The organism is Klebsiella sp. (assembly GCF_027492335.1).
Taxonomy (GTDB): domain Bacteria; phylum Pseudomonadota; class Gammaproteobacteria; order Enterobacterales; family Enterobacteriaceae; genus Klebsiella; species Klebsiella huaxiensis.
In genome coordinates this window covers 1-57671 of the sequence record NZ_JAPUEW010000005.1, presented here as the reverse complement: position 1 = coordinate 57671, position 57671 = coordinate 1, and the positions used below count along the sequence as shown (strand labels likewise).

Sequence of the window (57671 nt, the reverse complement as noted above, 5' to 3'; positions counted from 1 at the left end):
CCATTATGCGTCAGCAAATTGTCGCTGATAATATTCATGGTGAAACCGGACTTGATGGCCCGGTGTTCTCTCCATTGACACGTAAAGCAGAAAGTACGCATGCAGTTAAATATATTATTGACACGCTCATGGCCAGTGAGGGTGACATCACGCTGGTCCCCGTTGGCCCACTAACCAATATAGCCGTCGCCATGCGAATGCAGCCAGAAATCCTGCCGAAAATTCGCGAGATTGTATTAATGGGCGGTGCTTATGGTACCGGAAACTTTACGCCATCGGCAGAGTTTAATATTTATGCCGACCCTGAAGCCGCTCGCGTGGTATTCACCTCGGGTGTCCCTCTGGTCATGATGGGCCTGGATTTGACTAATCAGACGGTCTGCACCGCTGACGTTATTGCACGCATGGAAAAAGCCGGCGGTCCGGCGGGACAGTTGTTTAGCGATATCATGAATTTCACCCTCAAAACGCAGTTTGAAAACTACGGCTTAGCGGGTGGTCCGGTGCATGATGCCACCTGCATTGGCTATCTGATTAATCTTCAGGGCATCAAAACACAAGACATGTACGTTGAGGTGGATGTTAACAGCGGCCCCTGCTATGGCCGTACGGTCTGCGACGAACTGGGCGTGCTCGGTAAAGCGCCGAATACCAAAGTGGGCATCACTATTGATACCAACTGGTTTTGGGGCTTAGTTGAAGAGTGTGTACGGATGTATCGCTAATTAACTTTGTACCAGGCGTGTGGAATATCTTTTATCGCCCGATATACCCGTTGTCTTTCAAGCGGCTTCTTTGTTGGCTACGTTCGTTCACCCCAGTCACTTACTTGAGTAAGCTCCTGGGGCTTCTCTCTCTTGCCGCCTCGAAGCAACTTGAAATCCATTGGGTATAGAAACAGGCGGGCAGTAAGCGGTCGCCCGCAACAATATCAGACATACCAAAACCTGGCGTAATGCCGGGTTTGCTGGCATCAAGAGATAATCATTATGGATATAATGAGAAGTGTTTTGGGTATGGTGGTATTACTGGCAATCGCTTTTCTGCTGTCAGTAAATAAAAAAAGAATTAGTCTGCGCACGGTTGGCGCGGCGCTGGTACTGCAAATTGCCATTGGTGGCGTTATGCTCTATTTTCCGCCAGGAAAATGGTTGGCAGAGCAGGCGGCTTTCGGCGTACATAAAGTGATGACCTACAGCGATGCCGGTAGCGCATTTATTTTTGGTTCGCTGGTCGGGCCGAAAATGGACCTCTTATTCGATGGCTCTGGTTTTATTTTCGCTTTTCGGGTATTGCCTGCCATTATTTTTATCACCGCGCTGGTTAGTCTGCTTTATTATATCGGCGTAATGGGAATACTGATCCGAATTCTTGGCGGAATTTTCCAGAAAGCGCTGAATATTAGCAAGATTGAATCGTTTGTTGCCGTGACCACCATTTTCCTTGGGCAAAATGAGATCCCGGCGATCGTTAAGCCCTTTATTAACAAGCTAAATCGTAATGAGCTATTTACCGCGATTTGCAGCGGGATGGCTTCTATCGCCGGGTCGACGATGATCGGTTATGCCGGGCTGGGCGTGCCGATTGATTATCTGTTAGCGGCATCGTTGATGGCGATTCCCGGCGGTATTCTGTTTGCCCGCCTTCTTAGCCCGGCGACTGAAGCATCGCAGGTGACTTTCGAAAACCTCTCATTCACCGAAACTCCGCCGAAAAGTTTTATTGAAGCCGCGGCTAGCGGCGCGATGGCTGGGGTGAAAATTGCCGTGGGCGTGGCGACGGTAGTGATGGCGTTTGTGGCAATTATCGCTCTGATCAACGGTGTGATTGGCGGTATCGGCGGTTGGTTCGGTTTTGGTCACGCGACTCTGGAGGGGATTTTCGGTTATGTCCTTGCACCGCTGGCATGGTTAATGGGCGTTGACTGGAGTGATGCGACGCTGGCAGGCAGCCTGATTGGCCAGAAGCTGGCGATTAATGAGTTCGTGGCCTACCTCAACTTCTCGCCGTTCCTGCAAACGCCGGGATCGCTGGATGTGAAAACTATCGCCATTATCTCGTTTGCGCTGTGTGGCTTTGCTAACTTTGGCTCAATTGGTGTGGTGGTTGGCGCATTCTCGGCAATTGCACCCCAGCGCGCGTCTGAAATTGCCCAACTGGGGATGAGGGCGCTGGCTGCGGCAACGCTGTCAAACTTAATGAGCGCAACAATTGCCGGGTTTTTTATTGGCCTGGCGTAATACTCTGGTGTGCCGCTGATGCGGCACACCGCTGCTTTACACGTCTTTAATACGCCACAGGCAGGCCTGGGTAGCTATGCCCATGACTAGCGCAATCCAGAATACAGCGTGATAGCTCCAGACTTCTGCAACAACACCCGCCAGCGAACCGGCAATAATCCAGCCGACGCGAATGGTATTGGTATAGAGGGTCGTGGCCGCCCCGGCCTGGCCTGGCATCAGGTCCTGAAAATAGAGCATACCGATACCGGCCAGAATGCCGATAAAAATAGCATTCAGCACCTGCAGGGCCAGCAGCAGCACAGGAGTGTGTACGGTTAGCATGCCGACATAAAACAGCACTCCGGCAACCGCAGAGATCTGCATCAGGAAACGCTTGCCGAAACGTTTGGCGTAGTAGCCTGCAATCAGCATGGTCGGGATTTCCAGCCCGGCGGCGGTCCCCATCATTAATCCAGCCAGTTTCTCGGGTAAATGCAGCTCATTAATAATGAACAGCGGCATATTAATGATGTACAGGCTATTGATTCCCCACATTAGCGTACAGATGATAAACAGCAGCAGCGCATCACGACGGTTGGTTCGCGGTGCTTGAAGATGGCCTGTAGCAGCTTTCGGCTCTTTACGCATGCTGGGAAGGAAAAACCAGACCATCGCGCCGCAGACCACGAAGGCAATCGCCGCGCTGAGATACATCACCGTAAAGCCAAATCCCATCGCTAACGCATAAGCCAACGGTGGCCCGATAACCCACGCCAGCGAAACCTGTGCGCGCAGAATTGAGCTAAACATGACCGCCTCGCGGCCCGTTTTGTCCGCATGTTCGCGGGCGAGAGCGAACATTTGCGGGTTCGCTGTGGAACCAAAGCTGCTTAGAAACACGCCGACAAACAGCAAAATAAAGTAGTTACGGTTCCAGGCGAATAGCGCGCAGGCCAGCACGCCCATCAGACAGCAAAAGACGATCAGCTGTTTGCGGTCGCCTTTGCGATCCGAACGTCCGGCAAGAAACTGGCTCACCAGAATGCCGATCACCGCGCTACCAGTAAAAAAGAAACCGACCATCGCCGGTCGCACATGTACTTCGTTAGTTAAAAACAGGCTCAGGGTAGGCGTTTGCAGCGCCCCGGCAATGCCCGTCAGGAAGGCGACGATCAGGAAGGCGGAGGAGGTTAAATCAAACCCGCGTCGTGGGAAGGCGGCGCTACTGTTTTGCATGTCGATGTTCTGTGGTTTCAGGAATCGCGGAGTTTACGCCGCCAGTCAGAAAATGAACAGTGGCATGGCACGAATAAATCAAAAAGACGTTTCAAATTTTCAACTTCAGCAAAAAGCTGAACCAGAAAGGTATTCGTCACCTGCACTTCAGCAAAAGTGTGCAGTATCTCTAACTTCTGTTATCAGGTTGCTAAGTTTTCTTGCGCGATGACTAATAAAGGTACAGACTCCTTGAAACGTTTCAGCGTCATCGGGAGATTCTCCAGCAGGTAGATGACGCATTTTTTCTCAAAGTAGCTGAAACGATTCAATTCAGCAGGAGAGGAGAACCATGTTCCAGTTATCTGTGCAGGATATTCATCCCGGTCAGCAGGCCGGTAATAAAGAAGAGGCAATTCGTCAGGTTGCTTCCGCGCTGGTCAGTGCGGGCAACGTGGCGGATGGCTATATTAACGGGATGCTGGCTCGCGAGCAGCAAACCTCCACTTTCCTGGGTAACGGCATTGCCATTCCGCACGGCACTACCGACACCCGCGACCAGGTGCTGAAAACCGGCGTTCAGGTTTATCAGTTCCCGCAGGGCGTGACCTGGGGCGAAGGGCAGACCGCTTACGTTGCCATCGGTATCGCCGCCAGCTCGGATGAACATCTGGGGCTGCTGCGTCAACTGACCCATGTACTGAGCGATGATTCCGTTGCTGAGCAGCTTAAATCTGCGACCACTGCTGAAGAACTGCGTGCTCTGCTGATGGGGGAAAAACAGAGTGAAGTACTGAAGCTGGACAATGACACGCTGAGCCTGGACGTTGTCGCCAGCGATCTGCTGACTCTGCAGGCGCTGAACGCCGCGCGATTGAAAGAAGCTGGTGCTGTTGATGCTTCCTTTGTCAGCAAAACGATTAATGAACAACCGCTGAACCTCGGTCAGGGCATCTGGCTGAACGACAGCACTGAAGGTAACCTGCGCAGCGCCGTTGCGATCAGCCGTGCAGCAACCACTTTTATCCGCGATGAGCAGCCGGTTTCCCTGCTGATTACCGTAGCGATGGCTGATGACCAGCCGACAGCGGTACTTAATCGCCTGACCAATTTACTGCTCGACAAAAAAGCTGACCGTTTGCTGAAAGCTGATGGCGCTACGCTGCTGGCGTTGCTGACCAGCGATGATGCCATCGCTGAGGACGTGCTGAGCGCTGAATATGTGATCCGCAATGAGCACGGGCTGCACGCGCGTCCAGGCACTATGCTGGTTAATACCATTAAACAATTCTCCAGCGACATTACCGTCACCAACCTTGATGGTTCGGGTAAACCGGCCAATGGCCGCAGCCTGATGAAAGTCGTGGCGCTGGGTGTGAAGAAAGGTCACCGTCTGCGCTTTACCGCGCAAGGTGAGGATGCGCAACAGGCGCTGGATGCGATTGGCGAAGCTATCGCCGCAGGCCTTGGGGAGGGCGCATAAATGAGCAGACGTGTCGCAACGATTACTTTAAACCCGGCCTATGACCTGGTGGGGTTTACCCCGGAAATTGAACGCGGTGAGGTTAACCTCGTGCGTACCACTGGCTTACATGCTGCCGGGAAAGGGATCAACGTTGCAAAAGTGCTGAAAGATCTCGGCATCGACGTCACCGTGGGTGGTTTCCTCGGTAAAGACAACCAGGATGGATTTCAGCAGCTGTTCAGTGAACTGGGCATTGCGAACCGTTTTCAGGTTGTTCAGGGCCGTACTCGTATCAACGTCAAACTGACGGAAAAAGACAGTGAAGTGACCGATTTCAACTTCTCTGGCTTTGAAGTGACCCCAGGCGACTGGGAACGTTTTGTTAATGATTCCCTGAGCTGGTTGGGTCAGTTCGATATGGTTTGCGTGAGCGGTAGTTTGCCGTCCGGCGTGAGCCCGGAAGCGTTTACCGACTGGATGACCCGTCTGCGCAGTCAGTGCCCGTGCATCATTTTTGACAGCAGCCGCGAAGCACTGGTTGCTGGCCTGAAAGCGGCTCCATGGTTGGTGAAACCTAACCGTCGCGAGCTGGAAATCTGGGCGGGTCGTAAGCTGCCTGAAATGAAAGATGTGATTGAAGCCGCCCACGCGCTGCGTGAACAGGGGATTGCCCACGTGGTTATCTCCCTTGGCGAAGAAGGCGCTCTGTGGGTTAACGCATCCGGAGAGTGGATTGCTAAGCCGCCTTCAGTAGAAGTGATTAGCACCGTTGGTGCGGGGGACTCTATGGTTGGCGGTCTGATTTACGGTCTGCTAATGCGCGAGTCCAGCGAGCATACGCTGCGTCTGGCGACGGCGGTTGCCGCGCTGGCGGTGAGTCAAAGCAATGTCGGTATTACCGATCGTACCCAGTTGGCCGCAATGATGGCGCGCGTCGACTTACAACCCTTTAATTAACAGCAGGAGAGGCATAATGAAAACGCTGCTGATTATTGATGCCGGGCTTGGACAGGCTCGCGCCTATATGGCGAAGACCCTGTTGAGCACTGCGGCGCAAAAAGCGCAACTCGAACTGATTGATAACCCGAACGACGCTGAACTGGCGATCGTGCTGGGCGCAGCGCTGCCAGCTGACAGCGCGCTGAACGGCAAGAAGGTTTATCTCGGCGACATTAACCGCGCCGTGGCTCACCCGGAGCTGTTCCTTAGTGAAGCCAAAAGCCACGCGACGCCTTACACCGCTCCGGCGGCGGTTGCTTTACCGGCTGCGACCAACGGCCCGAAACGCATTGTGGCGGTAACCGCTTGTCCGACTGGCGTAGCGCATACGTTTATGGCGGCGGAAGCGATTGAAACCGAAGCCAAAAAACGTGGCTGGTGGGTGAAAGTTGAAACTCGTGGCTCCGTGGGCGCGGGCAACGCGATCACCCCGGAAGAGGTGGAACAAGCGGATCTGGTGGTCGTTGCTGCTGATATCGAAGTCGATCTGGCGAAATTTGCTGGTAAGCCGATGTATCGCACCACCACCGGCCTGGCGCTGAAGAAAACCGCTCAGGAGCTGGATAAAGCTGTCGTTGAGGCGAAACCGTACCAGCCTTCGGGTAAATCCCAGGCGGCAACGGAGGGGAAAAAAGAGTCTGCGGGGGCATACCGTCACCTGCTGACCGGTGTTTCATACATGCTGCCAATGGTTGTCGCGGGGGGCCTGTGTATTGCACTCTCCTTTGCCTTTGGTATTAAAGCTTTTGAAGTCCCGGATACTCTGGCTGCGGCGCTGATGCAAATCGGCGGTGGCTCAGCCTTTGCGCTGATGGTTCCGGTGCTGGCGGGCTTCATTGCCTTCTCTATTGCTGACCGTCCGGGCCTAACCCCTGGTCTTATCGGCGGTATGCTGGCAGTAAGCACCGGGTCTGGGTTTATCGGCGGTATTATCGCTGGTTTCCTTGCAGGTTATGTGGCTAAAGCGATTAGTACGAAGCTGAAATTGCCACAGAGTATGGAAGCGCTGAAACCGATTCTGATCATTCCGCTGGTTTCCAGCCTGATCGTCGGTCTGGCGATGATTTACCTGATTGGTAAACCTGTTGCCGGGATCCTCGAAGGTCTGACCCACTGGCTGCAAACCATGGGTACGGCGAATGCGGTTCTGCTCGGCGCGATCCTCGGCGGTATGATGTGTACCGATATGGGCGGTCCGGTAAACAAAGCAGCCTATGCGTTTGGTGTTGGCCTGCTGAGTACCCAAACCTATGCGCCGATGGCGGCGATTATGGCGGCGGGTATGGTTCCACCGCTGGCGCTGGGTCTGGCAACGCTGGTTGCGCGTAAAAAGTTCGACAAAGCGCAGCAAGAAGGTGGCAAAGCCGCGCTGGTCCTCGGTCTGTGCTTTATCACTGAAGGGGCGATTCCGTTCGCTGCTCGTGACCCGATGCGCGTCCTGCCTTGCTGTATCGTTGGCGGTGCGGTGACCGGTGCGATGTCCATGTGGGTTGGCGCCAAATTGATGGCACCGCACGGCGGTCTGTTTGTTCTGCTGATTCCTGGTGCGATTACGCCGGTTCTCGGTTACCTGATGGCGATTGTTGTCGGTACGCTGGTCGCTGGTCTCTCCTACGCGGTGCTGAAACGTCCTGAAGTTCAGGTGGAAGAAAACGCCGCCTGATAGACCTTGTAATACCTTCATTAAGGGCAGAGTCTTCTCTGCCCTTTTTATTGTTTTTGACGCTAGTGGTTTTCCCTGCCTGAATTGTTATTATTCTTTTTCCTTGTCTAGTTTGAGCCAGCCATACTATGTTTCCATTTACGCTTCGTGAAATGACTCACGCTGATATTCCCGCAGTTCAGTCGTTCCTTGTTCAGCACCTCAATCTGTTCTTCAACGCTGGTAGATCAATACCTTCTGCCGATGAGGACATTTTTAATCTCGAACAGCAGTATATTTCGCAGGAAAGAAATTTGCTGCTTTGCGCATGGGATGAAAAACAGGAGTTAATCGCTACACTGGCAGTATGTCAATATGATGACAGGCTCGCTGAGTTGCGCGGGCGTTATAATTTGTCTGAAACCGCAGAAATTTGCCGCTGTTATGTGGATAAGCGCTATCGCAGACAGGGCATCGGTAGTCAGTTGATCGCTTTTGCTGAGGAATTCTGTCGGCGGCAGCAATATAAAACCTTATATCTTCACACGCATCATTTTTTGCCTGGAGGCTATCATTTCTGGTTGCGTAATCATTTTAGCGTTGTGATGGATATGCAAGATAAATGGCAGTTGGTTCATATGGAGAGATCACATTAATAAATGAACCCAACGCTAATAGGCCGCATTATTGATAGTGATCAATATGTTTAATTTGAGATAGCCAAACCGCGTATATAGTTTGATCAGTGTCAATTAATTCTCATTTAGCTTTTTATTATTATTTCCAGGCATAACTTTCTGGCAAGTGATTGGGTTGTAACTGATTGTATTTTATTGTTGTTTTTATATTTGTATGATGTTTTAATCATTTCGTCATACAGTTGACCTTGTTAACAATTGCCGCTAGAGTCGCTGTCGACAGCATTTCATTACATTTTTGTATTTGAATAGGAATATGGTGCGAATTGTTAAATTCAATGCCATAACTGCCCCCGCAACTGTAGGCGGATGCTGAATATCCTTGTGCGGTTAATTAACCGCAGGTCACTGTAAAGCTTGTCTTTATGGGAAGGCTGATATTCTGATTACCGTGAGTCAGGAGACCTGCTGTCAACAATGTTGTATACCATTGAGTGGACGGGATGGTCCATGGGATGAATTATTTGACGCAGGCAGTAGTGTATTTATGAATAAGATTTTGGCTAAGTAAGGCTTATTTGCATTTTTTGCATATCTTTATTCTTAAATTTCACGATTCAATGTCATCTATCTTCATGTCTCCTCCCGATATATGGAACGAAATAAGCCATGACCAGACCTTCAGATCTGGCATCAACGGGACGATGATAATGCACGCTAATTTTACTTCTTTCACTTCTAAAAAAACGCTTCTGATTATTGCAGGCGCAACTCTACTACTCAACTCCAGTGTCGCCAGTGCGGCAAAAACTGAATATCCCTTAACGATTAAAAACTGCGGCCGCGACATCACCTTCAATCAGGCCCCTAAACGTGTGGCGACGGTGGGTCAGAACAGCACTGAAATTCTCTATTCACTCGGGCTTGCCGATCGCGTTGTGGGTACTTCGCTGTGGTTTGGCCCGGTACCTGATGCGTATAAAGCGGCAAACGAGAAAGTGGACGTCATTGCGCAAAATATTCCCAGCTTCGAAGGGATTATTGCTAAAAAACCGGAGCTGGTTGCCAGCCAGTTTGAGTGGCAAATCGGCCCTGCGGGTACGGTTGCCTCTTACGAGCAGTTTAGTGAACTGAAGGTTCCGGTCTACACCGCGCCAGCAGACTGTGCGAAAGATAACGAAGATGGCGGTGATGGCGTCCGTAAAGGCATGTTTGATATTGCCATGGTGTATCAGGAAGTCGCTGATCTGGCAAAAATCTTCGACGTTCAGGATAAAGGCGATGCGCTGATTGCCAGTCTTAAAGCGCGTGAAGTGGCAGCGATAAATAAAATTTCCGGCATGGATAAAAATGTCTCAGCAGTATTCTGGTTCTCCAGCGCCGACCTGCAGCTTGATCCTTACGTGGCAGGGAAGTTTGGTCCAGCCGCATGGATTGCTCAGAAGCTGGGCGTGAAAAACGTTATTGATTCAGCCGAAGAGTGGCCAACGGTAGGTTGGGAGACTATTGCCAAAGCCAATCCTTCGGTCATTGTACTCGGTGAGATGAGCCGTCGCCGCTTCCCGGCCGATGACTGGCAGGTCAAGATGGATTACCTCAAGTCCGACCCAGTCGCCAAACTACTTCCTGCGGTGAAGGAAAATCATCTGCCTGTCATTGACGTACAAACAATGAACGCCGGCATCAGAACTATTGATGGGCTAGAAAAACTGGCTGATGCCCTGGTTGAATATGGCTTAGCGCATCCGCAGGCCTCTCATTAATCTACGTTTTGCGCTATGTTCTGGCCCGGCATAGCGCATCTCCGTTACTCAGGAACGCAGATATAATCATGAGTGATTCTCGCAGGATGCGTCGTGCTGTTGGTCAGCTTGCGGTAAGAGTCGGTGGACATGCCCTTTGGGTCAGTGTGCTAATGTGCTGCGTACTGCTGGCGGGGATCTCCATTGGCGAAACGCTTATCCCCTGGCAGCATGTACTCAGTACGCTGGCAAATCGTCTGCTTGATACTGACTATCCAGTCGATGCGCTGGATGCCGGGATCATCTGGAACTATCGCCTGACGCGAGCCCTGGTTTCTGCCTGCTGCGGCGCGTGCCTCGCGGTGTCCGGGGTAGTGCTACAGTCGATACTGCGTAATGCGCTTGCTGAGCCCTATCTGCTGGGCATTTCCGCCGGGGCTTCTACCGGTGCAGTACTGGTTGCGCTCACCGGTCTGGGGGCCGGGATCATCAGTATGTCATTTGGCGCTTTCATTGGTGCGCTGGCGGCATTTCTGTTCGTCGCTTTGCTGGCGATGGCTGCAGGCGGCAGGCAAGGTGGTGGCATTACAACCCAAATCATTCTTGCCGGGATCGCCAGTTCGCAGCTATTCAACGCCATTACTTCTCTGATCATTACCCGCTCAGCAAACGCCGAGCAGGCGCGCGGTATTATGTTCTGGCTGTTGGGTAACCTGAGCGGCGTGCGCTGGTCCGATGTTGTCTTAGCCATTCCTACTGCCCTGGTCGGTGTCGCACTGTGCTTCTGTTATGCCCGCCATCTAGATGCTTTTTCCTTTGGCGCTGAGTCTGCGGCATCGCTGGGAATTCCTGTCAAACGCACCCGTGCGGTACTTATCGCCGCTGTCACCGGTATGACGGCGATTATGGTCTCCATCGTCGGAGCCATTGGCTTTGTTGGTCTGGTTATCCCCCACGCTGCCCGTATGTTGGTTGGTAACCAACACCATCGCCTGTTGCCAGTTAGCGCACTGATTGGGGCAATTTTTCTCATCATTGCCGATGTTATCTCCCGCACATTACTACCCGGACAGGTATTACCTATAGGTGTGATCACGGCTCTGGTCGGTGCGCCCGCGTTTTCAATCATCCTGATCAGAGGAAATAAGGCCAAATGACCGTCAATTCTGTACTGTCTCCTTTAGCCTCGGCTGAAGTCGTTATCGAGGCGTGTAACCTGCGCTGGAAGGTAAAAGGCAAAGCGATCGTTGATGATGTCTCGCTCAGGGTGGCTCCCGGCGAGTTTGTCGGGATTATTGGCCCTAACGGATCGGGTAAAACATCACTCATTTCGTTGTTAGCAGGTTTGTTGAAACCCACGTCTGGACGCATCACGCTACAGCAAAAAGCACTCCACCATTACTCACGTCGCCACCTTGCACAGCAGGTGGCGCTGGTCGAACAACAGGCTGAGACAGGTGAACGTATTACCGCTTTGCAGGCCGTTTCGCTGGGACGGACCCCCTGGCTTAGCCTGCTGTCACCTTGGTCTGCGAATGATGATGACATCGTGCAGACCATGCTGGAGAAAGTTGATCTTCATGCATTACAGCATCGCTGTTGGCATACCTTCTCCGGTGGAGAAAAGCAGCGCCTGCATATCGCCCGAGCGCTGGCACAGCAGCCGCAGTTGTTGCTAATGGATGAACCTACCAACCACCTCGACATTCAACATCAGATTGGCCTGCTTAGCCTGGTTAAACGTGAAAAGCTCACGGTGATTGCCGCCCTGCACGACCTCAATCATGCCGCGATGTTTTGCGATCGCATCATCGTGATGAAGTCTGGACGCATGGTGATGCAGGGCGCACCGGGCACCATTTTTACCCGGGAACACCTCAGCACCTGGTTTGGTATTGACGCCATTGTTGAACGCGAACCTGGCGGTACAAGCTGCTTTATTCGTTATCAGAGACCTGATGAATTCTAAGGAAGAATCGATGAAATACCTCAAACAGAGTCTGAAAGTTTTATGTTTACTGGCCTTCACTTCTTCAGTCTTCGCACAAACTCATGAAGTGTTAATGAAAAATCGCGGGACGGCAGGGCCAATGATCTATGAGCCGGATTATCTGGAGATCCAACCTGGTGATACGGTGAAGTTTATCCGTAAGCATAAAAGCCATAACGCGGCCTCCATCCCGGAACTGTCTCCGGCGGATTATCCGGGGTTTATGGGCAAAATCGATGAAGAGATCGAAGTGAAATATGACAATGCCGGATTTTACGGCGTCAAATGCACGCCACACTACGCGCAGGGCATGGTGATGTTGATTAAGGTTGGTGATGTCACTCTGCCGGATAGCTATCGCGCGTTTAAAGCACCGGGAATTGCCGATAAACGCTTCCAGGATATTTACTCACGTATCGACAAGCAGTAGCTCGCGACACTCAGGGAGAATTGCGCTGTGGCGGATAACAAACATACCAGTGATGAAATTCAGGAACAGCGCCGCGACTGCTTGTGCAGGCTGACAAAATTCGTTGGCGCTGCAGGCGTTGCCGCTGCCGTCTGGCCGCTGGTATCCGCTCTGGGACCGGATGAAAAGATGGCCGGAGAAAATGAACCGATCGATGTCTCCCTTGCTGGTGTGGCTGTCGGTCAAACCGTTAGGCGTGTCTGGCAAGGCAAGCTCATTCTTATTCACCATCGGACTGCAGATGAGATAGCTGCCGCCCGGGATGTCGAAAGCCATAAACTCATTGACCCACAGGCAGACAACGAAAGGGTTAATGCCGATTATCCCCAATGGCTGGTTGTTCAGGGATATTGCCCTCATGCCGGGTGCGTGCCAAACGCCAGAACTGGCGGGCAGGGCTGGGTTTGTCCGTGCCACGGGTCTGAATTCGATGCCTCCGGACGCGTTACCCGCGGACCGGCGACCGCGAATCTGGCCGTTCCCGACTTTACTTTTCATCCCGATGGTCTGACCGTGCGCATCGGCGCTAAGGAAGTCTGAGATGACGACTGCGCGCGCTTATTCGCTCCGTTGGCGTATCCCTTTTCCCCGATCGGTTGCCGGACTCTGGGTATTTGCTATCGGCGCTATTCTGTTGGTCATGCTCGGCGTGCAAATCATTACCGGTATCGTACTGGCGATGTTTTACGTGCCGACGGCTGAGCTGGCATTTGATTCCATCATGCATATTATGCGCGCGGTAAGCCACGGAGAACTGCTGCGTAATCTGCACGCCACTGGCGCATCGCTTTTTTTCTTCGCCTGCTATCTACATATTTTTCGCGGCATGTACTACAACGTATATCGCAAGCCGTGGGTTGCAATGTGGATGATTAGCGTAACGCTATACGTCTTGCTGATGATTACCGCACTTCTTGGCTATAGCCTCATCTGGGGGCAAAAAAGCTACTGGGCGGCAACCGTCATTACCCGTTTTGCACAGGCCATCCCGCTGGTGGGCGATACGTTGTATGCGTTTCTGGTCGGCGGCTATACGCCTGGTACCCCGATGCTTGGCCGTTTTTTTGTTCTGCACTTTATGCTTCCCTTCGCAATTGTTGTCGTGACGATTTTCCACGTTCGTAGTGTCCAGTCTGCTTTTGCGCAGGCGATGAAGAAGACCTTTAGTGAGAAAGAGTCCAGAAAGCTTTTGTTTGATTATAAAATCACCGATCTTGATGCCATCAAAATCACCCTGTTTTTGATGCTCTTCGCCTGGTTTTTATTCTTCGCGCCGCACTACATGAGCAGCGCAGATAACTTTATCCCAGCTGATCCAACGGTTACGCCAGCGATTGTGGCTCCTGAATGGTACTTTCTTCCTTTTTTCTCGATGCTTCGATGTTTTCCGAATGAATTCGCCGGGTTAGTCGCGATGTGCGGCTCGGTATTGATTTTCTATTTCTTGCCCTGGCTGGATTCCTCTCGGGCCCGTTTTCGCCATTACAGCAAGCTGGTTAAGTGCGGATTTTGGCTGTGGGTTATCAATGCCTGCTTTTTAGGTTGGCTGGGAACAAAAGCGCTGGTGGGACCTGACCTTATTGACGGTTTCCGCAATCAAGAGGGCTGGATCCGCGCGGCGTCGCAGCTTTCAACGCTGATCTGGTTTGCCTGGTTTTTAATCGTGCTGCCCTGCCGCCGTTTTCTGGAAAAACAGGACTGATGATGACGCGATTATTGAAATTCAGCGTTCTGTGTCTGTCACTTTTAGGGCTGGGTTTTGCTTGGGCGAAAGAACCCACGCCTGTGCGGCAGGACTGGAGCTTTAGCGGCATCACGGGCCAGTATGATAAAGATCAGCTTCGGCGCGGCATGCAGGTTTATGAAGAGAAGTGTCGCGCCTGTCACGGTATGAAGTACCTCACTTTTCGCACCCTGACCAGACCCGGCGGCCCGGAACTCACGCTCGAAGAAGCAAAAAGTATCGCCAGCGGCTATCAGTTTCCTGATATACAGGATGACGGCCAGGTTGGCGAGCGGGACGGTACGCTAAATGACAGTTTTACATCGCCATATCTTAACGTTCAGGAAGCGCGATACCTTAACAATGGTACGGAACCCGCTGACCTGAGCTATATCGTCCGCGCCCGATCATACGATCGCGGATTCCCACAATTCCTGTTTGATGCCTTTTTACCCTACACGGATCAGGGGGCGGATTATGTCTTCGCACTATTAACCGGTTACCGGCCCGACGATCCTGAAATGAAGGCTAATCGCTACTTTCCTGGTGGCGTAATTAATATGCCAAAGCCGCTTACGGATGGCGAAATTCATTGGCAAACGGCGTCGCAGATAGCCGAAACAGAAGAGCAGTATGCTCGGGATGTCACCGCTTTTCTGGCATGGGCTGCGGATCCGGATCTCAGGGCGCGAAAACAGCAGGGAATTTACGTCATGGGCTACCTCACCGTGATGCTGGGATTGCTATGGGTTTTACGACGAATGAAGAGACGTTCGCCGAAATAAGCGAGAGAGAGTGGGTAATATGCTTGAAGCCAGAAAGCTCCGCTGCGAGCGAGATGAACGAATCTTGTTTAGCGATTTATCGTTCCAGGTGAAAGCGGGGGAGTGGATACAAATTACCGGGGGCAACGGCGTGGGGAAAACGACTCTGCTACGGTTGCTCAGCGGACTGGCTCGCCCTGACGTCGGGGGAGTGTACTGGCAGGCGCAGCCGCTGCATCGTGTGCGCGACAGCTATCAACAAAACCTGCTGTGGATTGGCCATCAGCCAGGGATTAAAAGCCGGCTTTCGGCGCTAGAGAACCTGCGTTTTTTCCATCATGACGGTAACGCAACTCAATGTATGAATGCGCTGGCTCAGGCGGGTCTTGGTGGATACGAAGATATTCCCGTTAATCAACTCTCCGCCGGGCAGCAGCGCCGGGTTGCCCTGGCACGACTCTGGCTGACGCGCGCTATGCTCTGGATCCTCGACGAACCTTTTACCGCCATTGATGTGAACGGCGTGGAACGCCTGACGCAACGGATGGCGCAGTACACCGAGCAGGGCGGCATTGTCATTCTCACCACCCATCAGCCCATAAACATGGCGACCGATAAGATTCGCCTCATTGCGCTGAGCGGCGAGGAGGCCGGGTGATGATGTGGCGGATTTTTCGTCTTGAGCTGCGGGTGGCGTTTCTCCATCGTGCGGAAATCGCCAATCCGCTGTGGTTTTTCCTGATTGTTATTACGTTGTTCCCACTGAGTGTTGGCTCTGAGCCGCAGCTTTTGGCACGCATCGCCCCCGGAATTATCTGGGTCGCCGCGCTGCTTTCCTCGCTGCTGGCGCTGGAGCGCCTGTTTCGCGACGATTTACAGGACGGGAGCCTCGAACAACTGATGCTGCTGCCGCTGCCGTTATCAGCGGTGGTGCTGGCGAAGGTAATGGCCCACTGGGTGGTGACCGGCCTGCCGCTGCTTATCCTCTCACCACTGGTGGCGCTGCTGTTAGGAATGGACGTTTACGGCTGGCAAATCATGGCACTGACTCTGCTGCTGGGAACGCCGACGCTGAGCTTTCTCGGCGCGCCGGGCGTTGGGTTGACCGTCGGGCTAAAGCGCGGTGGTGTGCTGCTGAGCGTGCTGGTGCTGCCGCTGACCATTCCGATACTGATTTTTGCGACCGCCGCGATGGAGGCGGCTGCTATGCATCTGCCTGTTAAGGATTACATGGCGATTCTGGGCGCGTTGCTGGCGGGCAGCGCAACGTTGAGCCCCTTTGCGACGGCGGCTGCGCTACGTATCAGCTTGCAGGCCGGATAAGGCGTTTGCACCGCCATCCGGCAAAGGTTTTATCAACACACTCATTATTATCTGCTCTGGTGACTCAATTATGTGGAAAACACTCTATCAGCTTGCGAATCCCTCGCAGCTTTATCTGCTCTGCGGCAGGCTGGTCCCGTGGCTGGGCATTGCCAGTGCGCTGTTGCTGACAGTGGGATGGAGCTGGGGATTCGGCTTTGCGCCTGCGGATTACCAGCAGGGAGATAGCTACCGCATTATCTATCTGCACGTACCGGCTGCGATGTGGTCGATGGGGATTTATGCCCTGATGGCAATTGCGGCGTTTATAGGCCTGGTCTGGCAGATGAAAATGGCCAACCTGGCACTGGTGGCGATGGCACCGGTTGGCGCGGTGTTTACCTTTATTGCGCTGGCGACCGGTTCTGCGTGGGGGAAACCGATGTGGGGTACCTGGTGGGTGTGGGACGCCAGGCTGACTTCTGAACTGGTGCTGCTGTTTCTTTACGTCGGCGTGATTGCCCTGTGGCACGGCTTTGACGATCGACGTCTGGCCGGGCGTGCGGTGGGCATTCTGGTACTGATAGGTGTGGTTAACCTGCCGATTATTCACTACTCGGTGGAGTGGTGGAACACTCTGCATCAGGGATCAACCAACATGCAGCAAAGCATTGACCCGGCGATGCGTACGCCGCTGCGCCTGGCGATTATCGGCTACCTGCTGCTGTTTATTTCGCTGGCGCTTATGCGCATGTGCAACCTGATTTTGTTAATGGAAGAACGTCGCCCGTGGGTGAGTGAGCTGATTTTAAAAAGAGGCCGCCGATGAGCAATGCATTTGCAACCTGGGGTGATTTCTTCGCCATGGGCGGTTATGCCTTTTACATCTGGCTGGCGGTAGCGATGACGGTTATCCCGCTGGCGGTGCTGGTTCTACACACGGCGAGACAACATCGTTCGATTTTACGCAGCGTGGCGCAACAGCAAGCCCGCGAAGCCCGCATGCGCGCGGCGCGGAAGGCGGTATGAATATTCGGCTTAGCAACCGTCTGTGGGTGGCCCTCGCGGTACTGGCGGGGTTAACGCTGACCATTACGCTGGTGCTCTACGCGCTGCGCTCTAGCATCGACCTGTTTTATACGCCGGGTGAAATCCTTTATGGCCAGCGTGAAACACAGCAACGACCGGTGGTGGGCCAGCGCCTGCGCGTTGGTGGAATGGTGATGCCCGGCAGCGTCAGACGCGACCCAAATTCACTGAAGGTTAATTTCAGCATCTACGACGCTGAAGGCTCGGTGGACGTCAGTTATGAAGGCATTCTGCCGGATCTGTTCCGCGAAGGGCAGGGCGTGGTGGTGCAGGGGGAACTGGGCGAGGAAAATCATCTGCTGGCGAAAGAAGTACTCGCTAAGCATGATGAAAACTACACCCCGCCGGAAGTGAAAAAAGCGATGCAGGAGCACCATCGTCGCCCGGAGAGCAAGTCATCATGATGCCTGAAATCGGTAACGGACTGCTGTGCATGGCACTCGGCATCGCGCTATTACTCTCCATCTATCCGCTATGGGGCGTTGTGCGTGGCGATAGGCGAATGATGGCATCTTCCCGGTTCTTCGCCTGGCTGTTGTTTTTCCTCGTAATGGGCGCTTTTATGGTGCTGATCAACGCCTTCGTGGTGAACGACTTTACGCTGAGTTACGTTACCCGCAATTCTCACACCCAGTTACCGGTGTGGTATCGCGTGGCGGCGACCTGGGGCGCGCATGAAGGGTCGTTACTGCTGTGGATGCTGTTGATGAGCGGCTGGACGTTCGCTGTGGCGCTGTTGAGTCAGCGCATGCCGCTCGATATCGTCGCCCGCGTGCTGGCGATAATGGGGATGATAAGCGTTGGCTTCCTGCTGTTTATCCTGTTTACCTCCAACCCGTTTACCCGCACGTTGCCGGAGTTCCCTATTGAAGGACGCGACCTGAATCCGCTGTTGCAAGATCCGGGGCTGATTTTCCATCCGCCGCTGCTGTATATGGGCTATGTTGGCTTCTCGGTGGTTTTTGCCTTTGCGATTGCCGCCCTGCTGAGCGGGCGGCTGGACAGTACCTTTGTGCGTTTTTCCCGTCCCTGGACGCTGGCGGCATGGGCCTTTCTGACGCTGGGCATTGTGTTGGGCTCGGTTTGGGCCTATTACGAGTTGGGCTGGGGCGGCTGGTGGTTCTGGGATCCGGTGGAAAACGCCTCGTTGATGCCGTGGCTGGTCGGTACCGCGCTGGTGCATTCGTTGGCTGTAACGGAGCAGCGTGCCAGTTTTAAAGCCTGGACGCTGCTGCTCGCTATTTGCGCGTTTTCGCTATGCCTGCTGGGAACCTTCCTCGTGCGTTCCGGCGTACTGGTTTCGGTCCATGCTTTTACTTCCGACCCGTCGCGCGGGATGTTTATTCTCGCGTTTATGGTGTTGGTTATCGGCGGTTCGCTGCTGCTGTTCGCCATCCGTGGGCACAGGGTGCGTTCGCGGGTGAATAACGCCCTCTGGTCACGGGAGTCGCTGCTGCTTGGTAACAACGTGCTGCTGATCGCTGCCATGCTGGTAGTGCTGTTGGGGACGCTGCTGCCGCTGGGGCATAAACAGCTGGGGATGGGCAGCATCTCCATCGGCATGCCGTTCTTTAACACGATGTTCAGCTGGCTGATGGCACCGTTTGCGCTACTGCTGGGCATCGGCCCGTTGGTGCGCTGGGGACGCGATCGTCCACGTAAGCTGCAGCGTCTTCTGATTATCGCCCTGGGGAGCACCCTGGCGCTGTCTCTGCTCCTGCCGTGGCTATTTGAAAGCAAGATTGTCGCCATGACGGTGGTCGGACTGGCGATGGCCTGCTGGGTCCTTGTACTGGCGATGTCGGAAGTCGCTTTGCGTATTTCACGCGGCGCAAAGATGACCCTCAGCTACTGGGGGATGGTCGCCGGTCACGTCGGTGTGGCAGTGACGGTTGTCGGTATTGCTTTCAGCCAGAATTACAGCGTGGAGCGCGATGTGCGAATGAAGGCGGGCGATAGTATCGAAATTCATAATTATCGCTTCATCTTCCGTGAAGTCAAAGAGGTGACCGGGCCGAACTATCGAGGCGGCGTGGCTATGATTGGCGTCACGCGAAATGGCAAAGCGGAAGCGATACTGCATGCAGAAAAACGTTTTTATAACAGTACCCGCTCAGTGATGACCGAAGCGGCGGTTGACGGTGGATTCACTCGTGATCTGTATGCTGCCCTTGGCGAAGAGCTGGACAACGGCGTGTGGGCCGTGCGGCTGTATTACAAACCGTTTATTCGCTGGATTTGGGCGGGTGGTTTATTAATGGCGCTGGGCGGGCTGCTGTGTCTGTGCGATCCGCGCTATCGACAGCCTGTGCCGGAGGCTGCATGAAGCGCAGTTTACTGTTGATCCCGTTGATGATCTTTGTGGTCATCGCCGCGCTGATGCTGTGGCAACTGGCGCGCAATGCTGAATGGGATGACCCGATCATCCTGGAGTCGGCGCTGATCGGTAAACCGGTGCCGACCTTTCGTCTTGAGTCGCTGGAGAATCCCGGGCAGCACTATCAGGCAGATGCGCTAACCCAAGGCAAACCGCTGCTGCTCAACGTCTGGGCGACCTGGTGCCCGACCTGTCGCGCCGAGCATCAGTATCTGAATCAGCTCGCGGTGCAGGGGATCCGCGTGGTGGGGATGAACTACAAAGACGAGCGGCAGAAAGCTATGACCTGGCTGAAAGTATTGGGAAATCCTTACGCGTTGAGCCTATTTGATGGCGATGGGAGAATGGGAATGGATCTGGGGGTTTCCGGCGCACCGGAAACCTTCCTGATCGATGGAAAAGGGATTATTCGTTATCGCCATGCGGGCGATCTCAACGAGCGGGTGTGGGAGTGTGAATTCAGGTCACTTTGGGAGCAATACAGCAGGGAGGCTGCACAATGAGGGTGTTACTGGGCGTGCTGATGCTGATCGTTTCCGGGTCGGTGCTGGCCGCCATCGACGTCATGCCGTTTAAGGATGAAGCTCAGGAGCAGCGGTTTCGCCAGCTTACTGAGCAGTTGCGCTGCCCGAAATGCCAGAACAACAGTATCGCTGATTCCAACTCGATGATTGCCACTGACCTGCGGCAGAAGGTTTATGAGCTGATGCAGGAGGGGAAAAGTAAGCAGGAGATCATCGATTATATGGTGGCGCGCTACGGCAACTTCGTCACCTACGATCCGCCATTAACCCCGCTGACTATTCTGCTGTGGGTGCTACCGATTTCCGCTGTCGCTACTGGTTGCTGGATTATTTTTGCCCGTTCGCGCCGCCGCGTGCGGCTGAAGCAGGAAGCATTTCCTGACGACATTCACACGGAGGGTAAACAGGGTGGATTTGCCATTTATATTCCGGGGATCGCTGTTGCGCTGGTCGTCGCGGCCCTCAGCTATTACCAGACCGGTAGCTACAAGCAAGTAAAAATCTGGCAGCAGGCGACGGCGCAGCTGCCAACTCTATTGAAACGAGTCCTGTATCCGAAAGAAAAACCGCTCAATCAAGAGGAGATGGTGCGCCTGGCTCTGGGTTTACGTACGCGTTTGCATAGCGATCCTGGTAGTGTAGAAGGCTGGGTTATGCTTGGTCGACTCGGGATGGCATCAGGAAATGTCGATATGGCGACTCAGGCATATGCCAAAGCCTGGCGGTTGGATCCAAATAATAGCGATGCGGCGCAGGGCTATAAGCAAGCGATTACTGGCTCATCAGGAACGAATGATAACCTTTGGAGCGCAGAATAATTAAGCTCAGGTCCTTTCTCATCAGAAAATCCCCTCATAGCGCGAACGGTTAGCGTTCCTGTATACAGCCGGGACCTTGCGTCAATCTCGTCATATGTGCTCTCCTTCGCATTTTTAAACTGTTTAAAAACCATACTGGCCGAAATCTGTGATTGGGTTCATGTTCATATGAAAATCCTATTTACATCCCCTTTACTTTGAAAGTTCATTGCTTATTATAAACACATGTTCATAATCAAACATGTGTTTTTTTGGAGTTAATCTGAATAGAGTAAGACCTATTTCTTTGTATTAAATAATTCTATTTTTACAGCATCCTGTGCTGGAGGTATTTATATGCCTGAAAATGATTATGTTGTGATTATTGGTTCGGCAAATATGGATGTTGCTGGTTATTCTAATATGTCGCTGAACTATGCTGATTCAAATCCTGGAAAAATAAAGTATACGCCCGGTGGGGTAGGTAGGAACATAGCGCAAAATATTGCCTTATTGAATAAATCTTCATGGTTATTATCCGTCGTTGGCGATGATTTTTATGGCCATTCTTTACTGGCTCAGACTGCACAATCAGGGGTACATGTCGATAAATGTCAGGTCATCAAAGGCGAGGGTACATCCAGCTATTTATCGTTGCTTGATAATACCGGTGAAATGCTGGTGGCGATAAATGATATGAGCATTACTGAGCATATTACGGCGGAATTTCTAAGCCAACATCAGGCCTTTATCAGTGAAGCCACGGTGATTGTTGTTGATTGTAATATCAGTGAGGAAGCGCTGGCCTGGTTGATGGAAAATACGGGTTCAACGCCCATTTTTGTTGACCCGGTTTCCGCCTGGAAATGCGTGAAAGTTCGCCAGCATCTGGGGCGAATCCATACCCTGAAACCGAATCGCATCGAGGCGGAAACCCTCAGCGGAATCTCGCTGTCCGGCACCGATGATGTGGCTCGCGTTGCCGACTGGTTTCACCAGCATGGCCTGAAGCGCCTGGTGCTGAGCATGGGTGGAGATGGCGTTTACTACAGCGAAAAGGATGGCGAACACGGTTGGTCGGCACCGCTGAAAACCCAGGTTGTGAATGTGACTGGCGCGGGTGATGCCATGATGGCCGGTCTTGCTTCCTGTTGGCTGGACGGTTGTTCATTTTCTCAAGCGGTGCAGTTCGCTCAAGGGTGCTCTTCCCTCGCGCTCTCATCGGAATTTACCAATAATCCTGAATTATCTTACGCAAACGTAAAAAAGTTAGTGGAGAAAGATTATGTCTGAATTAAATATTTCCTCTGAATTATTACAGGTCTCTGCGGAAGTACAGCAAGCATTGAAAAATAATCAGCCAATCGTGGCGCTTGAATCAACCATTATTTCTCACGGTATGCCATTCCCTGAAAATGCGCAAACGGCGCTGGAAGTGGAAGAAACTATTCGTCGGCAGGGGGCCGTTCCGGCAACAATTGCGATTATTCATGGGGTGATGAAGGTCGGTTTAAGTCGTGAGGAAATAGAACTTCTTGGCCGTGAAGGGCATAATGTCACTAAAGTTAGTCGTCGGGATTTACCGTTTGTGGTTGCTGCGGGATTAAATGGCGCGACCACCGTAGCGTCCACCATGATCATCGCGGCGATGGCCGGAATTAAAGTCTTTGCCACCGGTGGTATTGGCGGTGTGCATCGTGGGGCGGAGCAAACATTCGATATTTCCGCCGATCTTCAGGAGCTGGCAAATACGAATGTCACCGTAGTTTGTGCCGGTGCGAAATCTATTCTCGACCTGGGCCTGACGACCGAATATTTAGAAACTTTCGGTGTTCCGCTTATTGGTTATCAAACCTCGGCACTACCGGCATTCTTCTGCCGTACCAGCCCGTTTGAGGTCAGTATTCGGCTTAACAGCGCCAAAGAAATTGCCAAAGCGATGGCGGTGAAATGGCAGTCGAGCCTGAAGGGCGGCATGGTGGTGGCGAATCCTATCCCTGAGCAGTTCGCAATGCCGGAAGCGAAAATCAATGCCGCCATTGATCAGGCGGTGAGAGAAGCTGAAGAGCAGGGCGTGGTGGGTAAAGAGAGTACGCCGTTCCTGTTGGCCCGCGTCGCGGAATTGACCGGTGGAGACAGCCTGAAATCCAATATCCAACTGGTCTTTAACAACGCCATCCTGGCCTGCGAGATTGCCAAAGAGTATCAGCAGATCGCGTAACGACAACTGCGGGTTGTTTGCGGTTGCCCGCCCCGATATCAAATGCACCGAAAACCTGGCCTGAGGCCGGGTTTTCCACCAGGTAAGGATATCATTATGGACATCATGAGAAGTCTTTTGGGGATGGTAGTGTTACTGGCCATTGCCTTTGTGCTGTCAGTGAATAAAAAACGCATCAGTATCAGAACCGTAGGCGCAGCGCTGTTGCTGCAAATTGTGATTGGCGGGGTAATGCTCTATTTTCCGCCGGGCAAATGGCTGGTCGAACAGGCGGCGCTTGGGGTGCATAAAGTTATGTCCTATAGCGATGCCGGGAGCGCGTTTATTTTTGGCTCGCTGGTTGGCCCGAAGATGGATGTGCTGTTTGACGGTGCAGGGTTTGTGTTTGCCTTTCGCGTTCTGCCGGCCATTATTTTCGTTACCGCGCTGATAAGCCTCCTTTATTACCTTGGCATAATGGGGCTGCTGATCCGTATTCTCGGCGGAATCTTCCAGAAAGCGCTGAATATCAGCAAAATTGAATCGTTTGTTGCTGTGACCACCATTTTTCTGGGGCAGAACGAGATCCCGGCGATCGTCAAACCGTTTATCGACAAGCTTAACCGCAACGAACTGTTTACCGCGATTTGTAGCGGGATGGCCTCAATCGCCGGGTCGATGATGATTGGTTATGCCGGTATGGGCGTACCAATCGACTACCTGTTGGCTGCGTCGTTGATGGCTATTCCTGGCGGGATCCTGTTTGCTCGTATGCTCAGCCCGGCAACCGAAGCATCGCAGGTGACTTTTGAGAATCTCTCTTTCACCGAAACGCCGCCGAAAAGCATTATTGAAGCGGCGGCATCCGGGGCGATGACCGGCCTGAAAATTGCCGCTGGGGTGGCAACGGTGGTGATGGCGTTTGTGGCGATTATCGCCTTGTTGAACGGCATTATCGGTGGGATTGGCGGTTGGTTTGGTTTTGGCCACGCCACGCTGGAGGGGATCTTCGGTTATATCCTTGCGCCTCTGGCGTGGATCATGGGCGTTGACTGGAGCGATGCGACCCTGGCTGGCAGTCTGATTGGGCAGAAACTGGCGATCAATGAATTCGTCGCCTATCTCAACTTCTCGCCCTACCTGCAAACCGGCGGCACGTTGGATGTGAAAACCATCGCGATTATTTCGTTTGCGCTGTGCGGGTTTGCTAACTTTGGCTCAATTGGTGTGGTGGTCGGAGCGTTCTCCGCCATTTCCCCGCAGCGCGCGCCAGAAATTGCTCAGCTCGGAATGCGCGCTCTGGCGGCGGCAACGCTCTCTAACCTGATGAGCGCGACCATCGCCGGGTTCTTTATTGGACTCGCATAGCGTTAACCGTGCATCGCTTCTGCGGTGCACGGTGTTATACGCCTGAAAGTAAATTGAGTGCGTTATCGACGGATAAAGAAGGGTTGTTGATACTGTCACTGGCGCGGGTGAGGGCGGTGCAAGCCATGGCAAAAGCGGCGCTCTCTTTAAAATCGCTACCATCAAGATAGCTGTAGAGCAGCCCGGCCATCAGCGCATCGTCAGCACCAAAACTGTCTACCGTCGTGTGGCCTGGCAGGCTCATCTGGAAACGTTCACCGCCTGCTTCGCTACAGAAAATAGAATCGTCTTCTGAACAAATCACCACCCGTTGAGTTCCCTGTTCGTGCAGCCATGACAGCGCTCGATCGCGATCTGCATCGCTGGCGATCGTCTGTCCCCAGAGGATTTGTAGTTCGCGCAGCGTAGGTTTGAGGGTATGAATTTTCCCCAGCCACGGGCGGATGCGATGTGCTTTAAACTCCGACACCGTATCGACAAACACCGGAATAGCGCTTGCCAGCGTAAATACCCACTCCAGCGACGACTCCGTTAAATTACAGTCGACCAGAACGACGCCCGCATGAGTTAACAGATCCCGGTACTGATTGAGTAACTGTGGGGTAAGCGACTGTAAAATATGGGTATCATTGATCGCCAGAACTGTCTCTTCCTGCGGATTGGCGATGGATAAATAGGTTGCGGTGTTGTGGCCGTGCAGGCGAATACAGCTCTGCACGTTAACCCCGGCCTGGCGGGTTTGTTCCAGCAACGTTTCACCGTAGAAATCGCTGCCAACGGCGGAAATTAAATGCACATCGCGGCCCAGCAGCGCCAGGTTGTGCGCGATATTGCGCGCCACGCCGCCTGCAGAACACTGGATATTACCCGGGTTTGAAACCGGCTGCGGATAATGAATATCGGCAATCCCGCGAATATCCATATTGATGGCCCCCAGCGAGACGCAATACTCCTGCTCGGTCAGGATGTAGCCTTTTCCCTTAATAGCCCCTTTGCGCGTGAGATCCATGATGTGTGCGGCTACGCGGGAACGACTAATCTGCAGAATGTCGGCAATCTCGTGCTGCTGAATGAGCGGGTTACGCCGCAGCATTTTAAGGATCTGCTTTTCCCTATCGTTCATATCAGACCACGGCCTCTTCTGTTTGCTGGGCCCGCAGCCAGGCAATTTCTTCCGCCCAAATATCAGGATTGATCGTTTCCAGAATTAGCGGGATGCCGTCAAAACGGGGGTCCTGCATTATCCAGCGGAAAGCATCGTGGCCAATATTACCTTCGCCCAGGCTGTGGTGACGGTCAACGCGGCTGCCGAAAGTGCTTTTCGCATCGTTCAGGTGCATACCGCGCAGATACTGAAAACCGACAATGCGTTCGAAATCAGCGAAGGTTTTCTCACACTCTTCGGCGCTACGCAGGTCGTAACCAGCGGCAAAAGCGTGGCAGGTATCAATGCACACGCCCACGCGGGATTTATCTTCCACGCCGTCGATGATGGCGGCCAGATGCTCAAACTTAAAGCCCAGATTGCTGCCCTGACCGGCGGTATTTTCAATCACTGCCGTCACGCCTTCGGTTTTTGCCAACGCGATATTGATGGATTCAGCGATGCGCGCCAGGCACTGGTCTTCGGGGATCTGCTGTAAATGACTACCCGGATGGAAATTGAGTAACGTCAGGCCCAACTGCTGGCAGCGGGAGAGTTCATCAATAAAGGCATCGCGGGATTTTTCCAGCGCGTCCGCAACCGGGTGGCCAAGGTTTATCAGATAGCTGTCGTGGGGCAGAATTTGTCCGGGTCCGAAATGATACTTTTCGCAGGCGGCTTTAAATTCAGCAATGGTCTCGTCGCTCAGCGGAGCGGCGCGCCACTGGCGCTGGTTTTTGGTAAAGAGGGCGAAGGCGGTCGCGCCGATTTCGGCTGCGCGAATGGCGGCATTGGCCACTCCGCCGGAGGCGCTGACGTGCGCTCCAATATATTTCATAAAAAAACTCCAGTTAAGCCGCTGGTTGGAGAGTAATGATAGCGGCTTAGCCGGAGAGTTACACCTGCCTTAGCACAACCTCGTGAGCGAAGAGCTTCAGGCCAGCAGGCTGTGAATAGCCAGGTTAATCGCGCCGCCGCCGACAATCAGCCAGACGAAGAGCATTAGCGCCATCAGCAGCGGTTTGGCACCGGCTTTTTTCAGCGCGCTGACGTGGGTGGTCAGACCCAGGGCAGCCATCGCCATTGCCAGCAACACGGTATCCAGAGTCACCAGCATATCGACAACCGCTTTCGGCAGCAGGTGGAAAGAGTTAAACACCGCCACCACAATAAACAGGATCGCAAACCACGGAATGGTGATTTTGCTTTTTTCACCGCTTCCCGCCGGGGTTAACTGCTTAACGCGAGCGGCCAGGAACAGCAGGAACGGAGCCAGCATCATGACGCGCAGCATTTTTGCGATGACCGCTGCGTTTTCCGCATCCGGGCTGACGGCATGACCGGCTGCCACAACCTGGGCAACTTCATGCATGGTGGAACCCATATAGATACCGTAGGCTTCCGGGGTAAACCAGTGCGCCAGGAAAGGGTAGATTGCCGGGTAGAGGAAGATAGCAATGGTCCCGAAAATCACCACCGTCGCGACGGCTACCGTGACTTTACTGGCTTCCGCTTTCACCACCGGTTCGGTGGCCAGTACCGCTGCTGCGCCGCAGATACTGCTGCCGGCACCAATCAGCCAACTGGTATGCTTATCCAGGCCGAAAACCTTTTGCCCTAAAAAACAGGCGATAAAAAAGGTGCTGGAAAGCGTCAGAACGTCAATGACGATACCGCTTACGCCAACATCGGCAATCTGGGCGAACGTCAGGCGAAAGCCGTATAAAATAATGCCCAGACGCAGCAGGTGCTGTTTGGCAAAGATTACGCCGCCGTCACAGGACTGCCATATTTTGGGGTAAATCGTATTACCGATCACCATGCCGAACAGAATAGCCAGCGTGAGTGCGCTGAAGCCTGCACCTGCGATGGCTGGAAAACTACCGGCCCACAGTGCAGCGCCAGTTAATACGGCAGTCAGCGCCAGTCCAGGTGCAAAGTGCCACAATGGGCGATGTTTAGTCGGTAAAGTGAGTGCTGTCATAACCTTCTCCTTTGTCTGGGAAAAGCATACGACTCGCTGGTTTAAATATAAAATTGATTATATATTTATAATTAATCGAAATAAGTGGTATACGAGCTGTTTCGCGTTTTTGGGCACTGTTCCACAAACATCAAGCTGTCGGAGAGCCACGCTGTATATAAATGAAGGCAGGAAAGGCTATGCATATCACGCTACGACAGCTGGAAGTTTTTGCTGAAGTTTTAAAGAGCGGCTCTACAACACAGGCATCGCAAATGCTGGCGCTTTCGCAATCGGCAGTCAGCGCGGCGTTGACCGATCTGGAAGGCCAGTTGGGCGTGCAGTTGTTTGATCGTGTCGGCAAGCGACTGGTAGTTAATGAACATGGCAGGCTGCTTTATCCGCGAGCGCTGGCGCTGCTGGAGCGCGCGCTGGAGATAGAACAGTTGTTTCGCGGCGACAACGGCGCGATTCGCGTCTATGCCAGCAGCACTATCGGCAACTATATTCTGCCGGAAATCATTGCGCACTATCGACGCGATCTCCCGGATTTACCGCTGGAACTAAGCGTGGGGAATAGCCAGGACGTCATTAATGCGGTGGCTGACCTGCGAGTGGATATCGGGCTGATTGAAGGCCCTTGTCACGCAGCAGATATCATTGCCGAGCCGTGGCTGGAAGATGAACTGGTGGTCTTCGCACCGCCAGATTCGCCGCTCCTTGAGGGGGAGGTGACGCTGCAACGGCTGGCGGAAGCGCCGTGGATCTTGCGCGAACACGGATCCGGAACCCGAGAAATTGTCGACTACTTATTATTGTCGCATTTACCGGCGTTTCATCTGGGGATGGAGTTGGGCAACTCTGAAGCCATTAAGCATGCAGTGCGTCATGGTTTAGGGATTAGCTGCCTGTCACGAAGAGTGGTGGCGGAACAGCTTGAGGTCGGGTCGTTGGTGGAGCTGACCATCCCACTGCCGCGTTTAACCCGCACGTTGTGGCGTATTCATCACCGGCAGAAGCATATTTCTAAGGCATTACAACGTTTTCTGCATTATTGCGAAGTGTAGAACCAGGGCTGGCATTTCCTGGATTTAATGCTTTACTAATAATCCATGCTCGATCATGAAGCTCTCTTATAACTTTGCATTTGTATCGGATGGATCACAGACACTCTGCTACAATCTCGCCTCGTTTTTTGGATGGATAGCATTTTCACATGGTTTCGGATACTAAAACCACAGAAGCGCCCGGTTTACGTCGTGAACTGAAGGCGCGCCACTTGACCATGATCGCTATTGGCGGTTCCATCGGTACAGGTCTTTTTGTTGCCTCTGGCGCAACCATATCTCAGGCGGGCCCAGGCGGCGCGCTGCTTTCTTATATTCTTATTGGTCTGATGGTCTACTTTCTGATGACCAGCCTTGGCGAGCTAGCGGCTTTTATGCCGGTATCTGGCTCTTTTGCCACCTATGGGCAAAATTATGTCGAGGAAGGCTTCGGCTTTGCGCTGGGCTGGAACTACTGGTACAACTGGGCGGTAACCATCGCCGTTGACCTTGTTGCCGCTCAGCTGGTGATGACCTACTGGTTCCCTGATGCGCCCGGCTGGATCTGGAGCGCGCTGTTCCTCGGCATTATGTTCCTGCTGAACTGGATCTCGGTAAAAGGTTTTGGCGAAGCGGAATACTGGTTCTCCCTGATTAAAGTCGCCACCGTCATTATCTTTATTATCGTCGGTGTGATGATGATCCTCGGTATCTTTAAAGGGGCACAGCCCGCAGGCTGGAGCAACTGGGGTATTGACGATGCACCATTCGCTGGTGGTTTCTCGGCGATGATTGGTGTGGCGATGATTGTCGGCTTCTCGTTCCAGGGAACCGAGCTTATCGGTATTGCGGCGGGCGAGTCAGAAAACCCGGAGAAGAATATTCCACGCGCCGTGCGTCAGGTGTTCTGGCGTATCTTGCTGTTCTATGTGTTTGCAATTCTGATTATCAGCCTGATCATTCCGTATACCGATCCGAGCCTGCTGCGTAACGACGTAAAAGATATTTCCGTGAGTCCGTTTACGCTGGTGTTCCAGCATGCGGGTCTGCTGTCGGCGGCGGCGATTATGAACGCGGTCATTTTGACGGCGGTGCTGTCGGCGGGTAACTCCGGGATGTATGCCTCCACGCGTATGCTCTACACCCTGGCCTGTGATGGTAAAGCGCCGCGCATTTTCTCTAAGCTGTCAAAAGGCGGAGTGCCACGTAATGCGCTGTATGCCACTACGGTGATTGCGGCACTGTGTTTCCTGAGCTCAATGTTCGGTAATCAGACCGTTTACCTGTGGTTGCTGAACACCTCCGGGATGACCGGCTTTATTGCCTGGCTGGGGATTGCCATTAGCCACTATCGTTTCCGTCGTGGCTACGTGCTGCAAGGACATGATCTGAATAATCTGCCTTATCGTTCAGGATTCTTTCCGCTGGGACCGATCTTTGCCTTTGTTCTGTGCCTGATTATTACGCTTGGTCAGAACTATGAAGCGTTCCTTAAAGACACCATCGACTGGGGCGGCGTCGCTGCAACGTATATTGGTATACCGCTGTTCCTGGTTATCTGGTTTGGCTACAAACTGGCGAAGGGGACGCGTTTTGTCCGCTACAGCGAAATGAAGTTCCCGGAGCGTTTTAAAGGCTAAGGCGAGCGATCATAATAGTTAAAGCCCTCTTTTAAAGAGGGTTTTTTTATGCCTGGATTCATTACAAATTGATACATTTCTCCATAATTGTATTGATAATTGTAATCATTATCTTTATCATTTTCACTAAATTCAGGATGAAGCCAATCCCCATATCTTGCAGACGGTCAGACTGACAAGGGGCGACCAGCCACATCTACTGTAAAAAAATAGCGTGCATATCGCCGATAGAGCGACAGGCCGACAGTACCTGTGAGCAGCACCCTTTTGTTTGTTTTGTAGTACACCTCATGGAGATATGGAATGTTCAGGTTAAATCCTTTTGTCCGGGCCGGATTATGCGCGTCCGTCGTATCACTGGCGTTTCCGGCTCTCGCCGATGTTAATGAAGAAACGCTGGTCGTCACCGCTGCGGCAACTGAACAGAGCGTAAAAGATGCTCCTGCCAGTATTAGCGTTATCACCCAACAGGATTTGCAGCGTAAACCGGTACAGAACCTGAAAGATGTACTGCGGGATGTTCCTGGCGTGCAGCTCACCAACGAAGGGGATAACCGCAAAGGCGTAAGTATCCGTGGCCTTGATAGCAGCTATACGCTGATCCTTATTGATGGCAAACGCGTTAACTCGCGAAACGCCGTGTTCCGCCACAACGATTTTGACCTCAACTGGATCCCGGTGGATGCCATTGAACGTATCGAAGTTGTGCGCGGACCGATGTCCTCACTTTATGGTTCCGATGCCCTTGGCGGCGTGGTGAATATCATCACCAAAAAAGTCGGCCAACAGTGGACCGGTACTCTGAGCGCCGACACCACCATTCAGGAACATCGCGATCGCGGTGATACCTATAACGGTCAGTTCTTCACCAGCGGCCCGCTGATTGACGGCGTGTTGGGTATGAAGGCCTACGGCAGCCTGGCTAAACGTGCCAAAGACGATCAGCAGGCTTCCAGCAATGCTGCAGGCGAAACGCCGCGCATTGAAGGCTTCACCAGCCGCGACGGTAATGTCGAATTTGCCTGGACCCCAACGGACAATCAGGATATTACTGCGGGCTACGGTTTTGACCGCCAGGATCGTGACTCCGATTCTCTCGACCGTAACCGTCTTGAGCGCCAGAACTACTCTCTGAGCCACAATGGTCGCTGGGATGTTGGCAACAGCGAGCTGAAATTCTACGGTGAGAAAGTCGATAATAAAAACCCAGGCCAGGCCGGGACGATCACTTCTGAAAGCAACTCCGTAGATGGTAAATACGTCCTGCCGCTAGGAATGATTAACCAGCTACTGACCTTCGGCGGTGAATGGCGCCACGACAAACTCAAAGATCCGGTTAACCTGAGCAGCGGCGGCAAATCTACCTCCGCCAGCCAGTACGCACTGTTCCTTGAAGATGAATGGCGAATCATCGAGCCGCTGGCGTTAACCACCGGTATTCGTATGGACGATCACCAGACTTATGGCGATCACTGGAGCCCGCGTGCTTACCTGGTCTATACCGCCACCGACACCGTGACCGTGAAGGGCGGCTGGGCGACGGCATTCAAAGCGCCATCCCTGCTGCAGTTGAATCCAGACTGGACTACCAACTCCTGCCGTGGTTCATGCAGTATTATCGGTAACCCGGATCTGAAACCGGAAACCAGCGAAAGCTTCGAGCTCGGTCTTTATTACCGTGGCGAAGAGGGCTTGCTGGAAGGTGTGGAAGGGAGCGTCACGACTTTCCAGAACAACGTTGATGATATGATTGATATCCTGCGTACCTCCAGCGCTAGCGAAGCGCCGGGCTACCCGAACTTTGTCGGCTGGAAAACGGTCAACGGCAAGCGAGTGCCGGTCTTCCGCTACTTCAACGTCAACAAGGCGCGTATCAAAGGGGTTGAAACCGAAGTGAAAGTGCCGTTCGGTGACGAATGGAAGCTGACGGTGAACTACACCTATAACGATGGTCGCGACCTGAGTAACGGCGGCGATAAACCGCTGCAAACGCTGCCGTTCCATACTGCCAACGGCACCCTCGACTGGAAACCGCTGGACGACTGGTCCTTCTACGTGACTGCCAACTATACCGGCGAGCAGCGTGCGGTCAGCTCTACGGGCAAAACGCCGGGTGGCTACACTATGTTTGATATCGGCGCGGCGTGGAACGTGACTAAAAACGTCAAACTGCGTTCCGGCGTGCTTAACGTCGGCGATAAAGATCTGAACAGAGATGATTACAGTTACACCGAAGAAGGCCGCCGTTACTTTATGGCCGTCGATTACCGCTTCTGATTAGGCCAATAAAAGAGGGCTGGCAGGTTTCCCTGTCAGCCCTCGCTAAAGGCGCTTGTGGCGAAGCCGGACAGCCTCAGGCCTGAAAAGCGGTGGAAAATCCCACCGCTCCAGGTTGCTACTTACCGGGGCGAATATTGGTACGAATACTGCCGCAAATATTTCCAATATACCCTAAATAATTCGAGTTGCAGGAAGGCGACGACGCAGGGAGTCCCGGGAGCTTACTTAAGTAAGTGACTGGGGTGAGCGAGGAAAGCCAACGCACATGCAACTTGAAGTATGAAGGGTATACGCACGATTAGCAGACACCAGATCAGGGCGTTATGTGGCACCTTCATGGCTTGTTCTCTTTGCCTTTCGGCGGGTAAGAGACTAACCTGATGTTGTCTTGACATACAGATAGCCTCGTGGTGTACCGACCCCAAAAAGTTGGACAGATTAACCGAGGCATCAGAGAAAGAGTCCATTTAATACATGGGCTCTTTTTTGTTCCCTATAAAGCTAAATAATCAATTTCGCAGCCGTATTATCCATTCCACAGCATTCCTACTGCTCGTGCATTCTTGTCTAGCCAATGAATCGTTCACCATCTTCTCTCATGAAGTATGTCTATTGAACTAACCGCATGCGCACCATTTAATTATTGCTCATAAAGTTCCGAACATAAGGTCCTTTCGCATTACTGAGGAAGTCTGAGGAACAATGTCCGCGGCTGAGTTTGTGATGGTTTGAAACCATGGTGAATGTAGAAATTTTTGGCTTCTTCTGTGAGCGCATGAACCATGATTGCACGTACTCCAATATTCTCGGCAACCCGATAGCAACGAAGCACTGCATCATGAAGTAAATCAGCGCCAAGCCCTTTTCCGCGCAATGAGAGATCGACAGCAAGGCGGGCAAGTATAATGACAGGGATGGGATCTGGCATGTTACGCCGAAGATTCCCTGTCGCTTCAGTATGATTGACGCTCCCGGTGGCCAGAGAGTAAAAGCCGGCTATTTGATTCGTATCTTTCTTACATACCACAAACGTTCTGGCCGCTCCGAGAGCCTGGTTTTTAAGGCCTTTCTGCTTTAACCAGTCATCGAGCACAGTTTCACCGCTGACGACCTCAGCCACCTGATGAAAAGCGGACAGAGGTTCTGGTGCTGTTACATGTCCCACTGAGGTTTCCTTGCCAGCAGTTTTTCGATAATGGGATCATCTGCGACCGGTGCATCAAGCATATCGATGAACTCCGCATATTGCTCATCGTTAAAGTTAAATACCCGGCGATCGAGGATCACATTCTCGGCAGCCTGACAGGCCATTTCAAGAATGAAATCTGTACGTGATTTGTGGAGGATTTCCGCAGCCGCATCTATGAGCGCCCGCTGCGATTCCTTAGCTCTAAGGTTAAGTTGAACATCTGATTTCATAGGACACCCCCTGTATAGCGTTTGCTTTACAAGAATAGCACAACGACCGCGTATAGCAAATGCTATACAGTGAGTTATCTTTTTTTAATAGTTTTGAATACTGATGTCCGCTGTGTGCCAAAAGCGGAAGTTGCCTCAACGAACGAAAAGCGGATTAAAGCCGGGCATTAGCGTTTGGCAGTATGGAAAAGGCTATTAACATATTTTCACCCGATAGGGATTTCGACATTACAGACACAGTAAATCGGCCATAATCTCAAACCAGATTGCAGTATCTTACCTGTCAGGTACTTCCAACGTTTGAGGACAAGATATCAATCAGGGCACATGTATTAGCCGTGAGCCCTCCCTTACGCCATATCAGTTCCGTTGTTATTTGACTATTTTCACTTTCAAAAGGATGGATTGTGATGAGTTCCTGTGTCGGAAACGTATCGAGGATTGTTGTTGGTATCACGCCCGCCCCCATTCCTGCACTGACGCCGCCCAGAATGGCATGGTAGGAAGACATTTCTGCCAGCCTGTAAGGTCTGATCCCAGCCTCTCTGAACCAGGTTGTTAGCCGGTCGCGATAGGAGCAGCCGTCGCTGAATACCAGCAATGTTGTGTGAGTTAAATCGGCAGCAGAACGTATCGGCGGGAAATTTGCTGCGGCGATAATAACCAGTTCTTCCTTGTAAACAGCCATGCGTTCCAGTCTGTCATCATCTGGAGCGTCAGCAATGAAGGCTGCATCAAGTTCGTGACTAAGTACTGCATCGAGCAATGTGCGGCTTATCCCGGTAACCAGCTCCACCGACACTGATTGATGTTGCTGGTAGAGGTGCGCCAGTGGTTCTGGCAACCTTGTTGCTGCCATACTGTCGAGCGCACCCAATCGGAACCGACCGCCAGGTACCGGCCTTACCATCTGCTGTTCTGCTAAAGTGACCAGCTCGATAATCTTCAGTGCATTGTCATAAAGCACCTGGCCTTCATTTGTCGGAAGAAACCGACGACCAGACTTAACAAACAGTGTGGTGCCGAGCTGGCTCTCCAGGTTCTGAACTCGTGTGGTGATTGCTGAGGGGACTCGGCAGAGCACCTTTGCTGCTGCAGTAATGGTGCCTGTTTCTACCAGTGCTATGATGGTTCGGAAGTCTGCTACATCCATAATTTCACCACAATTGAAAATTGGATTCTATTTAATTCAATTGAAATGAATCTACATGTTTTTTAATTTATTTACTCCATTTAAACAGCTACCAGCCCCGCAGTTAGTCTCAACCACTTGTTGATCCTGGCATCGGGAGCTGCTGAGGGTAAAATGAAGAAACTTGGATTAATCGGCGGCACCGGACCTGAGTCAACATTGCTCTACTATCGCAAATTTGTTTATGAAGCTAACAAAAGAGTTGGCGATACATTCTTCCCGTCTCTAACTATTGAAAGTATCAACGTATATGACGTCCTGGCCATGTGCGGACGGAAAGATTACGAAGCGCTGACGAAGTACCTGGCAAAGGCTGTCGGGAATCTGGTTGCCGCAGGGGCTGAAGTCGTCGCCTTGACCGGTAACACGCCACATATCGTCTTCAATGACCTCCAGTCATGTACAACGGTTCCGCTTGTCAGCATTATCGAGTCCACTTGTGCAGAAGTTCAGACTCAGAGCCTGAAGAAAGTCGGGCTCGTGGGAACACGATTTACAATGGAGGCTGACTTCTTCAAACAGCCTTTCACTGAAGCTGGCATCCAGGTGGTTGTCCCGCATGGAGATGAGATAGATTACATCGCAGATAAAATCCACGATGAACTCGAAAGAGGCGTTGTAAAGCCACAGACGCGAGACAAGTTTACCGCTGTAATTGAGCGGATGTATCAGGATGAAGGCATTGAGGCCATCATTCTGGGATGCACTGAGCTTCCCCTTTTGTTCGCGGGTACAGAGTTGCCTGTTAAAGCACTGGATACGGTTGATACTCACATTGAGGCTTTGTTTAAAGCTCTTCAGTAGCATTTAACACGAATTTTTCGTAAAGAACCGGGAGCGCGACCTGCTCCCTCTTTAGCGTCATAACATTCATAAGGCGTTGAATAACCTTGTGATTGATTACACAGGCTTCTCGTTTTAAAGCTATCGTTATTCTGCGGTAGCCATAACGCCCGAAATTATCATTATAGATCTCCCTGATTCTGCATTTTAAATCAGCATATTTGTCAGGTGCTTTAAGTGCTTTCAGGTGATAGTAAAAGGTGCTACGGGGAATGTCCGCTATTTGGAGAAGTTCATCAAATGGGTAATGCTGCCTCAGTTCATCAATAACTTTGACTTTATCCCTCACCGAACCAAGGCTTTCAGCTTTTTTAGGTATAAAACCTTCAATTCCAGATATTTGACTCTCTTTTCAAGTTCATTGATACGCTGGATTTTTGAGCGTTCAATTGCAGCCTCAACCGCTTCAGGCGTTTCTTTCATATGAAACTCTCTTCTTTTCCCAACGCGAAGAGAACGAAGGCCGTCATATCCATTCTTATCGAAAACTTTCAACCACTTAGCTATTACACCAGGGCCCGCGATCATATATTTAATAGCGACCTGATTATAGGACATCTTCCCTTCCAGCACGTCCTTAATAGCGGCTACCCGGATCTCAGGGTCTACAGACACTCCTTTATATTTGGGTCTGAGTTCCTCTTCGCCATAGGCATCATAGGCGGCTATCCACATCCTCACCTGCGTTCTGGGGATGTTAAAACGTGCAGATGTTAACCGATAACCTTCGTCAGTATTTAAATAGTGCATAACCACTGCAAGGCGCACTTCGAAAGGATATTTACGTTTTGACATGGGACTCTCCAGTAAGAGAGTCCAACAAAATGGGTGCAGTTCATGGGTGAGTAATATTACCTTCGGGGCTTTCTTCTTTCTGCCTCAGTACAACGATAAAGCTCAATATTGCCATGAGGCGAAAGCCTCAAGCGCCGCTAAAAATCATACGCCTCGAAACCAGGAAATATACTATCTCTCTGTATATATTAGTTTTTATGACTATTTGATGGCGAGGGGTTTTGTATATGAATGCGCCGTGAACGTTCTTCACGGCGTATTGAAAAGATTATTTAAAGAGGTGTTGGGCATGAAAACGCAGGTGATCCTCAATAAATGAGGCAATAAAATAGTAGCTGTGATCGTAACCGGGCTGAATACGCAGGGTTAACGGCCAGCTTTTCTGGCGTGCGGTTTCCGCCAGCACCGCCGGTTGCAACTGCTCAGCGAGGAATGAATCGCTATCGCCCTGGTCAATCAGTGTTGGGATAGCATTCTTCTCCTGACTGGCTTGCATTAAGGCGCAGCTATCCCACGCCTGCCACGTTGCTTCATCGGTTCCCAGATAAGCGGTAAACGCTTTTTTACCCCATGGAACCTGAGTCGGGTTAACGATTGGCGCGAAAGCCGACACGCTGGTGAAACGACCCGGATTTTTCAACGCCATAACCAGCGCGCCGTGACCACCCATCGAATGCCCGCTGATAGCGCAGCGCTCGCTGACTTTGAACTCGCTGGTGATAAGTTGTGGCAGCTCGTCGCGAAGATAATCGTACATGCGAAAATGTGCGGACCACGGCGCCTGGGTGGCATTGAGATAAAAGCCTGCGCCTTTGCCCAGATCGTAGGCGCTATCGTCAGCAACGCTATCGCCACGCGGGCTGGTATCCGGCATCACCAGCGCAATACCCAGCTCGGCGGCGACCCGCTGTGCGCCCGCTTTGGTGGTAAAGTTTTCATCGTTACAGGTCAGCCCGGAAAGCCAGTAGAGAACCGGCGGCGTATCTGTGCGAGATGGGGGGAGAAAAATACTGAACGTCATGGCGCAGTTCAGCGTCGTGGAGTCGTGCCGCCAGCGTTGCTGCCGACCTTCATAACAGCGGTGCTCTTCGAGCAGTTCCATGCAGGGCTCCTTATGGGTTTTGCGCGTAATTTTCCATAATACAGATATTTCATTCGCCCGTGAGTAACTTTCACTTTCTCCTTTTCGGAACGTATTGCATCATTAATGCAACTTTTAGCCAACAGACTGAAGTTGCCATCGCGTCAGGAATTGCACTATGTGCCTGGTATTGTGTTGGTTGCGGCAATGGGAGTAAGGCGTTGCGTGACGCATCGGAATGCGCCGGTCTGGCGGCGTGGAACGAGAGGTGACGCCAATTTCAACAATTATCGATGCGGCTACTGGATTCTGTGCGTCACCTCACGCACAATGAATACAAACTTTGCCCTCAGAAGAGCAAAGAGCGCCACACCTGCAGGAGAACAAAAATGTCATCACTGAGTAAAGAAGCCGTACTCGTTCATGAAGCGCTGGTCGCTCGTGGGCTGGAGACGCCGCTGCGTCCGCCAGTGCAAGAAATTGATAATGAAACTCGCAAGCGTCTGATCGCTGGACACATGACCGAGATTATGCAGCTGTTAAACCTTGATCTAAGTGATGACAGCCTGATGGAGACGCCGCATCGTATCGCAAAAATGTACGTTGATGAGATCTTCTCCGGCCTGGATTATGCCCGCTTTCCCAAAATCACCGTCATCGAAAATAAGATGCAGGTTGATGAAATGGTGACCGTGCGTGATATCACCCTGACCAGTACCTGTGAACACCATTTTGTGACGATTGACGGTAAAGCGACGGTGGCCTATATCCCGAAAGATTCGGTGATTGGCCTGTCGAAAATCAACCGTATTGTGCAGTTTTTCTCCCAGCGCCCGCAGGTGCAGGAGCGACTGACGCAGCAGATCCTCACCGCGCTGCAAACGCTGCTGGGCACCAGCAACGTCGCGGTCTCGATCGATGCGGTTCACTACTGTGTAAAAGCGCGCGGTATCCGCGACGCGACCAGCGCCACCACCACCACATCGCTGGGCGGCCTGTTTAAATCCAGCCAGAATACTCGCCAGGAGTTCCTGCGCGCTGTACGTCACCACAACTAAGACGGAGCAGGATACATGGAGAGAAATGTCACGCTGGACTTTGTCCGCGGCGTTGCCATCCTCGGTATCCTGCTACTGAATATAAGCGCCTTCGGTTTGCCGAAGGCTGCTTACCTCAATCCGGCGTGGTCCGGGAGCATTTCTGTTAGCGACGCCTGGACCTGGGCAATTCTCGATTTGTTTGCGCAGGTCAAATTTCTGACGCTATTCGCACTGCTATTTGGCGCAGGGCTTCAGCTTCTGCTGCCGCGCGGTAAGCGCTGGATCCAGTCGCGCCTGACGCTGCTGGCGCTGCTTGGTTTCATTCACGGCCTGTTTTTCTGGGACGGTGATATTCTGCTGGCCTATGCGCTGGTAGGACTGGTTGGATGGCGGATGGTGCGCGATGCTCATGATGTTAAATCCCTCTTTAATACCGGCGTGGTGCTGTACGTTATCGGCGTGGCGGTACTGCTGTTGCTGGGACTGATTTCCGGCAATACGCCCAACCGTTCATGGGTGCCGGATGCGGCGAATTTGCAATATGAACAGTTCTGGAAGCTGAAGGGCGGCTTTGAAGCGGTGAGCAATCGCGCCGATATGCTATCGGATAACCTGCTGGCGCTGGGTGCGCAGTACGGCTGGCAGCTAGCGGGAATGATGCTGATGGGGGCGGCGCTGATGCGCAGCGGCTGGCTCAAAGGGCAGTTTAGCCTTCGTCACTATCGTCGTACTGGCGCATTGTTAATTGTTGCCGGAATGGCGGTCAATTTACCCTCTATCCTTGCCCAGTGGCATGTTGGTTGGGACTACCGCTGGTGCGCATTCTTGCTACAGGCACCGCGCGAGCTAAGCGCACCGCTGCAAACTATCGGCTACGCAGCATTAGCCTGGGGATTTTGGCCGCATCTGTGCAAGTTTCGCCTCACAGGGGCGATTGCCTGCGTCGGGCGCATGGCGCTCACCAATTATCTTTTGCAAACCCTGATTTGCACTACGCTGTTTTACCGCTTTGGCCTGTTTATGAAGTTTGACCGCTTACAACTGTTAGCCTTCGTGCCGCCGGTATGGGCGGTTAATCTTATCTTTTCGTGGCTTTGGCTGCGTCATTTCCGTCAGGGCCCCGTTGAGTGGCTATGGCGTCAATTAACCCTGCATGCGTCAGGGACATCATTAAAAGATACATCAAGATAACGATCTGGATCACAATCATTAACAAAATGGATGTAACCGTTTCCATCCTTGTGACATCACTCACGTAGCGTGCAGCGCGTCGCTGCCAGAATAGCCACCTTGCTGAACACAGGAGGTGAGTGTGACGTACTGCAATTCTCTAAAGGTCGGTGAGTATGATCACCATTCGTGATGTCGCCCGTCAGGCGGGTGTTTCCGTCGCGACGGTCTCACGTGTGCTCAATAACAGCGCGCTGGTGAGTCCGGATACGCGAGAAGCGGTAATGAAAGCGGTCACGCAGTTGGGTTATCGACCCAATGCTAACGCTCAGGCGCTGGCGACGCAGGTCAGCGATACCATTGGCGTGGTGGTAATGGATGTATCGGATGCCTTTTTCGGCGCACTGGTCAAAGCCGTGGATACCGTCGCCCAGCAGCATCAGAAATATGTGCTGATTGGCAACAGCTATCATGAAGCGGAAAAAGAACGTAACGCCATTGAGGTGCTGATTCGTCAGCGCTGTTCGGCGCTGATTGTCCACTCCAAAGCGCTGAGCGACGCGGAACTGGGTGATTTTATGGAACATATGCCGGGAATGGTGCTGATTAACCGCATTGTGCCGGGATATGCCCATCGCTGCGTCGGGCTGGATAACGTTAGCGGCGCGTTGATGGCAACCCGAATGCTGCTCAATCATGGTCACCAGCGCATTGGCTACCTCTCTTCCAATCACGGTATTGAAGATGATGATATGCGCCGGGAAGGGTGGCTCAGGGCGTTACATGAGCAGGGCATTACCGCTCCCGATAGCTGGGTCGGTTCGGGGTCGCCGGATATGCAGGGCGGAGAGGCCGCAATGGTTGAACTGCTGGGGCGTAATCTTGGTTTGACCGCCGTCTTTGCCTACAACGACAGCATGGCGGCTGGTGCATTGACTACCCTGAAAGACAATGGCATTGCCGTGCCGCAGCATCTCTCGCTGATCGGTTTCGATGATATCCCGATTTCCCGTTATACCGACCCGCAGCTGACGACGGTGCGCTACCCCATTATGTCGATGGCGAAACTGGCGACAGAGCTGGCGCTCCAGGGAGCGGCTGGAAAGCTTGATCGTGAGGCTAGCCACTGCTTTATGCCGACGTTGGTGCGTCGACATTCGGTGGCGCAGAGGCAAATTGTGGGTTCGATCACTAACTAGTTATCTGCCTGATGTAACCGCTTTCAATCTGTGAGTGATTTCACAGTTTGTTAACATTAAGCTGACTATGATTGCTGCGTTTACGAGTCTGGACATACTATGTCACGGTGATTAATCACTTTTACAGTAGTCATCGGCAGTTAAACGATAGATAAAGCCGTTTTTCAGGAGCGTTACCCTACACGGAAGACCGAATTACAGTCGTGAATGTCGCTGTGCGGTAACATCAATGTAACACTCCCGCCAGCTATTTTCACACCAAAGACCCTGCATAATAAAACCGGAGATTCCATGAATAAGAAGGTGTTAACCCTGTCTGCTGTAATGGCTAGCATGTTATTTGGCGCCGCGGCACACGCAGCAGATACCCGTATCGGCGTGACGATTTATAAATATGACGACAACTTTATGTCGGTGGTGCGTAAGGCAATCGAAAAAGACGGCAAATCAGCGCCAGACGTCCAGCTACTGATGAATGACTCGCAAAACGACCAGTCTAAACAGAACGATCAGATTGATGTCCTGCTGGCAAAAGGCGTGAAAGCGCTGGCTATTAACCTGGTTGACCCGGCAGCAGCGGGCACGGTTATTGATAAAGCACGTGGCCAGAACGTGCCGGTGGTATTCTTTAACAAAGAACCTTCCCGCAAGGCCCTGGATAGCTACGATAAAGCGTATTACGTCGGTACCGACTCAAAAGAGTCCGGCGTGATTCAGGGCGACCTGATTGCTAAACACTGGAAAGCAAATCCGAATTGGGATCTGAATAAAGACGGTCAGATTCAGTTTGTACTGCTGAAAGGTGAGCCGGGCCACCCGGATGCTGAAGCGCGTACCACCTACGTGATTAAAGAGCTGAATGACAAGGGCTTTAAAACTCAGCAGCTGGCGTTAGATACCGCAATGTGGGACACCGCTCAGGCCAAAGATAAGATGGATGCCTGGCTGTCTGGCCCGAATGCGAACAAAATTGAAGTCGTTATCGCCAACAACGATGCGATGGCGATGGGCGCGGTAGAAGCGCTGAAAGCCCACAATAAGAGCAGCATTCCGGTATTCGGCGTCGATGCGTTGCCTGAAGCGCTGGCACTGGTTAAATCTGGCGCGATGGCCGGTACCGTGCTGAACGATGCTAACAACCAGGCGAAAGCGACCTTCGATCTGGCGAAAAACCTGGCGGACGGTAAAGAAGCGGCTGCTGGTACTAACTGGAAAATTGATAATAAGATTGTCCGCGTACCGTACGTCGGTGTTGATAAAGATAATCTGAGCGAATTCACCAGCAAATAGTAGATTAATAAATTGCGGGCGTACGTGCTGTACGCCCGATTATTCCTGATACAGAACTCGTCCCTGCGCGACGTTAATTCGTCGGCTGGGGTATGCACGCACGCAGCCAGGTATAACTATGGTCAGCAATAATAGCGAACGGTCAGGCGAATATTTGTTGGAAATGAGCGACATCAACAAATCGTTTCCTGGCGTCAAGGCTCTCGATAATGTGAACCTCAAGGTTCGTCCCCACTCTATTCATGCATTAATGGGGGAGAACGGCGCGGGCAAATCCACATTATTAAAATGCCTTTTTGGGATCTACCAAAAAGATTCCGGCAGTATTCTTTTTCAGGGAAAAGAGATCGATTTCCATTCGGCAAAAGAAGCCCTGGAAAACGGTATATCGATGGTTCACCAGGAATTAAACCTGGTATTGCAACGTTCGGTGATGGACAACATGTGGCTGGGGCGTTATCCCACCAAAGGCATGTTCGTCGATCAGGACAAAATGTATCGCGATACCAAGGCTATCTTTGATGAACTGGATATTGATATCGACCCGCGTGCGCGCGTGGGGACATTATCAGTATCACAAATGCAGATGATTGAAATTGCGAAGGCATTTTCCTATAACGCTAAAATCGTGATTATGGATGAGCCGACATCGTCGCTGACCGAAAAAGAGGTCAATCATCTGTTTAAAATTATCCGCAAGCTGAAAGAGCGCGGCTGCGGTATCGTTTATATCTCCCACAAGATGGAAGAAATTTTTCAGCTGTGCGATGAAATTACCATTTTGCGTGATGGTCAGTGGATCGCCACCCAGCCGCTGGAAGGGCTGGATATGGATAAGATCATCGCCATGATGGTTGGTCGCTCCCTGAACCAGCGCTTCCCGAGCCGTGAGAATACGCCGGGTGAGGTGATTCTCGAGGTGCGCAATTTGACCTCGCTACGCCAGCCGTCAATCCGTGATATCTCTTTCGACCTGCACAAAGGCGAAATTTTGGGTATCGCCGGGTTGGTCGGCGCTAAGCGTACCGATATCGTTGAGACTTTATTTGGTATTCGCGAAAAAGCCAGCGGCACCATTAAACTGCATGGCAAGAAAATTAATAACCATAGCGCCAATGAAGCGATTAACCATGGTTTTGCGTTGGTTACCGAAGAACGGCGTTCAACGGGAATTTACGCCTATTTGGATATCGGTTTTAACTCGCTGATCTCCAATATTAAAAAATATAAAAATAAGGTCGGACTACTGGATAACTCACGCATGAAAAGCGATACCCAATGGGTTATTGACTCGATGCGCGTGAAAACCCCGGGGCAGCATACGCAAATTGGTTCGTTGTCCGGTGGTAACCAACAAAAGGTGATTATCGGTCGCTGGCTATTAACTCAGCCGGAAATTCTGATGCTCGATGAGCCGACGCGCGGAATTGATGTTGGGGCGAAGTTCGAGATTTATCAGCTGATCGCTGAGCTGGCAAAAAAAGAAAAAGGGATCATTATTATTTCCTCCGAGATGCCGGAGTTGCTGGGTATTACTGACCGTATTCTGGTAATGAGCAATGGTCTTGTTGCCGGAATTGTTGAGACTAAAACCACTACGCAAAACGAAATTCTCCGTCTTGCGTCGTTGCATCTTTAAGATCAGGGGCTTCCCATGAGTGCGTTAAATAAAAAGAGTTTTCTCACCTATCTGAAAGATGGCGGGATTTATGTGGTTCTTTTAGTGTTACTGGCTATTATTATTTTCCAGGATCCGACTTTCTTAAGTCTGCTGAACTTAAGTAATATTCTGACTCAGTCTTCGGTGCGTATAATTATTGCCCTCGGCGTTGCCGGGCTTATTGTGACCCAGGGGACAGACCTTTCCGCAGGGCGTCAGGTTGGGCTGGCGGCGGTTATCGCCGCCACGATGCTGCAGGCGGTGGACAATGCTAATAAAGTGTTCCCGGAAATGGCCACCATGCCGATTCCGCTGGTTATCCTGCTGGTCTGCGCGATTGGTGCAGTGATTGGTCTTATCAACGGCATTATTATTGCGTATCTGAACGTAACGCCGTTTATCACTACCCTCGGCACGATGATCATCGTTTACGGTATCAACTCGCTGTATTACGACTTCGTTGGCGCGTCGCCGATTTCTGGTTTTGATAGCCACTTCTCACAGTTTGCCCAGGGATTCGTCGCGTTAGGGACCTTCCGCCTGTCGTATATCACCTTCTATGCGCTGATTGCCGTTTTCTTCGTGTGGATCCTGTGGAACAAGACCCGCTTTGGTAAAAACATCTTCGCTATCGGCGGCAACCCGGAAGCAGCGAAAGTTTCCGGTGTTAACGTCGCCCTGAACCTGCTGATGATTTATGCTCTGTCCGGTGTGTTCTACGCATTCGGCGGATTACTGGAGGCTGGACGCATCGGCTCGGCGACCAACAACCTCGGCTTTATGTACGAACTGGACGCGATTGCGGCCTGCGTGGTGGGCGGTGTTTCGTTCAGCGGCGGTGTCGGCACCGTATTCGGCGTGGTGACCGGGGTTATCATCTTCACCGTCATCAACTACGGTCTGACCTATATCGGCGTCAACCCATACTGGCAGTACATTATTAAAGGGGCGATTATTATCTTCGCAGTGGCGCTGGATTCACTGAAGTACGCGCGGAAGAAATAAGTTCGTGGCCTGATGAAAGCTGCCTTTGGGCAGCTTTTTTACTTTTCGCGGGTCTGGACCACGAAAGATGATATTGTTTTGAAAGTAGCTATTGGTTTTTTTATCTCAGAAATGCATTAATATTTTGTCAAAATGTAAACATATGTTTATATATTTTTCCTCAGGCTAGGGATATTATGCTCGGATGTTTTATTGATGATGGAAAGGATCTCATAAATGTTAAAGAAAGTGATAGCCGCAGTAGGCTTGGGAAGCCTCATATTATTAAGCGGTTGTGCGAAAGAATCATCCCGCTCTCTTGAAGTCGCTAAAGTTGCTACCTGGAATACCCCCTACCATGGCGCTCGCAGCCCAATTTCTGTCGGTAAATTTGATAACCGTTCCAACTATATGAACGGTATATTCTCCGATGGGGTTGACCGTTTGGGCAATCAGTCAAAAACTATTCTCATAACACATTTGCAACAAACCGGCCGGTTCAATGTTCTGGACCGTAGCAACATGGCCGAGTTACAGAATGAAGCCAGTATCAAGGGAACCAGCCAGACGCTGAAAGGCGCTGACTATGTGGTTACCGGCGATGTTACTGAGTTTGGGCGAAAAGAAGTCGGCGATCATCAGCTGTTTGGTATTCTGGGAAGAGGAAAGAGCCAAATCGCTTATGCCAAAGTGAACCTGAATATTGTGAATGTTCAGACTTCCGAAGTTGTTTTTTCATCCCAGGGGGCAGGGGAGTTTGAGCTTTCTAACCGTGAAGTGATTGGATTTGGCGGTACTGCGAGCTATGACTCGACCCTCAATGGAAAAGTGTTGGATCTCGCGATTCGCGAAGCCGTGAATAACCTGGTTGCGGGTATTGAAAGCGGTGCGTGGACGCCGGCAAAATAACGGCTCTGATTGCGATATTTCCCGTTTTTACACGGTGAGATATCGCTGTAAGCAATAATATGGATGTTAAAAATGAATATGATTCGCTCTGTTTTTATATTGCTTGTAGTAACCATATTGAATGGCTGCGCCAGCGGACCAAAGCCACTCTATAGCTGGAATGAATACCAACCTGTGGTTTATGAATATTACGCTCTGGATATGGGACCACAAGAGCAAATTGAGATATTAAAAAAAGACATTGAGAAAGCGCGCGCGAAGGCCCTTCCTGTACCTCCAGGGCTACATGCTCATCTTGGGATGTTATATATCAATACAGGCCATCCGGAACTGGCGAAGACAGAATTTGAACAGGAGAAACGGCTGTTTCCTGAATCCACCCAGTTTATGGATTTTCTGTTGAAGAAAATGCAGGGAGGCAAAGTATGAAAAAATTATATGTTTTGTGCGCAGGTCTATTGTTGTCCCTGTTGCTGAGCGGCTGTGCACCTAAAAAATCCTATGACTACACGGCATTCAGGCAAAGTAAGCCGAAGAGTATTCTGGTGCTGTTGCCGAAAAACGAATCACCAGACGTCAAAGCAGGCTATGGCGTGCTTTCTCAGGTTACGTTGCCGCTTGCTGAGTCTGGATATTATGTTTTTCCTGTTGCTGTGGTAGAGAACACCTTTAAACAAAACGGGGTTGTAAATGGCGAGGAAATGCATAGTGTCAGCCACCAAAAGCTTAGAGAGATATTTGGTGCCGATGCGGTGCTTTATCTTAAGGTAACGGAATATGGAACTTCGTACCAGGTTATCAATAGTGATACGCGAGTCTCCGTTTCTGGAGAGCTTGTGGATCTTCGTACCGGAAAATTGCTATGGAATGGTAGTGCGGTGGCTTCTAGCACCGAAAATGATGGCAGCGGAGGTTCGATTTTAGGCCTGCTTATTCAGGCAGCGGTTGACCAGATAGTGAATACAATGACTGACAGAAGCTATAAGATTGCAAGCATTGCTGACACGCGCCTACTCACCCCACGGGCACCAGATGGTATCCTGTACGGTCCTCGCTCGCCAAAATACGGTAAAGATTTGCAATAGAGGCTTTCTATAAATGACCGATGTGCTTTTCAGCATCGGTCATTGTTATTGCTTATTGAGAGTCGATATTTCATCGGATAGCAACATCACTTCTCTTTTTTCTGCAATTCCAGCAGCTGCTGCGGCGTGACCGCCGGATACGACTGAACGCCATCCGGGACTTCTTGCTGGGCGGGGATAGGGATCAGCGGGCCTAAAAAGCGCGGTTCGCGTTTAAAAAGATAGAGGTCCGCCAGCGCGCCGAAGCGAGCGCCGAACTCGCGCAGTCGCACGCTCCACATATCTTTCGGTGACGGCACCGCATAGCACTGCGCCTGAATCCCCATATGCAGGGCGATAAACAGCGCCCGCTCGCAGTGGAAACGCTGGGTAATAATAATAAAGTCGTTAGTGTCGAACACCTTACGGGTGCGCACAATCGAATCGAGCGTGCGGAAACCGGCGTAATCCAGCACGATATCCGCCGGATCGACGCCTGCTTTAATCAAATCGCGGCGCATGGTCATCGGCTCGTTATAGCTCTGCAACGCATTATCGCCGCTCAGCAGCAGATAGTTCACCTTGCCGCTGTTGTAGGCGTTCAGCGCGCCCTGAATCCGGTAGCGATAATATTGATTGATGACGCCGGTGCGGTAGTACTTGGCGGTGCCCAACACTACGCCAACCTGGCGATAGGGCAGGTCTTGTAGCTCATCGTAGATATAGGGAGATGTCTTCCAGCTCATCCAGCGGTCGAGGCCCAGCACGGTTAACAGCAGCAAGCCGAACAGGACTAACAGGCTGTATAACACACGCTTTAACATGGACTTGGCTCAATAGTGAACGAGGGAGCCTTCAGGCTACTTTACCCGCCGGGCAAGCGCAAGAAACCGTCGTTTAATTGCGGGGATTTTCAACAATGCGGGCCGTTTGGCCCGCAGTCTGTGATTAGCCTAACAGTACGCGATCGATATTATGGCAGCCCAGCGCTTTCAGCGTCGCTACGGTCGCATCCCATTGAATCAGTGTCGCGTCGGCCTTCTCGGCGAGAATAGCGCGCTGGATATCCGGGTAATCGTAGCCGTTGAGGCTCAGCAGATTGAGTGCGCCCTGTAACGGCGGCAGAGTCGGGTTAAAGGCCGCATTTTCGGCATAACTGCCGGTGAAAATAGTCCCGTCTTTCAACTCCAGCGCCACGCCGGATGGGGCCTTGCTGTAAGGCATATGGCAGCGGTTAGCCGCCTGAATCGCCGCCTGAGTCAGCGCGTCGCCGCTGAGCGGGAAGCCGTGATCTTGCTCATCCATCAACAGGGTTTTGATTTCCAGATCTTTCGGTCCGAAAGCGTCTGGCAGATAGTGCTGGAGCGAATGCGCCTCGCGACCCGGCAAATGAATACGCAGCGCCAGTCCGCTGTTTAGTTCGTTCATAAACTGACGGCAGTGACCGCAAGGGGTGTAGTTGACGGTAATCGCTTGCAGAGACTTTTCACCGCGCAGCCAGGCATGGCTAATGGCGCTCTGCTCGGCATGCACGGTCTGCTGCATGGTGGCACCGAGAAACTCCATGTTACCGCCGAAATACCAGGTTCCACTGACGCCTCGAGCCACCGCACCAACGTTAAAGTGAGAAAGGTCAGCGCGGGCGCAGGCCGCCGCCAACGGTAGCAGAGCAAAGGCCAGCGCGTCTTCATCCAGACCCGTTGCGCTTTGCAACGCTGCAACTTGCCCGGCGTTGAGCATCGCTGGAAAATGCGGGTCGGCCAGCATCGGGGCGATGGCCGCTTGCAGATCCGCCGCCAGTTGGGGAAGAACAGCTTGAAAACGTGGGTGCATAGCGTTGCCTCATAACAATGTAATGGAAATCTAGTGTACGGGTGGTTACAACCTGTATATGTGATAAACATCTCATTGTTTGTGCAACTTATTCATGTTGCATTGTAAAATGCGATTTGAATCACAACTATCCGACTATCGCCAAAATTATCGGAAACAAAAACGGTGCAATCAGCGAGGTGATAATCCCGCAAAGTACCAGCGCCAGCGAGCTGAACGCCCCTTCCTGATAGTCGAGCTCTGCACAGCGAGCGGTCCCTAATGCGTGGGATGCGGTACCCATCGACAGCCCGCGGGAGGCTTTGGTGTGGATACGCATCAGGTTCAGTAGGGTATGACCGAACACCGCCCCGAGAATACCGACGAAAATAACGCACACGGCGCTGATCGCCGGAATACCGCCAATGCTGCTGCTCACCGCCATGGCAATCGGCGTGGTGACCGATTTTGGCAAAATAGAAGCGGCAATCTGCGGAGTCGCACCCATCAGCAATGCAACGGTGGTGCCGGTGACCATCGCCACCACGCTACCAATAAAGCAGATGGTAATGATGGACTTCCAGCGGGCGCGGATCTGGTGCAGTTGCTCATACAAAGGAAAGGCGAGTGCAACTACCGCCGGTTGCAGCAGGTCGTTAAGAATTTTGCTGCCGAGGAAATAGCGCTCGTAGGAGATACCGGTTATCAGCAGAAAAGGAATCAGTACTACCATCGCCACCAGCAGCGGGTTGAGCAGCGGAAATTTAAACCGCGCCGCCAGCTTGCGGGCGAGGAAAAAGACCGCTAGCGTGAGCGGCAACGACCACCAGATTTCATGGATCATTTATCACGTCCTTTTTGCCCGACCACTTTGCGCTCTCCGTGAACCAGGTGCGAGCTCCAGCTGACCACCAAAAAGACCACCAGCGTGCTTATTGCACAGGAGACCACTACCGGGCCGAACTGCGCGCGTAGTAAATCCCAATATTGCATAACGCCTACGCCGATGGGCACAAACAGCAATGCCATATAGCGGATCAGAACATTGCAGCCGGGGTTAACCCACTGCGCGGGCATGATTTGCAACGCCAGTAAAAAGAACAAAATCAACATGCCAATAATGCTGCCAGGGATCGTTATCGGCAGAAGGGAGGAGATAAAAATACCGGCATATAAACAAGCATATATCAGCACGAAAGCGCGCAGATACTGCCAGACAATAATCAGTGATTGACTCATGGTAATAACCCTTGATGAACCATATTCATCATACAATTAAACCCAAAAATGTGCTACCGATCACATCATGAATTCTACGCATACCTGCGATAGAGATCTGGAACACTTGATCATACTGATTTCAGGGCGACGGCTGCAGGGATAGATAATGAAGAAAGCGGTTAAGTGCAAGTGATGGCGCTTCACTTTTTCGCCAGAACACGCCAACGCTACCTTTTTGTTCAATGCGCGGCAAATTAAGAATCACCAACTGGTGCTGCGCGGCGTAGCGCTGGGCCAGGCGCAATGAAAGAATCGATACCATATCGCTGCTTTGTAGCAGGTTGCTGGTGACGTTCATCGATGCTGATTCGATAGTGTTTTCCGGCAGCATTACGCCATTATCCACCAGCGCATTATCAATGCTCAGGCGAATCGGCGTACCGGTTGGCCAGACAATCCAGCGCCAGTGGGCGAGGTCGGCCCAGCTTAAGCGCAGTTTTTCTGCCAGCGGGTGGTCGGGACGGGCGACGAAGCACACCGGCTCGGTGTAGAGCACCCGGTAGCTCAGCGGCAGTTCCAGCGCTCGCCCGCCGACCCGGCCCACCACAACATCGACCACGCCGGCGAGCAGATCGTTGAGCAGCGGCGTCATCACTTTCTCTTCGATATTAAGATGTAGAGTCGGCATCTCTTTGAGCAGTTCGAGGATTGCCTGCGAGACGCAGTCGGTCGCCACCGGCGAACAGCCGATCATCAGGCTGCCAACCTGTCCACCCTGTTTAAAACGCTCAATTTCATACTGCGACCGCGACATATCGTTAATTAACCGCTGAGCATGCTGAAGTAATAGTTTTCCGCCTTCCGTCGTGCGCAGGCCCTTGCTATGTCGTTCAAACAGAGTGATGCCAACTTCGTCTTCAAACTGGCTTAGCCATTTGGAAAGGGCGGGCTGAGTGATGTTCATCATTTTAGCCACTTGCGTGAGGTTGCCCTGCTCCCCCAGCGCGACCAGCATCTGTAGATGGTGCCGCTTCAATTTCTGCGTCCAGTCTGCCATTGGCGATAACCTCCAGGTTATGTCTATGCCCGAAATACCATTGTACATTTCATTGCTTGAGTTACAAAATCGCAACATAAAAGAAATAAATACAACATCTACCCCTACCTGCACTGAGGCATAACGATGACTCAACGACTTGAATTGCAAACGCTATTGAATGCCGTACCGGTCGGAGCCCGCCAATGGCGCGTGATTATCTGCTGTTTTCTGGTGGTCATGCTGGACGGCTTCGATACCGCGGCCATTGGTTTTATCGCACCGGATATCCGCAGCCACTGGCAGTTAACTGCGGGTGACCTCGCCCCGTTATTTGGCGCAGGATTATTGGGTTTAACCGCCGGGGCGCTGCTTTGCGGCCCGCTTTCTGACCGCTTTGGCCGCAAACGGGTGATTGAGTTTTGCGTGGCCTTGTTCGGTTTGTTTAGCCTGCTTTCTGCTTTTTCCCCTGACCTTGAGACGCTGGTTATCCTGCGCTTCCTGACAGGACTGGGCTTAGGCGGCGCGATGCCTAATACCATCACCATGACCTCAGAATACTTGCCTGCCCGGCGGCGCGGGGCGCTGGTGACCCTGATGTTTTGCGGCTTCACCCTTGGCTCGGCGCTTGGCGGCGTGGTCAGCGCCCAACTGGTGCCGCTGATTGGCTGGCACGGTATTCTGGTGCTGGGCGGTGTTCTCCCGCTGATGCTGGCGGTGGCGCTGGTGCCGCTGCTTCCTGAATCACCGCGCTGGCAAATTCGCCGTCAGCTGCCGCAAGCGGTTATCGCCAGAACCGTTGGCGCGATAACCGGCGAGCGCTACAACGACGCCCATTTCTGGCTTGATGAGCCTGCCGCTGGTGCGAAAGGCAGCATTCGCCAGCTGTTTGCCGGGCGTCAGTTACCCATCACCTTAATGTTATGGGTCGTGTTCTTTATGAGCCTGCTGATTATCTATCTGCTCTCCAGCTGGATGCCGACGCTGCTTAATCATCGCGGGATTGATTTACAACATGCCTCGTGGGTCACCGCTGCCTTCCAGATTGGCGGTACCTTTGGCGCGCTGCTGCTCGGCGTGCTGATGGATCGCTTCAATCCTTATCGGGTGCTGGCGCTGAGCTACGGTCTGGGGGCGGTCTGTATCGTCATGATTGGCCTGAGCGAGAACGGCTTGTGGCTGATGGCGCTGGCGATTTTCGGCACCGGCATTGGTATCAGCGGCTCTCAGGTGGGTCTTAATGCGCTAACCGCAACGTTGTACCCCACGCAAAGCCGCGCCACCGGCGTGAGCTGGTCCAACGCCGTTGGTCGCTGCGGAGCCATCGTTGGCTCACTCTCCGGCGGCGTGATGATGGCGATGAATTTCTCTTTCGACACCCTGTTTTTTGTTATCGCAGTACCGGCCGTTGTTAGCGCCGTGATGCTTATTCTGCTGACGCTTGCCGTCCGCAACCCGACATCTGTACCTGCCGCGCTGCCTTCTGCAGGCATCGTGAATAAATAATAAGGAGAACGCTCATGTCCCGATCCACCACGGAAGCACACAACGGCCGTCAGCAGTTTTACCAGCATATTTCCGGACAAAACCTGACGCCGCTTTGGGAATCGCTGCACCACCTGGTGCCGAAAACGCCAAACGCCACCTGTGCGCCAGCTTACTGGAATTATCAGGAGATTCGTCCGCTACTGTTGGAAAGCGGTGAGCTAATTGGCGCGAAAGAAGCAGTGCGCCGCGTGCTGGTGCTGGAGAATCCGGCGCTGCGCGGACAGTCATCGATTACTTCATCGTTGTACGCCGGTTTACAGCTGATCATGCCCGGTGAAGTGGCACCGAGCCACCGCCATAACCAGTCGGCGCTGCGCTTTGTTGTTGAAGGTGAAGGGGCGTTTACCGCCGTCGACGGCGAACGCACGCAAATGCGCGCCGGCGACTTTATCCTGACGCCGCAGTGGCGCTGGCACGACCACGGCAACCCCGGCAATGAACCGGTTATCTGGCTGGATGGTTTAGACCTGCCGCTGGTGAACTATCTGGGCTGCGGCTTTGCTGAAGATTACCCGGAAGAGCAGCAGCCGATAACCCGTAAAGAAGGGGATTATCTGCCGCGTTATGCCGCCAATATGCTGCCGCTGCGCCATCAGTCCGGTAACTCCTCGCCCATTTTTAACTATCGCTATGACCGCAGCCGCGAAGCGCTGCATGACCTGATGCGTATGGGCGATGCTGATGAGTGGGACGGCTACAAGATGCGTTACGTCAACCCGGTTACCGGCGGCTACCCGATGCCGTCGATGGGCGCATTCCTGCAGCTGTTGCCAAAAGGGTTTAGTTCACGTGCGGCGAAAACCACCGACAGTACTATTTATCACGTGGTGGAAGGCAGCGGCCAGGTGACCATTGGCGAACAATCCTTCTCTTTCCAGGCAAAAGATATCTTCGTCGTGCCGACCTGGCATGCCGTCTCTTTTAACTCTGCCGAAGATACCGTGTTATTCAGCTTTTCGGATCGTCCTGTGCAGGAAGCTCTCGGCCTGTTCCGCGAAGCGCGTTATTAAAAATTAAGAATAAGGAAAAGACTCATGACTCAATATGTTTTTGCACCCCAGGCCCCGATTAGCGTTCCGGTTGTTGGCAGCGATGAGCAGTTTCCGGTACGCCGCGTTTACTGCGTTGGTCGCAACTATGCCGCCCACGCTCGTGAAATGGGCTTTGACCCGGATCGCGAACCGCCGTTCTTCTTCTGCAAACCCGCCGATGCGGTGGTACCGGTTGCCGCTGGGGAAACGCTGAACCTGCCATACCCATCGCAAACGGATAACTATCACTATGAAATTGAGCTGGTGGTGGCGATTGGCAAAAAAGGCAGCGATATCCCGCTGGAGCAGGCTCATGAATACGTTTGGGGCTACGCCACCGGCCTGGATATGACCCGCCGCGACCGTCAGATGGAAATGCGCCAGATGGGCCGTCCGTGGGAAATCGGTAAATCCTTCGACCTTTCCGCGCCGATTGCGCCGCTGCATAAAGCGGATACGGCGGACGTTAACGAGGCCGGAATTTGGTTGCAGGTCAATGGCGAAGATCAGCAGCGCAGCGATATCCGCCATCTGATTTGGTCGGTCAATGAGACCATCAGTTATCTGTCCGGTTTCTTTGAGCTGCAACCCGGCGACCTGATTTTCACCGGTACTCCGGAAGGCGTTGGCGCGGTGGTGAAAGGCGATGTCATCACCGGCAACGTAGAGGGACTAACGCCGATCTCCGTTCGCGTGGTGTGAGGTGAATGATGAAGCTGTACAGCTTTTTTAATAGTTCCGCGTCCTACCGCGTGCGGATTGCGCTGGCGCTGAAAGGCATTGACTACCAGAGCGTGGGCGTGAATATCCGCATTGGTCAGCAGAACGCGCTGGAATATCGGCGGCTGAACCCGGTTGGCCTGGTGCCGACGCTGATTACCGATGAGGGTGAATCTCTCGGTCAGTCGCTGGCGATTGCGGATTGGCTTGACCGCCACTATCCGCAGCCGCTGCTGCTACCGCAGGAGGATACCGCACGCATGCGGGTGCTGGAGATTGTTTATGCTATCGCTTGCGATATCCACCCGATTAATAACATGCGCGTTTTGCGCTACCTTGGCGACGAGCTGAAGGCGAGCGAAGAGGATAAAAAACGCTGGTATGCGCACTGGATCCAGCAGGGATTGAGCGCCGTGGAGCAGCTGTTGCGCCACGCCAAATCCGGCAATTTCTGCGTGGGTGATACGCCAACTTTGGCCGACTGCTGCCTGGTGCCGCAGTGGGCTAACGCTTTGCGAATGGGCTGCGATCTGAGCCACTACCCACGCTGTCAGGCGGTCTATGACGCCTGCACCCGGCTCCCGGCGTTCATCGCCGCCGCGCCGGAAAACCAACAAGATAAGATCCCGGCTTAGGAGGCAACATGGCAAAAGTGATGCGAGCAATCATTGTCGGCGGCGGTATTGGCGGGGCGGCAACGGCGCTCTCTCTGGCGCGTCAGGGAATCAAAGTTATGCTGCTGGAGAAAGCCCACGAAATTGGCGAAATCGGCGCGGGGATCCAGCTTGGGCCAAATGCCTTCTCGGCGCTGGATAGCCTTGGCGTTGGCGAAGTCGCCCGCCAGCGAGCGGTATTTACCGATCACATCACGATGATGGATGCGGTAAACGGCGAAGAGGTGGTGCATATTGAGACCGGGCAGGCCTTTCGCGACCATTTCGGTGGCCCGTATGCGGTTATCCACCGGGTGGATATCCACGCCACCGTCTGGGAAGCCGTACTGACCCACCCGGGCGTCGAGTATCGCACGTCGACGCAGGTGGTGGATATCCGCCAGACCGCCAACGACGTGACCGTTTTTGATGACAAAGGGAACTGCTGGACGGCGGATATCTTGATCGGCTGCGACGGCGTGAAGTCAGTGGTGCGCCAGAGCCTGCTCGGCGATACGCCGCGGGTGACCGGCCACGTAGTGTATCGCGCGGTGGTCGATGCCGCCGATATGCCGGAAGATTTACGTATTAATGCGCCGGTTCTGTGGGCCGGGCCACACTGCCACCTGGTGCATTACCCGCTACGCGGTGGCAAGCAGTACAACCTGGTGGTGACCTTTCATAGCCGCGAAAAAGAAGAGTGGGGCGTGCGTGACGGCAGTAAAGAGGAGGTGCTCTCCTACTTTAAAGGCATTCATCCTCGACCCCGGCAGATGCTGGACAAACCCACCTCCTGGCGCCGCTGGTCTACCGCCGACCGCGAGCCGGTAGAAAAATGGGGCAACGATCGCATTACGCTGGTCGGCGATGCCGCGCACCCGGTGGCGCAGTATATGGCTCAGGGGGCCTGCATGGCGCTGGAGGATGCGGTTACCTTAGGTAAAGCGCTGGCGGAGTGCGATGGTGATGCCGCCCGTGCCTTTGCGCTGTATGAATCGGTACGTATCCCGCGCACCGCGCGTATCGTCTGGTCGACTCGCGAAATGGGGAGGGTTTATCATGCCGCCGGAGTGGAGCGCCAGGTGCGCAACCTGTTGTGGAAAGGCAAAACCCAGAGTGAGTTTTATCGCGGCATCGAGTGGCTGTACGGCTGGAAAGAGGATAACTGCCTGGAAGCTCGTTAACCCGCAGTGCGTTTCTCCGGCGGTGCGATCTGCGGGCCGGTAGCCGGGACAGATGCGTAGCATCGCCTCCGGGAAAACCGACATCGCCCCTTTCAACCCGCCCCGGGAGGCGCTACCATAGCGCCTCTTTTTTTCCGGGCAATGATAAACAATATGCGTGTATTACTGGCGCCGATGGAAGGCGTGCTCGATTCGCTGGTGCGCGAGCTGCTGACCGAAGTGAATGATTACGATCTCTGCATCACCGAATTTTTACGCGTGGTCGATCAACTTCTGCCGGTAAAATCATTCTATAAACTGTGCCCGGAGCTGCATAACCATAGCCTGACGCCATCCGGCACCCGCGTGCGCGTACAACTGCTCGGGCAGTATCCGCAATGGCTGGCGGAAAATGCCGCCCGCGCGGTTGAGCTGGGATCCTGGGGCGTCGATCTTAACTGTGGCTGTCCGTCGAAGCTGGTCAACGGCAGCGGCGGCGGGGCGACGTTACTCAAAGATCCGGAACTTATCTATCGTGGCGCGAAAGCGATGCGTGAAGCAGTCCCGGATCATCTACCGGTGACGGTCAAAGTGCGTCTTGGCTGGGACAGCGGCGAGCGGCGCTTTGAAATTGCCGACGCGGTCCAGCAGGCGGGAGCCAGCGAACTGGTGGTCCACGGTCGCACCAAAGAGGACGGCTATAAATCGGAGCGTATTAACTGGCAGGCCATCGGCGAAATTCGTCAGCGTCTGACCATTCCGGTGGTCGCCAACGGTGAGATCTGGGACTGGCAGAGTGCTCAGGATTGTCTGGCGGCGACCGGCTGCGATTCGGTGATGATTGGCCGCGGTGCGCTGAACGTACCAAACTTAAGCCGGGTGATAAAATATAACGAACCGCGCATGCCCTGGCCTCAGGTCGTCGAGCTGCTGCAAAAATATACCCGGCTGGAAAAGCAGGGCGACACCGGCCTTTATCATGTTGCGCGTATAAAACAATGGTTAAGCTATTTGCGCAAAGAATACCTTGAAGCCACTGAGCTTTTCGGCGCGGTACGCACCTTGCAGGACTCAGCGAGCATTGCACGCACAATTAACGGCTGGCGTAACGAAACTATCTGACCTGCATCACATTTTTCTGTTTGTCCCGTTGAGGTTACCCCGCGGACAGTGAAATACTCACTACCGATTGTTACTGCTTCGGCAGGCAAAACCTGATTTCCTGGCATCTGTCGGGGTCAG

General features: G+C 52.7%; 57 protein-coding genes, 1 pseudogene and 1 riboswitch (1 of these 59 running past the window's edge). Of the genes and pseudogenes, 43 read left to right on the top strand and 15 right to left on the bottom strand.

Features of this window, described 5'->3' with window-relative positions; genetic code table 11:
- Together rihB and QVF11_RS01125 are read left to right on the top strand one after the other, a co-directional pair.
- Positions 1–725, top strand: partial view of a ribosylpyrimidine nucleosidase gene (rihB, locus tag QVF11_RS01130; protein WP_287854914.1) — the 3' portion only. It extends 208 nt beyond the left edge of the window; 725 of the gene's 933 nt are visible here — the last part of the coding sequence; the start codon falls outside the window, past its left edge; its stop codon occupies positions 723–725.
- A 264-nt stretch (positions 726–989) separates the two neighbouring features.
- Positions 990–2240 (top strand): NupC/NupG family nucleoside CNT transporter, encoded by a 1251-nt coding sequence (locus QVF11_RS01125; RefSeq protein ID WP_112213062.1) that lies wholly within the window; start codon positions 990–992, stop codon positions 2238–2240.
- 36 nt (positions 2241–2276) lie between these two features.
- Here the strand turns inward: QVF11_RS01125 and setB are convergent, their stop codons facing one another.
- Entirely contained in the window at positions 2277–3458 is a 1182-nt protein-coding gene (gene setB / locus QVF11_RS01120) for a sugar efflux transporter SetB (RefSeq protein ID WP_287854912.1), read from the bottom strand.
- A 331-nt stretch (positions 3459–3789) separates the two neighbouring features.
- Here setB and fruB point away from each other — a divergent pair, with 331 nt between their 5' ends.
- The 22 genes and pseudogenes from fruB to QVF11_RS01010 all read left to right on the top strand — a co-directional run bounded on the left by fruB (position 3790) and on the right by QVF11_RS01010 (position 24526).
- Positions 3790–4920: a fused PTS fructose transporter subunit IIA/HPr protein gene (gene fruB / locus QVF11_RS01115; protein WP_287854910.1), complete on the top strand. Its 1131-nt coding sequence runs from the start codon at positions 3790–3792 to the stop codon at positions 4918–4920.
- The gene (fruK, locus tag QVF11_RS01110) at positions 4921–5859 is read left to right on the top strand and encodes a 1-phosphofructokinase (protein ID WP_110272362.1); all 939 of its coding nucleotides are present in this window, start codon (positions 4921–4923) and stop codon (positions 5857–5859) included.
- A gap of 16 nt (positions 5860–5875) precedes the next feature.
- Complete coding sequence (fruA, locus tag QVF11_RS01105) at positions 5876–7564, top strand: PTS fructose transporter subunit IIBC (RefSeq protein ID WP_112213065.1); 1689 nt, start codon at positions 5876–5878, stop codon at positions 7562–7564.
- A gap of 128 nt (positions 7565–7692) precedes the next feature.
- Complete coding sequence (locus QVF11_RS01100; RefSeq protein ID WP_376767875.1) at positions 7693–8199, top strand: GNAT family N-acetyltransferase; 507 nt, start codon at positions 7693–7695, stop codon at positions 8197–8199.
- Between the two features lie 245 nt (positions 8200–8444).
- A riboswitch (cobalamin riboswitch) is annotated at positions 8445–8668 on the top strand.
- A 223-nt stretch (positions 8669–8891) separates the two neighbouring features.
- On the top strand, positions 8892–9944 hold the full coding sequence (locus QVF11_RS01095) for an ABC transporter substrate-binding protein (RefSeq protein ID WP_287854905.1): 1053 nt from the start codon (positions 8892–8894) through the stop codon (positions 9942–9944).
- Between the two features lie 68 nt (positions 9945–10012).
- Complete coding sequence (locus tag QVF11_RS01090; protein WP_287854903.1) at positions 10013–11080, top strand: FecCD family ABC transporter permease; 1068 nt, start codon at positions 10013–10015, stop codon at positions 11078–11080.
- Entirely contained in the window at positions 11077–11892 is an 816-nt protein-coding gene (locus tag QVF11_RS01085; protein WP_287854902.1) for an ABC transporter ATP-binding protein, read from the top strand. Before QVF11_RS01090 ends, QVF11_RS01085 begins: the two co-directional genes overlap by 4 nt.
- Positions 11893–11902: 10 nt before the next feature.
- Positions 11903–12343, top strand: a complete 441-nt coding sequence (locus QVF11_RS01080) for a pseudoazurin (RefSeq protein WP_112213069.1) — start codon at positions 11903–11905, stop codon at positions 12341–12343.
- Between the two features lie 27 nt (positions 12344–12370).
- Positions 12371–12922, top strand: a complete 552-nt coding sequence (gene petA, locus QVF11_RS01075) for a ubiquinol-cytochrome c reductase iron-sulfur subunit (RefSeq protein WP_287854900.1) — start codon at positions 12371–12373, stop codon at positions 12920–12922.
- Between the two features lies 1 nt (position 12923).
- Positions 12924–14084, top strand: coding sequence for a cytochrome b (locus QVF11_RS01070; protein WP_287854898.1), 1161 nt, complete (start codon positions 12924–12926; stop codon positions 14082–14084).
- A 2-nt stretch (positions 14085–14086) separates the two neighbouring features.
- A complete protein-coding gene (locus QVF11_RS01065; RefSeq protein WP_353738506.1) occupies positions 14087–14890 on the top strand; it encodes a cytochrome c1 in 804 nt (267 codons plus the stop codon).
- A 19-nt stretch (positions 14891–14909) separates the two neighbouring features.
- Positions 14910–15527 (top strand): cytochrome c biogenesis heme-transporting ATPase CcmA, encoded by a 618-nt coding sequence (ccmA, locus tag QVF11_RS01060; protein ID WP_287854895.1) that lies wholly within the window; start codon positions 14910–14912, stop codon positions 15525–15527.
- The gene (gene ccmB, locus QVF11_RS01055) at positions 15524–16192 is read left to right on the top strand and encodes a heme exporter protein CcmB (RefSeq protein ID WP_142512982.1); all 669 of its coding nucleotides are present in this window, start codon (positions 15524–15526) and stop codon (positions 16190–16192) included. The genes ccmA and ccmB overlap by 4 nt, the downstream gene beginning before the upstream one ends.
- A gap of 70 nt (positions 16193–16262) precedes the next feature.
- The gene (locus QVF11_RS01050) at positions 16263–17000 is read left to right on the top strand and encodes a heme ABC transporter permease (protein WP_287854893.1); all 738 of its coding nucleotides are present in this window, start codon (positions 16263–16265) and stop codon (positions 16998–17000) included.
- Positions 16997–17200, top strand: coding sequence for a heme exporter protein CcmD (gene ccmD, locus QVF11_RS01045; protein WP_287854891.1), 204 nt, complete (start codon positions 16997–16999; stop codon positions 17198–17200). Before QVF11_RS01050 ends, ccmD begins: the two co-directional genes overlap by 4 nt.
- On the top strand, positions 17197–17664 hold the full coding sequence (ccmE, locus tag QVF11_RS01040) for a cytochrome c maturation protein CcmE (protein WP_287854889.1): 468 nt from the start codon (positions 17197–17199) through the stop codon (positions 17662–17664). The genes ccmD and ccmE overlap by 4 nt, the downstream gene beginning before the upstream one ends.
- Complete coding sequence (locus tag QVF11_RS01035) at positions 17661–19586, top strand: heme lyase CcmF/NrfE family subunit (protein ID WP_287854887.1); 1926 nt, start codon at positions 17661–17663, stop codon at positions 19584–19586. The genes ccmE and QVF11_RS01035 overlap by 4 nt, the downstream gene beginning before the upstream one ends.
- Positions 19583–20140 carry a thiol:disulfide interchange protein DsbE gene (dsbE, locus tag QVF11_RS01030; protein ID WP_287854886.1) on the top strand — a complete coding sequence of 186 codons (558 nt, stop codon included), beginning with the start codon at positions 19583–19585 and terminating at the stop codon, positions 20138–20140. The genes QVF11_RS01035 and dsbE overlap by 4 nt, the downstream gene beginning before the upstream one ends.
- Positions 20137–20976 (top strand): annotated as a pseudogene (locus tag QVF11_RS01025) (cytochrome c-type biogenesis protein CcmH); the annotation flags it as partial. The gene dsbE and the pseudogene QVF11_RS01025, both read left to right, overlap by 4 nt.
- A gap of 339 nt (positions 20977–21315) precedes the next feature.
- Positions 21316–22251, top strand: a complete 936-nt coding sequence (locus QVF11_RS01020) for a pseudouridine kinase (RefSeq protein ID WP_287854884.1) — start codon at positions 21316–21318, stop codon at positions 22249–22251.
- Positions 22244–23179 (top strand): pseudouridine-5'-phosphate glycosidase, encoded by a 936-nt coding sequence (locus tag QVF11_RS01015; RefSeq protein ID WP_110272378.1) that lies wholly within the window; start codon positions 22244–22246, stop codon positions 23177–23179. Before QVF11_RS01020 ends, QVF11_RS01015 begins: the two co-directional genes overlap by 8 nt.
- 96 nt (positions 23180–23275) lie before the next feature.
- Entirely contained in the window at positions 23276–24526 is a 1251-nt protein-coding gene (locus QVF11_RS01010) for a NupC/NupG family nucleoside CNT transporter (RefSeq protein WP_110272379.1), read from the top strand.
- 34 nt (positions 24527–24560) lie between these two features.
- Here the strand turns inward: QVF11_RS01010 and QVF11_RS01005 are convergent, their stop codons facing one another.
- From QVF11_RS01005 to QVF11_RS00995, 3 genes are all read right to left on the bottom strand, one after another.
- A complete protein-coding gene (locus tag QVF11_RS01005; RefSeq protein ID WP_287854881.1) occupies positions 24561–25649 on the bottom strand; it encodes a sugar kinase in 1089 nt (362 codons plus the stop codon).
- A 1-nt stretch (position 25650) separates the two neighbouring features.
- Positions 25651–26508: a deoxyribonuclease IV gene (gene nfo / locus QVF11_RS01000; protein ID WP_142512974.1), complete on the bottom strand. Its 858-nt coding sequence runs from the start codon at positions 26506–26508 to the stop codon at positions 25651–25653.
- Positions 26509–26604: 96 nt separating this feature from the next.
- Positions 26605–27654: a YeiH family protein gene (locus tag QVF11_RS00995; RefSeq protein WP_142512973.1), complete on the bottom strand. Its 1050-nt coding sequence runs from the start codon at positions 27652–27654 to the stop codon at positions 26605–26607.
- 179 nt (positions 27655–27833) lie between these two features.
- On the opposite strand from QVF11_RS00995, the gene yieE reads away from it, so the two are divergent.
- The 3 genes from yieE (at position 27834) to cirA (ending at position 32596) form a co-directional block, all read left to right on the top strand.
- Positions 27834–28700, top strand: a complete 867-nt coding sequence (gene yieE / locus QVF11_RS00990; RefSeq protein WP_112213086.1) for a DNA-binding transcriptional regulator YeiE — start codon at positions 27834–27836, stop codon at positions 28698–28700.
- Between the two features lie 149 nt (positions 28701–28849).
- Complete coding sequence (locus QVF11_RS00985; RefSeq protein ID WP_112213087.1) at positions 28850–30319, top strand: amino acid permease; 1470 nt, start codon at positions 28850–28852, stop codon at positions 30317–30319.
- Positions 30320–30622: 303 nt separating this feature from the next.
- On the top strand, positions 30623–32596 hold the full coding sequence (gene cirA, locus QVF11_RS00980) for a catecholate siderophore receptor CirA (RefSeq protein ID WP_112213088.1): 1974 nt from the start codon (positions 30623–30625) through the stop codon (positions 32594–32596).
- 682 nt (positions 32597–33278) lie between these two features.
- Here the strand turns inward: cirA and QVF11_RS00975 are convergent.
- The 3 genes from QVF11_RS00975 to QVF11_RS00965 form a co-directional block, all read right to left on the bottom strand.
- The gene (locus QVF11_RS00975; protein ID WP_287854878.1) at positions 33279–33764 is read right to left on the bottom strand and encodes a GNAT family N-acetyltransferase; all 486 of its coding nucleotides are present in this window, start codon (positions 33762–33764) and stop codon (positions 33279–33281) included.
- Positions 33752–34018 carry a type II toxin-antitoxin system TacA family antitoxin gene (locus tag QVF11_RS00970; RefSeq protein WP_032611697.1) on the bottom strand — a complete coding sequence of 89 codons (267 nt, stop codon included), beginning with the start codon at positions 34016–34018 and terminating at the stop codon, positions 33752–33754. Before QVF11_RS00970 ends, QVF11_RS00975 begins: the two co-directional genes overlap by 13 nt.
- A gap of 283 nt (positions 34019–34301) precedes the next feature.
- Positions 34302–35171, bottom strand: coding sequence for a LysR family transcriptional regulator (locus tag QVF11_RS00965; protein ID WP_287854875.1), 870 nt, complete (start codon positions 35169–35171; stop codon positions 34302–34304).
- A gap of 153 nt (positions 35172–35324) precedes the next feature.
- On the opposite strand from QVF11_RS00965, the gene QVF11_RS00960 reads away from it, so the two are divergent.
- Positions 35325–36014, top strand: coding sequence for an aspartate/glutamate racemase family protein (locus QVF11_RS00960; RefSeq protein ID WP_287854873.1), 690 nt, complete (start codon positions 35325–35327; stop codon positions 36012–36014).
- On the opposite strand, the gene QVF11_RS28600 is transcribed toward QVF11_RS00960, so the two are convergent.
- From QVF11_RS28600 to fghA, 3 genes are all read right to left on the bottom strand, one after another.
- Positions 35998–36342 carry an IS3 family transposase gene (locus QVF11_RS28600; RefSeq protein ID WP_353738503.1) on the bottom strand — a complete coding sequence of 115 codons (345 nt, stop codon included), beginning with the start codon at positions 36340–36342 and terminating at the stop codon, positions 35998–36000. The two genes, QVF11_RS00960 and QVF11_RS28600, sit on opposite strands and share 17 nt — an antisense overlap.
- Positions 36339–36848 (bottom strand): helix-turn-helix domain-containing protein, encoded by a 510-nt coding sequence (locus QVF11_RS00955; RefSeq protein WP_287854871.1) that lies wholly within the window; start codon positions 36846–36848, stop codon positions 36339–36341. Before QVF11_RS00955 ends, QVF11_RS28600 begins: the two co-directional genes overlap by 4 nt.
- 268 nt (positions 36849–37116) lie before the next feature.
- Positions 37117–37950, bottom strand: a complete 834-nt coding sequence (gene fghA, locus QVF11_RS00950; protein WP_287854869.1) for an S-formylglutathione hydrolase — start codon at positions 37948–37950, stop codon at positions 37117–37119.
- Positions 37951–38318: 368 nt separating this feature from the next.
- Between fghA and folE the strand changes: the two genes are divergently transcribed.
- The 9 genes from folE to QVF11_RS00905 all read left to right on the top strand — a co-directional run bounded on the left by folE (position 38319) and on the right by QVF11_RS00905 (position 47266).
- The gene (gene folE, locus QVF11_RS00945) at positions 38319–38987 is read left to right on the top strand and encodes a GTP cyclohydrolase I FolE (protein WP_110272395.1); all 669 of its coding nucleotides are present in this window, start codon (positions 38319–38321) and stop codon (positions 38985–38987) included.
- A 15-nt stretch (positions 38988–39002) separates the two neighbouring features.
- Positions 39003–40160, top strand: a complete 1158-nt coding sequence (yeiB, locus tag QVF11_RS00940) for a DUF418 domain-containing protein YeiB (RefSeq protein WP_287854867.1) — start codon at positions 39003–39005, stop codon at positions 40158–40160.
- Between the two features lie 155 nt (positions 40161–40315).
- Positions 40316–41338 (top strand): HTH-type transcriptional regulator GalS, encoded by a 1023-nt coding sequence (gene galS / locus QVF11_RS00935; protein ID WP_112213092.1) that lies wholly within the window; start codon positions 40316–40318, stop codon positions 41336–41338.
- Between the two features lie 291 nt (positions 41339–41629).
- Complete coding sequence (mglB, locus tag QVF11_RS00930; protein WP_112213093.1) at positions 41630–42628, top strand: galactose/glucose ABC transporter substrate-binding protein MglB; 999 nt, start codon at positions 41630–41632, stop codon at positions 42626–42628.
- Positions 42629–42746: 118 nt separating this feature from the next.
- Positions 42747–44267, top strand: coding sequence for a galactose/methyl galactoside ABC transporter ATP-binding protein MglA (gene mglA / locus QVF11_RS00925; protein ID WP_112213094.1), 1521 nt, complete (start codon positions 42747–42749; stop codon positions 44265–44267).
- A 15-nt stretch (positions 44268–44282) separates the two neighbouring features.
- A complete protein-coding gene (gene mglC, locus QVF11_RS00920) occupies positions 44283–45293 on the top strand; it encodes a galactose/methyl galactoside ABC transporter permease MglC (RefSeq protein WP_110272400.1) in 1011 nt (336 codons plus the stop codon).
- A 216-nt stretch (positions 45294–45509) separates the two neighbouring features.
- Complete coding sequence (locus tag QVF11_RS00915; protein WP_287854861.1) at positions 45510–46181, top strand: CsgG/HfaB family protein; 672 nt, start codon at positions 45510–45512, stop codon at positions 46179–46181.
- 72 nt (positions 46182–46253) lie between these two features.
- Entirely contained in the window at positions 46254–46610 is a 357-nt protein-coding gene (locus QVF11_RS00910; RefSeq protein ID WP_182207383.1) for a DUF4810 domain-containing protein, read from the top strand.
- The gene (locus QVF11_RS00905; protein ID WP_287854857.1) at positions 46607–47266 is read left to right on the top strand and encodes a DUF799 domain-containing protein; all 660 of its coding nucleotides are present in this window, start codon (positions 46607–46609) and stop codon (positions 47264–47266) included. The genes QVF11_RS00910 and QVF11_RS00905 overlap by 4 nt, the downstream gene beginning before the upstream one ends.
- An 86-nt stretch (positions 47267–47352) precedes the next feature.
- Here the strand turns inward: QVF11_RS00905 and sanA are convergent, their stop codons facing one another.
- From sanA to QVF11_RS00880, 5 genes are all read right to left on the bottom strand, one after another.
- Complete coding sequence (gene sanA / locus QVF11_RS00900; protein WP_112213096.1) at positions 47353–48069, bottom strand: outer membrane permeability protein SanA; 717 nt, start codon at positions 48067–48069, stop codon at positions 47353–47355.
- Positions 48070–48193: 124 nt separating this feature from the next.
- Positions 48194–49078, bottom strand: a complete 885-nt coding sequence (gene cdd, locus QVF11_RS00895; protein ID WP_142512970.1) for a cytidine deaminase — start codon at positions 49076–49078, stop codon at positions 48194–48196.
- 127 nt (positions 49079–49205) lie between these two features.
- Positions 49206–49901, bottom strand: coding sequence for a CidB/LrgB family autolysis modulator (locus tag QVF11_RS00890; protein ID WP_112213098.1), 696 nt, complete (start codon positions 49899–49901; stop codon positions 49206–49208).
- Positions 49898–50296, bottom strand: a complete 399-nt coding sequence (locus tag QVF11_RS00885; protein WP_112213099.1) for a CidA/LrgA family protein — start codon at positions 50294–50296, stop codon at positions 49898–49900. The genes QVF11_RS00890 and QVF11_RS00885 overlap by 4 nt, the downstream gene beginning before the upstream one ends.
- 121 nt (positions 50297–50417) lie before the next feature.
- Entirely contained in the window at positions 50418–51335 is a 918-nt protein-coding gene (locus QVF11_RS00880) for a LysR family transcriptional regulator (RefSeq protein ID WP_112213100.1), read from the bottom strand.
- 126 nt (positions 51336–51461) lie between these two features.
- On the opposite strand from QVF11_RS00880, the gene mhbT reads away from it, so the two are divergent.
- From mhbT to dusC, 6 genes are all read left to right on the top strand, one after another.
- On the top strand, positions 51462–52820 hold the full coding sequence (gene mhbT / locus QVF11_RS00875; RefSeq protein ID WP_142512969.1) for a 3-hydroxybenzoate transporter MhbT: 1359 nt from the start codon (positions 51462–51464) through the stop codon (positions 52818–52820).
- Positions 52821–52834: 14 nt separating this feature from the next.
- Positions 52835–53872 (top strand): gentisate 1,2-dioxygenase, encoded by a 1038-nt coding sequence (gtdA, locus tag QVF11_RS00870; RefSeq protein ID WP_287854850.1) that lies wholly within the window; start codon positions 52835–52837, stop codon positions 53870–53872.
- 24 nt (positions 53873–53896) lie between these two features.
- Positions 53897–54595 (top strand): fumarylacetoacetate hydrolase family protein, encoded by a 699-nt coding sequence (locus QVF11_RS00865; RefSeq protein WP_287854848.1) that lies wholly within the window; start codon positions 53897–53899, stop codon positions 54593–54595.
- 8 nt (positions 54596–54603) lie between these two features.
- Complete coding sequence (maiA, locus tag QVF11_RS00860; RefSeq protein WP_287854967.1) at positions 54604–55248, top strand: maleylacetoacetate isomerase; 645 nt, start codon at positions 54604–54606, stop codon at positions 55246–55248.
- Positions 55249–55256: 8 nt separating this feature from the next.
- Positions 55257–56450, top strand: coding sequence for a 3-hydroxybenzoate 6-monooxygenase (locus QVF11_RS00855; RefSeq protein ID WP_112213105.1), 1194 nt, complete (start codon positions 55257–55259; stop codon positions 56448–56450).
- Positions 56451–56603: 153 nt separating this feature from the next.
- Positions 56604–57551: a tRNA dihydrouridine(16) synthase DusC gene (gene dusC, locus QVF11_RS00850; RefSeq protein WP_287854845.1), complete on the top strand. Its 948-nt coding sequence runs from the start codon at positions 56604–56606 to the stop codon at positions 57549–57551.
- Positions 57552–57671: the final 120 nt, after the last annotated feature.

Coding starts and splice junctions, on each gene's coding strand:
- QVF11_RS01125 (WP_112213062.1), top strand. CDS start 990: ATGGATATAATGAGAAGTGTTTTGGGTATGGTGGTATTACTGGCAATC.
- setB (WP_287854912.1), bottom strand. CDS start 3,458: ATGCAAAACAGTAGCGCCGCCTTCCCACGACGCGGGTTTGATTTAACC.
- fruB (WP_287854910.1), top strand. CDS start 3,790: ATGTTCCAGTTATCTGTGCAGGATATTCATCCCGGTCAGCAGGCCGGT.
- fruK (WP_110272362.1), top strand. CDS start 4,921: ATGAGCAGACGTGTCGCAACGATTACTTTAAACCCGGCCTATGACCTG.
- fruA (WP_112213065.1), top strand. CDS start 5,876: ATGAAAACGCTGCTGATTATTGATGCCGGGCTTGGACAGGCTCGCGCC.
- QVF11_RS01100 (WP_376767875.1), top strand. CDS start 7,693: ATGTTTCCATTTACGCTTCGTGAAATGACTCACGCTGATATTCCCGCA.
- QVF11_RS01095 (WP_287854905.1), top strand. CDS start 8,892: ATGCACGCTAATTTTACTTCTTTCACTTCTAAAAAAACGCTTCTGATT.
- QVF11_RS01090 (WP_287854903.1), top strand. CDS start 10,013: ATGAGTGATTCTCGCAGGATGCGTCGTGCTGTTGGTCAGCTTGCGGTA.
- QVF11_RS01085 (WP_287854902.1), top strand. CDS start 11,077: ATGACCGTCAATTCTGTACTGTCTCCTTTAGCCTCGGCTGAAGTCGTT.
- QVF11_RS01080 (WP_112213069.1), top strand. CDS start 11,903: ATGAAATACCTCAAACAGAGTCTGAAAGTTTTATGTTTACTGGCCTTC.
- QVF11_RS01070 (WP_287854898.1), top strand. CDS start 12,924: ATGACGACTGCGCGCGCTTATTCGCTCCGTTGGCGTATCCCTTTTCCC.
- QVF11_RS01065 (WP_353738506.1), top strand. CDS start 14,087: ATGACGCGATTATTGAAATTCAGCGTTCTGTGTCTGTCACTTTTAGGG.
- ccmA (WP_287854895.1), top strand. CDS start 14,910: ATGCTTGAAGCCAGAAAGCTCCGCTGCGAGCGAGATGAACGAATCTTG.
- QVF11_RS01050 (WP_287854893.1), top strand. CDS start 16,263: ATGTGGAAAACACTCTATCAGCTTGCGAATCCCTCGCAGCTTTATCTG.
- ccmD (WP_287854891.1), top strand. CDS start 16,997: ATGAGCAATGCATTTGCAACCTGGGGTGATTTCTTCGCCATGGGCGGT.
- ccmE (WP_287854889.1), top strand. CDS start 17,197: ATGAATATTCGGCTTAGCAACCGTCTGTGGGTGGCCCTCGCGGTACTG.
- QVF11_RS01035 (WP_287854887.1), top strand. CDS start 17,661: ATGATGCCTGAAATCGGTAACGGACTGCTGTGCATGGCACTCGGCATC.
- dsbE (WP_287854886.1), top strand. CDS start 19,583: ATGAAGCGCAGTTTACTGTTGATCCCGTTGATGATCTTTGTGGTCATC.
- QVF11_RS01020 (WP_287854884.1), top strand. CDS start 21,316: ATGCCTGAAAATGATTATGTTGTGATTATTGGTTCGGCAAATATGGAT.
- QVF11_RS01015 (WP_110272378.1), top strand. CDS start 22,244: ATGTCTGAATTAAATATTTCCTCTGAATTATTACAGGTCTCTGCGGAA.
- QVF11_RS01010 (WP_110272379.1), top strand. CDS start 23,276: ATGGACATCATGAGAAGTCTTTTGGGGATGGTAGTGTTACTGGCCATT.
- QVF11_RS01005 (WP_287854881.1), bottom strand. CDS start 25,649: ATGAACGATAGGGAAAAGCAGATCCTTAAAATGCTGCGGCGTAACCCG.
- nfo (WP_142512974.1), bottom strand. CDS start 26,508: ATGAAATATATTGGAGCGCACGTCAGCGCCTCCGGCGGAGTGGCCAAT.
- QVF11_RS00995 (WP_142512973.1), bottom strand. CDS start 27,654: ATGACAGCACTCACTTTACCGACTAAACATCGCCCATTGTGGCACTTT.
- yieE (WP_112213086.1), top strand. CDS start 27,834: ATGCATATCACGCTACGACAGCTGGAAGTTTTTGCTGAAGTTTTAAAG.
- QVF11_RS00985 (WP_112213087.1), top strand. CDS start 28,850: ATGGTTTCGGATACTAAAACCACAGAAGCGCCCGGTTTACGTCGTGAA.
- cirA (WP_112213088.1), top strand. CDS start 30,623: ATGTTCAGGTTAAATCCTTTTGTCCGGGCCGGATTATGCGCGTCCGTC.
- QVF11_RS00970 (WP_032611697.1), bottom strand. CDS start 34,018: ATGAAATCAGATGTTCAACTTAACCTTAGAGCTAAGGAATCGCAGCGG.
- QVF11_RS00965 (WP_287854875.1), bottom strand. CDS start 35,171: ATGGATGTAGCAGACTTCCGAACCATCATAGCACTGGTAGAAACAGGC.
- QVF11_RS00960 (WP_287854873.1), top strand. CDS start 35,325: ATGAAGAAACTTGGATTAATCGGCGGCACCGGACCTGAGTCAACATTG.
- QVF11_RS00955 (WP_287854871.1), bottom strand. CDS start 36,848: ATGTCAAAACGTAAATATCCTTTCGAAGTGCGCCTTGCAGTGGTTATG.
- fghA (WP_287854869.1), bottom strand. CDS start 37,950: ATGGAACTGCTCGAAGAGCACCGCTGTTATGAAGGTCGGCAGCAACGC.
- folE (WP_110272395.1), top strand. CDS start 38,319: ATGTCATCACTGAGTAAAGAAGCCGTACTCGTTCATGAAGCGCTGGTC.
- yeiB (WP_287854867.1), top strand. CDS start 39,003: ATGGAGAGAAATGTCACGCTGGACTTTGTCCGCGGCGTTGCCATCCTC.
- galS (WP_112213092.1), top strand. CDS start 40,316: ATGATCACCATTCGTGATGTCGCCCGTCAGGCGGGTGTTTCCGTCGCG.
- mglB (WP_112213093.1), top strand. CDS start 41,630: ATGAATAAGAAGGTGTTAACCCTGTCTGCTGTAATGGCTAGCATGTTA.
- mglA (WP_112213094.1), top strand. CDS start 42,747: ATGGTCAGCAATAATAGCGAACGGTCAGGCGAATATTTGTTGGAAATG.
- mglC (WP_110272400.1), top strand. CDS start 44,283: ATGAGTGCGTTAAATAAAAAGAGTTTTCTCACCTATCTGAAAGATGGC.
- QVF11_RS00915 (WP_287854861.1), top strand. CDS start 45,510: ATGTTAAAGAAAGTGATAGCCGCAGTAGGCTTGGGAAGCCTCATATTA.
- QVF11_RS00910 (WP_182207383.1), top strand. CDS start 46,254: ATGAATATGATTCGCTCTGTTTTTATATTGCTTGTAGTAACCATATTG.
- QVF11_RS00905 (WP_287854857.1), top strand. CDS start 46,607: ATGAAAAAATTATATGTTTTGTGCGCAGGTCTATTGTTGTCCCTGTTG.
- sanA (WP_112213096.1), bottom strand. CDS start 48,069: ATGTTAAAGCGTGTGTTATACAGCCTGTTAGTCCTGTTCGGCTTGCTG.
- cdd (WP_142512970.1), bottom strand. CDS start 49,078: ATGCACCCACGTTTTCAAGCTGTTCTTCCCCAACTGGCGGCGGATCTG.
- QVF11_RS00890 (WP_112213098.1), bottom strand. CDS start 49,901: ATGATCCATGAAATCTGGTGGTCGTTGCCGCTCACGCTAGCGGTCTTT.
- QVF11_RS00885 (WP_112213099.1), bottom strand. CDS start 50,296: ATGAGTCAATCACTGATTATTGTCTGGCAGTATCTGCGCGCTTTCGTG.
- QVF11_RS00880 (WP_112213100.1), bottom strand. CDS start 51,335: ATGGCAGACTGGACGCAGAAATTGAAGCGGCACCATCTACAGATGCTG.
- mhbT (WP_142512969.1), top strand. CDS start 51,462: ATGACTCAACGACTTGAATTGCAAACGCTATTGAATGCCGTACCGGTC.
- gtdA (WP_287854850.1), top strand. CDS start 52,835: ATGTCCCGATCCACCACGGAAGCACACAACGGCCGTCAGCAGTTTTAC.
- QVF11_RS00865 (WP_287854848.1), top strand. CDS start 53,897: ATGACTCAATATGTTTTTGCACCCCAGGCCCCGATTAGCGTTCCGGTT.
- maiA (WP_287854967.1), top strand. CDS start 54,604: ATGAAGCTGTACAGCTTTTTTAATAGTTCCGCGTCCTACCGCGTGCGG.
- QVF11_RS00855 (WP_112213105.1), top strand. CDS start 55,257: ATGGCAAAAGTGATGCGAGCAATCATTGTCGGCGGCGGTATTGGCGGG.
- dusC (WP_287854845.1), top strand. CDS start 56,604: ATGCGTGTATTACTGGCGCCGATGGAAGGCGTGCTCGATTCGCTGGTG.